Source organism: Streptomyces sp. NBC_00554 (genome assembly GCF_041431135.1).
GTDB lineage: Bacteria > Actinomycetota > Actinomycetes > Streptomycetales > Streptomycetaceae > Streptomyces.
The window spans coordinates 9878406-9935298 of record NZ_CP107799.1 but is presented as its reverse complement, the minus strand read 5'-3'; the positions used below and the strand labels follow the sequence as shown (position 1 = coordinate 9935298).

Below are 56893 nucleotides of genomic sequence, written 5' to 3'. Positions count from 1 at the left end.
CCCCGTGCGTGGATGGACCATGGCGTGTGTGGCGGTGGAGGTGGCATGACGGGCCGAGGCGGTGCGGACACTCCGGGTGCGGAGTCACCGTTCGGTGCCATGGAGGATGCCGTCGAGTCGATCGGCACCACGCTGGACGAGCAGACCACGTGCGAGGAGCTCGCCGCGTTCGTGTGCCGGCACTTCTGCGACGCCGCCGCGGTGGACCTGCTGCCCGCGGACGCCCCGGCCACCACACAGCACCCGCACGCCCCGGACCTGTCACGCGTCGCCACGGCGGGAGACGCCGGGCTGCTGACCCCGTGGCCCGCGCACGGAGCACGGCCCCTGTCCGTGCAGGCGCTCGACGAGGGACATCCGATCACCGCCTCGATCGACCTGTCCGGACGGGTCCCACGGCAGGTCATGACCGTGCCGCTGCTCGCGCACGGCCGCCTGTACGGAGTGATGCTCGCCGTCCGGCAGGGGAAGGAGTTCACCGACCAGGAGACCACCGGCACGCACTACGCGGCGCGTCTCGCGGCCGTCCACCTCGGCCACTCCCGCCAGCACAACGCCGTACGGAGCACGGTGCTGAACCTTCAGCGGGCGCTGCTGGCCGAACCGGGCCGGCCGCATCCGAACCTCGACCTGGCCACCCGGTATCTCCCGGCCGGTGGCACCACGCTGGTGGGCGGGGACTGGTTCGAGACCGTACGGCTGCACTTCGGGCGCACCCTGCTGGTCGTGGGCGACGTCATGGGGCACGGCCTGAACGCCGCCGTCGACATGAACGCGTACCGCTCGATGCTCCGCTACGTCGCCTCCACGGACCTGCCGCCGCACCGGGTGCTGCGCCGGCTGGACGCCGCGGTGGCCGAGGACGGCAACCGGCGACCGGCCACCTGTCTGCTGGTCCAGGTCGACCCGGCACGCGGCACGGCCGCGCTCGCCTCCGCCGGGCACCTGCCTCCGGTCGTCTTCTCCAAGGACGGCACCGAGCTGCTCCAACTGCCGGTCGGCCCCCCGCTGGGCACCGGAGTGGGCGGCTACGAACAGGCCACCCGCACGCTCACCCCCGACGACACCCTGGTGATGTACACCGACGGTCTGGTGGAGCGGCGCGGGGAGGACATCGACGCCTCGCTCGCCCGACTGGCCCGGCTACGGCTGCCGCCGGGGGCGGGTATCGACGCACTGCTCGACGAGGTGCTCGTCCGTCTCAACGCCCGTCACGCGGAGGACGACGTCGCGGTACTCGCCGCCCGCATCCGCGCACGGACCACGACGTGAGGCCCGACCTGCCGGTTCGCGGCGCCGCCGTGACCCCGGGAGGTGAGGGTCGGCGCGTCCCGGCGCGGGTTCGTGCGGCGGTGATGACATCCCCGCACCGCTGCACGAACCCGCGCCGGAACTCCCCCCGGGCGGCTCCCCCTTGAACCGTGGGTAGTTCCTGTTCTACCTTCGCCACATGGTCGGGGCATCAACGCCCGCTCACCAGGGACACAACGTGGGGGCGGCAGCTGGGCCGGGTGGTGCGGAATGCGTCCACACCTCGCGCTGATCGAGGACGATCCCGACTTCGCACTGATGTGCCGTACCTATCTGGAACGTGAAGGGTTCACCGTCGCGTGGGCCATCGACGCACGCGCCGGGAAAGCCGCCATGTACGACGGCGGCATCGATCTGGTCGTCCTCGATCTGGGACTGCCGGACGGCAGTGGCCTGGAGCTGCTGCGGTCACTGCGCTCCACCAGCCGCCTCCCGGTGATCGTCGTCTCCGGGCGCGGTGACGAGGCGGACCGGGTCGCGGGCCTGGAGATCGGCGCGGACGACTACCTGGTCAAGCCCTTCTCGCAGCGCGAACTCGTGGCCCGTATCCGGGCCGTGCTGCGCCGGTCCCGGCCGCCCGAGGTGCCGGCCGTCCTGGAGGTCGGGGCGCTGCGCGTCGACACTGCCGCCCGTCGGGCCGACATAGCGGGCGTGCCGCTGACGCTGCGGCCCAAGGAGTACGCCCTGTTGGAGCTGCTGGCCCGCTCCCCCGGCCGGGTCTTCTCCGCCGAACAGCTTCTGGAGCAGATCTGGGGAGCGTCCTGGCAGCAGCCCGCGACCGTCGTCGAGCACGTCTACCGGCTGCGCGGCAAGCTCACCGGGCTGCCCACTCCCGCCCCGCGGATCACCACCGTGCGCGGCTTCGGCTACCGACTCGATCCCTGAAGGCCGCCATGTCCGCGAGCACCCCGCACCCCACGCCCGACTTCCGGCTCCTGTTCGACTCGACGCTCTCCCCGCTGCTCATCCTGGCGCCCGACTTCACGATCGTGGAGGTCAACCGCGCCTATCTCACGGCCACCCGCACCGAGCGGAGCATCGTCGGGCACCCCATCTTCGACGTGTTCCCCGACAACCCGGACGACCCGTCGGCCAACGGCGTCGCCAACCTGCGCCGCTCGTTGCGGACGGTGGTGGACACCGGGCGTACGGACATCATGGCGTTGCAGCGGTACGACATCCCCAGGGGCGACGCGGGCGCGTTCGTGGAGCGGTACTGGAGTCCCGTCAACACCCCGGTGCTCGACGACGACGGGCGGGTCACGCACATCATCCACCGCGTCGAGGACGTCACCGACTTCGTGCATCTGCGCCAGGTCGGGCGGGAGCAGGAGCGTGCGGTCGCCGACGCGCAGATGCGCGCGCAGGGCATGGAGATCGACCTCTTCGTGCGCGCCCGGGAGATCCGTGAGGTGAATGAGCAGTTGAGCCGCGCCAACGCCGATCTCGACGCGGCGGGACGGACGTTGCGGGAGGAGCAGCGGGCCAAGGACCGGTTCATCGCGACCCTCTCGCACGAGTTGCGCAATCCGCTGGCGGCCGCCACGGCGGCGAGCGAGCTGCTGGCGCTCGACCTGCCCGACGGCCATCCGGCGTTGTCGGTCCTGGAGCGGCAGCTCGCCACGCTGGTGCGGATGAGCAACGACCTGCTGGACGGAACGCGGGCCGTGACCGGTCGTATGGAGCTGGTGCGCGGGCGGACGGATCTGCGCTCGGTCGTCGACACCGGATGCGCGGACATGCGCGGCCTGTTCGGCCATGAGGACCGCACGCTCGACATCGAACTGCCCGCCGATCCGGTGCTCGTCGACGGGGACCGGCTGCGGCTGACCCAGGTGCTGACCAATCTGCTGTCCAACGCGCTCAAGTACACACTCCCGGGCGGTCGTACGAGGGTGCGGCTGACCACGGCGGACGGACAGGCGCGGCTCGCCGTCGAGGACGACGGGATCGGCTTCCAACAGGCCCAGGCCGAGGAGCTGTTCGGAGTCTTCATGCGGGCGGCTCCGGCGGGCCCCAGCACCCCTGAGGGGCTCGGTCTCGGGCTCGCGGTCGTCCGGACGATCGTCGAACTGCACGGCGGCAGGATCACCGCACACAGCGACGGCCCCGGAACCGGCGCCTCCTTCCGCACCCTGCTCCCGCTCGCCCTCTCCGGCACTCCGGAACCGCGCCCGGCGACGCCGGCCCGCCCCGCGTCACGGCAGCTCGCCATCCTGATCGTCGAGGACAACACGGACCTGGCCACGACCTACCGCGCCCTGCTGGAGCGGCAGGGGCACCACGTCACGGCCGTGCACACCGGCGCGCACGCCCTGATGGCCACCGAGTCCAGCCTCTTCGACGTCGTCCTGTGCGACCTCGGCCTTCCGGACATCGACGGCTACACGGTCGCCCGCGAGGTGCGCTCCCGCCCGCACGGCGACAAGGTGCGTCTCATCGCGGTCTCCGGGTTCAGCCGGGGTTCCGACCACGGCGAGTCCCTGGCGGCCGGTTTCGACGCCCACATGGCGAAGCCGCTGCCGCTCGGGGATCTGCTGGAGCTTCTCTCCAGAGCTGTCGAGGGCTGAGGCGGCACACAGCCCTTCTGCCGCACGGCGCAGAGATGTGACCGGCGTTCGCCTTCCCCCTTGTGCCCGCCTGTGCTTGCCTGGGGAGCTCTTTCGTTGGGCGGGGCGGGAGTTGACGTATGCGCAAGCGGTGGATGGTGGGGGCGCTGGTCGCCGGGCTGCTGCTCGGCGCCTGCGGCGACCCGGCGTCGGAGCCCGAGGCGTCGCCGCCCGCTCGCGCGACGCCCGAAACTTCGGCGTCACCGAGCTCGACGACGCGTCAGCGGCCCGCCGCCTCCCCGACCGCGCCGGCCGCCCCTTCGAAGGCGCCCACGGTGCTCTACCTCGGCGACTCGCTCGCCATGGAGAACCAGAAGGTGCTCGGGGATCTGCTGCGGGACCAACTGGACGCGCGGTACACGAGCGCCCCGTACTCCGGCACCACCCTGTGCGACTACCTGGAAGGCACCGGGGCGGATTCCCTCGTACCGCCCGCGGACAAGGCGGCCGCCCTGGTCCGCTCGCTCCAACCGGACTATGTGGTGCTGCAGTTCTGGGGCAACGCCTGGGGCTACACGCCGTGCATGGATGGCATCACGTACGACAAGTCGAAGAACACGTACTTCAGGCGGTACGAAGCCGACATGAAGCAGCTGACCGACCAGATCGCGCAGGCGGGCGGCGCCCAACGGCCCAGGATCGTATGGGTACTCCAGGGCCCCGACCCGATCACGCCCGACCGGATCCACACCGTCAACTCGCTGTACGAGCAGCGAGCCCGCGCCTCCGGCGACCTGCTCGCCGACGCCGGCAAGACCGTGAGCCCGGCCTCGGCCCGCGACACCTGGGTCCAGTACCTGCCGTGCACCTCGTACGAGCACGAGAACCCCGTGTACTGCACCCAGCAGGCCGGCGACCGCACCGCCCTGCACCGCGACGACGACTACCTGCACTTCTGCCTGGCGCCCACCACGTCGACGCCGAAGCCGTGTGGGGTCCGGTCACCCGGGATCGTGCGCATCACGCGGGAGATCACCCGGGTGATCTCCGGGGATGTGAGCTGACGCGTCCACCCGACCTCACCGGGTGAGGCGGTCACCCAGGATCGGGAGCAATCGGTCCGTCAGCAGACGGCGGGTCGGCTCACTGGTCAGCCACAGGAGCTTGTGACGCGTGCCGTCGACCATGGAGACGGTCATGCCCGATGTGGTGATACCGCCGTGCAGGCGCGCCCGCTCGATGCCGTCGAAGGGGATGATCTTGTTGGTGCGGTGTCCGGCCAGGATGGCCGCGGGGTCGTGGGCGATGGTGTGGGCCGGCTCCGGCGCGGTCGGACTCGAGCCCAGGGAGTTCGCCACGGAAGCCATCAGCCCACTGCGTATGCGGATGAGGCTGGTCGGCAGCAGCCACAGCTCCCCGTGGATCCAGTCCAGCCATCCCGTGGTGCAAGCACGGGCCACCAGCTGGGCGTGGACCAGGCGAATACGGGAGGCCCTCGCCACCGCCTGATCGAGCAGGGCGTCCCACCTGTCGAGCGACCGGACCCGCCAACGCTCGTGCACGCCGGCGGTCTCCGAGAGAAAGTGGAGGTGCGCCCACCCGGTGGCGTCCAGCTCCACGGCAAGCCGGACTTCCCAGCCGGCGTGCGTGATCCGTGATCCCAGCCAGTGCGGGACGTCCACATGGCTGCGGTCGGCCACGGGAGGAGCGTCCTTGCCTCCACTCCACATGATGGGAGACGCCACGCACTGATCGGCCGTCCATCGCGCTCTGTGCTCGACCAGTAAGGCCGCGGCCAGGTCCAGGTCTATTCGCTGTCTCATTCCGCCGATCATGGCAGCCGGTCACCCGTCCGACGGGCGCCCGAGCTCTGTCTCGACCAGTCGGTTGAGGTGACGCCTGGCGTCCTCCGTGCTCAGCGGGGGTGCCTGCCGCAGTCGTTGCAGGGCAAGACCGTCGGCCAGCGCGGCGAAGCGGACCGTGAAGCCGTCGAGGTCTTCGGAGGCGAACTCGCCGTCGGCGACACCCCGTTCGGCGAGTTCGCGGATCTGGGTGTGCCAGGCCTCGTACCGCTGTCCCTGGCCGCGGGCGAAGGCCTGGTCAGGGTCCTGGTCGCCCGCGTTCCAGTAGTCGAACCACATCCGCCAGTGCCGGTCGGTGTCCTCCGTGAACAGTGCGTCCACGAGCAGCCGCAGCGCCTCGGCCCCGCTGGTCGCGTGCTCGGCGGCGTCACTGAGCGCCGCGTAGTACCGCTCGATGTGCAGCACCATCGCCTCGGAGAGGATCTCCTGGACGCTGCCGAAGTGGTACGTGACGGTGCCGACCGAGACCCCGGCCGCGGCGGCGACGTCGCGCACGCCCACCGAGGCGTACCCGCGCTCGGCGATGAGCGGCACGGCTGCCTCCACGATGAGGCGGCGGCGCACCTCGGTGGGCTGGCGGGTGCGGTCGGCGGCGGCGACGGCACGGCGAGGGGTCTTGGCGGCCTTCATGCCGACGTCCTCGGGGTGTTCCGGTGCCATACGCGCTTGACCACTGTCTCTCCGTTCGCCCGTGCCTCGATGCGACTGTCCATGATGAAGTCCGTGGCCGTGGCCCGCAGCTCCGTCCGCGTAACGATCTCCGCGTCCCAATCGTCCCCGCGCCGCAGCCGGATCGTCCACTCGGAGACAGCGTTGACCGAGAGCGGGTCGTCGGTGCGGATGCGGTAGGTCTCGCGGGCGCTCTCCTCATAGCGCAGGCCGTCCGGGTACGTCCGGGATCCCCCGTAGTTGGGGTCCACCTCCAGGGTCCACTCCCCCTTCGCCACATCGTGGGTGACCAGTCGCTCGGGCCCCTGGTCGGCGGGCCGGTCGTACGTCACGGGGAGCGGCGGCGCCTGTTCGGGCTCCTCGAAGTGGATCGGTGGCTCGTCCACGGCTTCTCGCACGGGCAGGAGCAGCGCGCTCCGGGCCGGTACGACGCTCAGCTCGCCGCGTTCGCCGTGCGGCCACACCCACGGCCAGTAGGAGTCGGACACGGCGACGCGGATGCGATGGCCGGGCGGGAACGCGTACCCGATGCCGTTGAGCTCGAACTCCACGTCCTCGTACGTACCCGGGGTCCACTCCACGGCCTTGTCCCGCCCGTGCCGGGACATCAGGTTCAGCACGCCGCGTGTGACGAGGGTGGACGAGCCGTCGGGGGCGACGTCGCAGACGCGGGCGATGACATGGGCGCGCGGGGTGGCGCTGTCGAGGCGGAGCCGGACGCGCGGGCGGCCGAGGATCTCGACCCGTTCCTCCAGCGGAGCCGAGTCGAAGCAGGCCGAGCGGCCGTCCTCCTCGCGCTGGTCGGGCGGGAGGTCGCTGGCGTTGCCGAAGGGGAAGAAGCGGCCCGCGTCGAGGCCGGTGTGCTGGGGCGATCGTACGAGGACGGGGGCGCTGCCCGTGCCCAGCGGACGTTCGTCCCAAGTGACCGCCGGGGAGGGCCAGTTCGTGTCACCGACCCAACGGCCCGGCATCACGTCGTACGAAGTGGCGGGCGGCACGGGGTCGTTGATCCAGGAGCGGAGCAACGGCTCCCGCATGACGCCCGTGTCGATGCCCTTCAGGTGCTGGTCCCACCAGCGCAGGGTCTCCTGGAGGAAGCCGATCGCGGGGCCGGGGGGCAGTTCGCGGTCGGGGTACTGGTGCGACCAGGGGCCGATCAGTCCCCGTACGCGTTCGTCAGGGAGGTGTTCGACGAGGCGCAGTACGGCGTCCCGGTACGGGTCGTGCCAGCCGCCGACCGCCAGCACGGCCGCGTCGATCGCGCCGTAGTCCTCGCAGACGCTGCCGTGCCGCCAGTAGTCGTCGCGCTGCTGGTGTTCCAGCCAGGTGTGCAGGAAGGGTTCGAGGGCGTCGAGGCGTTCTCGCCACATGGGCAGCCAACGGTCCCGGCCCACTTGGGAAGGGTCCGGCGGGCGGGAGGCGAACGCCAGCATGGTGCCGGCCCAGGCGAGCATGTCGATGCCGAGGAGGGCGCCGCCCATGTAGTGCACGTCGTTGTCGTAGCGGTCGTCCGTCGAGCAGACCGTGACGATCGCCTTGAGCGGCTCGGGCGCGAGGGCGGCGATCTGGAGAGAGTTGAAGCCTCCCCAGGAGATGCCGAACATGCCGACCTTGCCAGTGCACCAGGGTTGCGCGGCAAGCCAGTTGACGACGTCGACGCCGTCGGCGAGCTCCTGCTCGTCGTACTCGTCGCCGGGTGCGCCCTCGCTGTCGCCGTGGCCCCGGATGTCGACGCGGACGGAGGCATAGCCGTGCCCGGCGTACCAGGGGTGGCGCTGGGCGTCGCGGGGCGCGGTCCAGTCGCTCTTGCGGTACGGGAGGTATTCGAGCAGCGCGGGCACGGGGTCCGTGCCGGCCGGGCGCCAGATCCGGGCGTGCAGTCGGGTGCTGCCGTCGCGGGTCGGGATCCAGACGTCCTCGCGGACGACCTGGTGCTCGAACTGCTCGCGGTACTTCACTTGATCCCTCCGAGGACGCCCCGGTCTTCAGGCCGGGGAGGAATCGGACTCCTGCGGAGCAGGGCAGGGAACGGGGTTTCGCCCCAAGGGCGAAAGACCGCCCACGCGGTCGGGTAGGCTGACTGCCGCGCGTTGCGAGAACCAAGCGCGCACGCCGTGCTGATCGAGAGCCAAGACAGCACATGCACCTCCAAGCTTTGCTGTACGAACCCGGGCTGGTTTCAACCCGGCTGGTGTTGATCGTGGAAGACCTGTCGGGTCGCTGACCCGCAGGCAGCGTGAGCCAGGAATCCCCCTGCTTCGGCTGGGGGAGGATTCAAGAAACTCCTTCGGTGCTGAGGTGGCCGGCCGGGCGCCAGCGGCGCACGCGGTGGCCGTGGCCGTGTTCGGTCCAGAGGTCGTCCGGTCCGGCCGCGTCGTCCTCCCAGTCGGCCGTCGAGTCGACGAACGGCAGGGCGTCCGGGTCGGGTTCAAGGGCCGCGGCCATCAGCTGGCGTGTGTAGGGGTGTCCGGGCGAGGCGAAGACCGCGTCCGTGGGCCCCTCCTCGACGACCACTCCGTGGCGCAGGACGACGACACGGTCGGCGATGCCCCGTACGACGGCCAGGTCGTGGCTGATGAACAGGCAGGCCAGCTCGCGTTCGCGGCGCAGGTCGTCGAGGAGCCTGAGGACATCGGCCTGGACGGAGACGTCCAGGGCGGTGGTGATCTCGTCGGCGATCAGGACGTCCGGTTCGCCCGCCAACGCCCTTGCGATGCCGATGCGTTGACGCTGGCCGCCGGAGAGCTGGGCGGGCAGCCGGTCGGCGAGAGCCGGGTCGAGGCGCACGTCGGCGATGAGCTGCCGGGCCCGAGCCGCCGCTTCCGTGCGCGACGGGGCGGTGCCGAAGAAGTGCAGCGGGCGCCGGACGGCGTCGCCCACCGACCGGCGCGGGTTCAGCGAGGTGTCCGCGTTCTGGAAGACGAGCTGGATCCTGCGCCGCAGGGACGGCGGCCGCTTCTGAGCGGGGCGGGCGAGGTCTCCCGACTCGTGGGTCATCGTGCCGCCGGAGGGGGTACGCAGTCCCGCGAGCGTCCATGCCAGCGTGGACTTGCCGCTGCCCGACTCCCCCACGAGCGCGAGGACTTCACCGCGCCGGACGTCGAAGGAGACGCCGTGCACGGCGCGGGTCGACCCGTAGTCGATGGTGACGTCGTGCGCGGACACCGCGACGGGTGCGTCGTCGGGCACCTGCGCCTTGGGCCGCACCTCCCGCTCTCCCGCCTCGCCGACGATCGCGAGTCCGGCGTCGTCGAGGCGCGGGACGCTCGCCAACAGTCGTCTGGTGTAGGGGTCTTGGGGCGTCGCGAAGAGCTGCCGGGTGGGCGCGGCCTCCACGACCCGGCCGGACTTCAGGACGGTCACCTCGTCGGCCATGTGCGCGACGACCCCGAGGTCGTGGCTCACCAGCACGGCCGCCAGGCCGAGTTCGTCGCGCAGGGCGCCGATCAGGTCGAGGACGCTGCGCTGGGTGACTACGTCGAGGCCGGTCGTCGGTTCGTCGAGGACGAGGACCTTGGGGCGGGCCGCGATGGCCATGGCGATGGCGACGCGCTGCTGCTGGCCGCCGGAGAGCTCGTGCGGGTAGCGGCGGGCGAGTTCGGCGGGGCGGGGCAGCCGGACCTGTTCGAGGAGGTCCACGACGGGCACCTCGCCGCCCGCCTCCGCGATCTGCCGGCCGATCCGCATGGAGGGGGTCAGCGCGTGGCCCGCGTTCTGGGCGATCATGGCGACGGTCCCGCCGCGCAGCCGCCTCAACTCCCGTGCGGGCAGGGCGAAGACGTCCTGCCCGTCGACGAGGACGGAGCCCGCGGTGATCCGGGATCCGTGCCGCAGATGGCCGAGGAGTGTGGCGGCGACGGTCGACTTACCGCTGCCCGACTCGCCCACGAGCGCCAGGGTCTGGCCGGCGCGCACGTCCAGCGACACCTCTCGTACGACGGGCACGTCCCGTCCGCCCGAACGGTAGGCCACGGAAAGGGACTTCACGGAGACGATCGAGGTCATCAGGACCCCTCCCTGATCCGGTCGACGCCCCACGCCTTGGACAGGCCGTCGGCCGCGAGGTTGAGTCCGACCACGAGCGTGGCCAGGGCGATGATCGGCGCGAGGCTCGCCATCGGGACGACGGTGATGGCGGTGCGGTTCTCGGCGACCATCAGACCCCAGTCGGGGGTCGGCGGATCGGCGCCGAAGCCGAGGAAGGACAGCGAGCTGATGAGCAGTACGACCCACGAGGCACGCATCGCGAACTCCACGCACACCACGTCCGTGATGTTCGGCAGGATCTCGCGCCGCAGGATCGACCAGGTCCCCTCGCCGCGGGCGCGGGCGGCGGTCACATAGTCGGCGGGCACCACGGCGAGCGCCGCGCCCCGCACCACCCGTACGACCTGCGGCACGTACACCACGGCGATCGCGAGGACGATGACCGCGGGGCCCGTCCCGAGCGCGGTGACGATGACGAGCAGCGCGAGGATCGACGGCACCGAGAGGACGGCGTCCAGGACCCGCCCCAGTATGTCGTCGAACCAGCCGCCGCGCAGCGCCGCCGCACACCCGACCACCGTGCCGAGCGCGACGGTAAGCAGTGTCGCGGCGACGGAGACGCCGAGCGCGTACCGGCCGCCGTACAGCACCCGGGCGAGGACGTCACGCCCGTACTGGTCCGTACCCGCCCAGTGTTCCCAGCTCGGGCCGAGCAGGGCGTGCGAGGCGTCGTTGGCGATGGGGTCGTAGGAGGTGAGGAGCGGGGCGAGGAGGGCGATCAGTACGTGTACGGCGACGATCGTGAGGCCGATGACGGCGGCGCGCGAGGAGCGCAGGGTGCGCCAGGCTCGGACGGCGCGCGCCTCGGCGGCAGGCGGCGGCGCGGCCACCGGGACGGTGTCGAGTGTGGTCATCGGGTCCTCCCTCGGGTGCGGAGCTTGGGGTTGAGGGCCATGGCGCCGAGGTCGGCGGCCAGGTTGCAGGCGACGTAGACCACGGCGCTGATGAGGGCGATGGCCTGGATGACGGGCAGGTCGCGGTTCTGGACCGAGGAGAGCATCAGCTTGCCGATCCCCGGGTAGTTGAAGACGTTCTCGACGACGGCGACTCCGCCCGCGAGCCAGGCGACGTTCAGCGCGATGACGTGCAGGGTCGGCAGAAGCGCGCTGGGCAGGGCGTGCCGGGTGACCACCCGCCAGCTCGACAGGCCCTTGAGCCGGGCCGTTGTCACGTACTCGCCGGCCATCACGTCGATGACGGACGTGCGAGCCATCCGCACGATGTACGCGGCCATGACGACGGCGAGGGAGAGCGCGGGAAGCCATACGGAGGGCAGGAGTTGACCGACACTCGCCTCCGGGCCGTACAGGACGACCGCGGGGAACCAGGGCAGCGCGACCGAGAAGCAGAGCACCAGTACGGTCGCGACCACGAACTCGGGGACGCTCATTCCGACCAGGCTGACCGTGGAGATCAGGTGGTCCGGCCAGCGGTCGCGGTACAGGCCCGCGAGGATGCCGAGGACGATCGAGCCGGTGACGGCGAACAGGACGGTGACCAGGGCGATCAGCGCGGAGTTGCCGAGGTACATGGAGACTTCGCCGCCGACCGCCTTCCCGGAGACGAGGGAGACTCCGAAGTCGCCGTGCAGCGCGCCGCGGACCCAGTCGACGTACCGCTCCCACGCGGGCTGGTCGAGCTTCAGCTTCTCGCGCAGGGCGGCCACGGCGTCCGGTGTCGCGTCCTTGCCGAGGATCTGGGTGGCGACATCGCCGGGCAGGGCCTGTACGGCGAGGAAGACGAGGACGGAGGAGAGGAACAGCGTGCCGACGGCGGCGGCCACCCTGCGGGCTATGAAGGAGAACATGGTCAGGCCCCCTTCAGGCCGATGCCGAGGTAGTCGAACTCGAAGCCGTGCTCGGCGTATCCGCGTACCTTCCGCGAGATGCCGACGAGCCGGTCGGCGAACATCGGGGTCATCGCCCCGCCCTTCTCGACGACGAAGGTCTGCGCCTCGCCGTACAGTTCGCGGCGCTTCGTGTCGTCCATCTCGCGGCGGGCGCGGTCCAGGAGCGCGTCGAAGTCCTTGTCGGACCAGGCGGTCTCGTTGTACGAGGAGCCGCTTCGGAAGACCTGGGTGAAGAGCTGGTCGACGGGTCTGCCGGTGTACCAGTAGGTCGCCATGAGCGGCTTCTTCATCCAGATCTGCGTGTAGTACGAGTCCGCCGCCGCCGTCTTGACCTTGATCCGGATGCCGGCCCGCTTGGCGGAGTCCTGATAGGCGAGGGCCATCGGCGTGAAGATCGGGTCGTACGAGGACGTGTAGAGGTCCATCGCCAGGCCCTCGTGCCCGGCCTGCTTCAGGAGGAACCGCGCCTTCTCCGGGTCGTGCTCGGGATGTGCGGCGATGTGGGCGGGGTCGCTGGGCGGCACGGGGTTGTCCCAGCCGGCGGTGCCCGCCCCCTGCAGGGCCACCTTCACCACGTGCTCGGGGTCGTAGGCGAGCTTCATCGCCTGCCGGACCCGTACGTCCGTGAAGGGCTTCTCGGTGGTGAGCATCGGCAGGACGTACCACTGGGCGTTCTTGACGCGCGCGATGGTGGCCCGGTCGGAGGCGGCGACCACACGGGCGGTCGCGAAGTCCAGGTTGGTCTGCGCGAGCAGGTCGACCTGGCCCGCAAGGAGGGCGTTCGAGCGGGCCGACATGTCGGCGACGGAGTAGAAGGCGATCGCGTCGAGGACGGGGCGGCCCTGCCAGTGGTCCTCGTACGCGGTGACGCGGCCGGGGCCCGCGGGGGCGAACGACTCCAGCTTGAAGGGACCGGTGCCGATGCCGGTGCGGCCGATCGAGCGGGCGCTGTTGTCCGGGACGACATAGCAGTTGTAGTGCGTGAGAAGGCTCGGGAACTCCGCGTTGGGGCTCTTCAGCGGGACGACGAGGGTGTGGTCGTCGGGGGTGCGGAGCGTGGCGGGGTCGATGAGCGGCTCGAGCACCGCCGCCTGGGGCGAGGCGGTCGCCTTGTCGAGGATGTGGCGCAGGGTGTACGCGGCGTCGGCCGAGGTGAGCTTGCGTCCGTCGTGGAAGGTGACGCCCTGGCGGATGCGAAAGGTCCAGGTGCTGGCCTTGGCGTCGGGCTCCCAGGACTCGGCGAGGTCGGGGGCGAGATCGCCGCTCGTGTCGACCCGGACGAGCCGGTTGTAGAGGGCGCCCAGGTATTCGTACGCGGACAGCGCGCTTGCCGGGTCGAGGGTCTCGGCGTCGGAGGCGGGCGGCCGGGCGATACGGAGGGTGCCACCGCGGTCGGGTTCGCCCGTCTGGGCGGCGGCGGGCAGAACGGGCGCGGCCGCGGCACCCGTACAGCCGGTGAGCAGCCAGGACGCGCCGAGCGCGGCGGTGCTCGCGGCCCCCGCGACGAGGACCGACCGCCGTCCCGGGTGGTGGATGTCGGACATGGACCGACCGTCCTTCTCGCTATTCGTTCAGCGGAACGATTGAGTGAAGTGCGTGAACGATAACGGGGCGACGGTTCCACGCCAACCCTCCGAGCGCTGGAATTAACCTCGGAAACCCACTCTTTACGCGACTCCCCGCCACGCCGGAGGCAGGCCGCCAGGCTGGTGTACTCCCGCGCGGGATGGGCAGGAAAGCGCTTGCCCGCTACTCCGCCACTGGGGAGGACCAACGCCGATGGCGTCGTCCGAAAGACCGCTCGACCATCGCTACCGGGGTGAGCACCCGATCCGCACGCTCGCCTATCTGTTCCGCACCGACCGGTGGCGGCTCGCCGCCGCGTTCGCCGTCTTCACGGTCAAGCACAGTCCACTCTGGCTGCTGCCTCTGATCACCGCGTCGATCATCGACACCGTCGTCCAGCACGGGCCGATCGGCCGCCTCTGGGTCAGCTCCGGGGCCCTGCTGCTCATCCTCGCGGTCAACCTCCCACTGCATCTCCTCTACGTCCGCCTCCTGTACGGCAGCGTGCGCCGCATGGGCACTGATCTGCGCTCCTCGCTGTGCACGCGGATGCAGCAACTGTCCATCGGCTACCACTCGCGGGTCAGCGCGGGCGTTCTGCAGGCCAAGGTCATCCGGGACGTGGAGACCGTCGAGCAGATGGTGCAGCAGACCGCCGAGAACGGGCTCGGCGCACTCACCGTGCTCACGGGCGGACTCGTCATCATCGCCATCCGCACACCCGAGTTCCTGCCCGTCTTCCTCTGCATCGTGCCCGTCGCGGCCCTCCTGGTGGCACGGTTGCGAACCCGACTGCGCAGCCACAACGAGAACTTCCGCCACGAGGTCGAGCACCTGTCCACGCGGGTGACCGAAATGACCCGGCTCATCTCGGTCACCCGGGCGCACGGTCTGGAGGGCAAGGCACTCCGGCGGATGGACGTCACGCTGGGGCAAGTGCTGCGCTCGGGGATGCGGCTCGACCTGCTCAACGGGCGGTTCGGCTCGTTGGCGTGGGTGTTCCTCAACATGGTCGGGATCCTGTTCCTCACCGGCGCCGCGCTGGTGTCGTACTACGGCTACTGGGGTGTCACACCCGGCGATGTCGTCATGCTCAGCGCCTTCCTGACCACGCTCACCAACTCCACGACGACACTCGCGGCTCTGGCGCCGGTCATCACCAAGGGCCTGGAGTCGGTACGTTCGATCGGCGAGGTGCTCCAGGCACCCGAGCTGGAGGACAACGAGGGCAAGGCGGAGGTGACCTCGCTGCGCGGTGCCGTCACCTTCGAGGAGGTGGGGCACGCGTACGACGAGAACAGGCCCGCCGTACGGGACTTCAGCCTGTCCGTCTCGCCCGGCGAGACCATCGCCCTGGTCGGCGCCTCGGGTGCAGGCAAGTCGACGGTGCTCAATCTCGTCATCGGCTTCATCCGTCCGACTTCGGGCCGACTGCTGCTCGACGGAACCGACATGAGCACCCTGGACCTGCGCACCTACCGGCGTTTCGTCTCCGTCGTACCGCAGGAGTCGATCCTCTTCGACGGCACGGTCCGGGAGAACGTCGCGTACGGCATGGACGACGCCGGGGACGCGGCGGTACGGGAGGCACTGCGCGACGCCAACGCGCTGGAGTTCGTGGACCGGCTGCCGCAAGGGCTCGACACCGTAGTGGGCGAGCACGGGGCGCGGCTCTCCGGAGGACAGCGGCAGCGACTCGCCATCGCGCGGGCGCTGATCCGCGATCCCCGGGTGCTCATCCTCGACGAGGCCACCTCCGCGCTGGACACCCGGTCGGAGGCTCTCGTCCAGCAGGCACTGGCCCGGCTGCTGCACGGCCGCACCACGTTCGTGGTGGCACACCGGCTGTCCACCATCCGTGGCGCGGACCGCATCGTCGTCATGGGCGACGGGGCGATCCAGGAGATCGGCGCGCACGAGGAGTTGCTGCGGCGGGGCGGGGCGTACACGGCTCTGCACAGCGGTCAGCTCGCCTGAGCCCCGTGTGGGGCGGCGGCGGGTCGGCCGCTGTGCGCCCGGGTGCCTGGGTCCCTGGGTCCTCGGGTCCCTGGGACCGAGCGGGTCCGCTACTCCCCCGCGTACGCCTTCTCCAGGGCGGCGATGTCCAGCTTGCCCATCTTGTACATGGCCTGGGTCGTGCGGACCGCCTTCTCCGGGTCCGGGTCACCGAGCATGTCGATGAGCTTCGCCGGGACGACCTGCCAGGAGAGGCCGAACTTGTCCTTGAGCCAGCCGCAGGGGCCGCCCTCACCGCCGCCCTCGGTGAGCTTGTCCCAGTAGAAGTCCACCTCGTCCTGGTCGTCGCAGTAGATCTGGAAGGAGATCGCCTCGTCGAAGGTGAACTGCGGACCGCCGTTCAGAGCGACGAACTTCTGGCCGTTGGCCACGAACTCGACAGCCATGGCGGAACCAGCGGGACCGGGCCCCGCCTCCGTGTAGCGCCCGATCCTGCCGAGCTCAGAGTCCTTGAAGATCGAGCAGTAGTGGTTCGCAGCCTCTTCGGCCTGACCGTCGAACCACAGACAGGTGGTGAATCCGTCGGCGGGCATGAGTACCTCCTCGGGCGGGGGAACGTCGTCATTACTGTCGACTGATCCTCACCCGGAAACTCATCGGGGGCGCGGGCAGGGGATTCGGCGTCGCGGCGGCGTCGTCCTCCTGTCCGGCGGACGGTCCGGCGCCCGGAGATCGCCTGGCGTGACCCCCGGCCCCGGAAATCGCATCCATGGACATGACCCCTTCGGATGCCGCACCCATTCAGCCATTCCGTGCCGGCTTCCCGGACGGCGATCTCGACGATCTGCACCAGCGCCTCGACCGCACGCGCCAGCCCAACGAACTGCCGGGCGTGGACTGGGCGCACGGAGTTCCGCGGGACTACCTCGAAGAGCTCGTACGGTACTGGCGGCACAGCTACGACTGACATACGGGGGAGGCGCGGCTGAACGAATGTCCGCAGTTCACCACCGAGATCGACGGAACTCCGGGTCGCTTCGCGCATATCCGGTCTCCGGAGCCGTGTGCGCAGGTTCGAATCCTGCCGGGGGCACCCTGTATGAGGTGCCCAGAGACCCCGCCATCAGCGCTTTAGCTGAGGACGGGGTCTTGGCGTTTGTGCAGGCGGATGCCGCGAAAAGCAGTCACATGACAGTGATCACGTAATGTCGACGTAATGATCTTGGGGGCCTTTCAGCAGCTCAGGCTGCGTTCGCGGAGAGCCTCGGGCTCGGCTGCATCCGCTCGCCGATGACGCGACATCGCGTTCACTCGGCGTCCAAGTGGATCCCTGCCAACTCGGGGACGGCCCCGAGGAAAGCCTCCATGTCCGACAGGCTGTCCAGGCGGCTCTCGTAGGCCTCGATCCGTCGTGCGAAGTCGTTCGCCAACGCGACAATCCGCGGCTGAATGTCAGCGTGGGAGGCGACTGTAATCGCGTCGTAGTAGCCGAGGTCACTGCCGATGGTCAGGTCGACGAAGACTTCCGCATCCCTGATGACCGAGGGCAGGCTCGGTCGGGCAGAGCCGGACAACGAGGAAATGAGATCCCTCTGACGAGCGGGGCCGGGAGCAACAGCGAAAAGCGTGATCTCTGAGGAAGCGTCCAGCACGACGGCATGCAGCAAACGAACAAGATCCCGGGGCGTTGAGAGGTCAAAGAGCCCGGCACGATGCGTGTCCTGCCAGGAATCTGGCCTGCGCCCGCCGGCAGTCGAGCGCCCAGGGACGAAGCCGTTATCACGTACCTCGTGAGGATCTTCTGATTCGATCTCGTACTCCCAGTCGACGAGTACCGGCTCACGGCCCAGAGACTGTGCGGCCTCCTCTCGGTAGTACGTCGGAATCGCGTATCGAGCCAGGCCCGCGGTCAGGCGCCAGGCCAGACCTACATAGACAGCCACCTCTTCCATGTTGTTGTTGTTCACCGCGTACTCAGTGAAGGGAGTTGGCTCGGGCGGCCAATCCTGGAACAGGCCCGGCCAGTTACGGGTCACGGCTGTCTGCGCGCCCGGAAGGTAGCGGTAGACATTGATGCCCCGCGTCTGCGAAGTCTGGAAGTGAAGTAGGCGCACAGCCGCAACTTAAGTCCTCCGCTTCCGGCCCATTACCCGAGTACTCGAAGCAAGCCGACCAGCCCAGCCCCAAAGCATGACGAAAGCCCCGGATCACTCCGGGGCTTTCGCGCGAGGGCCGTGTGGGCCGTATTCACTCTTCGGTCTTGCCCTCCTCCTGCAGGCCCTTCAGGATTCGGTCGTTCATCTCCTGCTCCTGGCCGTCGATGCACTTCGCGTAGATCTTCAGAAGGACGTCGACCGAGTGACCTGCACGAGCAGCCACCTCCGGCGCGGGTACACCGGAGTTCAGCCACTGCGAGACGCCCGCGTGCCGAAGGTCGTACGGCCGGAAGGCCAGGACCGACGAGACCTGTTCTGGCAGGAGCGCGAGCTCCCGCGTCTGCTTCCACACGCGCGAGTACGACGAAGCTGCCACGACGTTGCCCCGCTCGCTCGCGAACAGCCGACCGTCCTTCGCCGTGCCGAACTCCCAAAGGTGCTCGAGGAGGAGCTGCACCAACGGCGGCGGGATAGGCACGATGCGCACCTCGCCCTCAGCCCGCTGCTTCAAGCCCCGCCGGTCGTGCGCCTCACCGGAGTCGGTCCATGCCTTGCCCGCCGTCGGCCGGGTCTCCGCCAGTTCGATACGGCCCCAGCCCTTCTCTGGGAGCGTGCAGTCCGAGCGGCGCAGACCTAGCGCCTCACCTGGCCGCATGGCCGCGTAGTACAGGCACCCGAAGAACGCCCGCAGTCGTCGGCCGCTGGCCCGCTCGTAGCCGCCCACGTACGTCACCGCAGCCAGCAGCTCCCGCGCCTGCCGAGGGTTGACCGCGACCCGACGGTCGACCTCCTGGACAGCTCGCTTCCCCCGCTTGCGTCGCACTCGACCGAGGGGATTGGAAGGAAGCACCTCCAACTCCACAGCAAACTCAAGAGAGTTGAAGACGACTGCACGCCGCCGTCGATAGGTCTGCGTCGCCGCAGCCTTGCCGTCCAGCTTCCGGCTTAGGGTGTCGATCAGCTCATGAACCTGAGCAATCTCCTGCAACTCCGCCACCGGCAGCGACGCCTTTTCAATCCAGCGCACCGCCGATGCGATCTCCTCGGGCCGCTCGCGTTCCCTCCGAGGTGGAGACAACACGTACGAGCGCAGCGCCCGCCGCAGGACTGCGACGGTGGGTCGCCCGCGTCCCGGCTTGACCAGCGCCGGGAGAACCGTCGCCAACGAGTCAGTCATGCTGTCCCGCTGCTTCGCCGACGCCTCAGCCCAGCGGGCATCGATGTACTTGAGCGCCAGTTCCAGGAACGTCAGAGCCGCCTTGCCGCCGCGCAGCGAGTCCGGCAGACCGGTAACGGTGTCGAACGGTTCGCCCTTGTCTGCCGCCCTGAGCATTTTCGCGCGGAAGCGGTCGGCCAACGCCTTTGTCTTGTGCGACTCGTGGAAGGGTTGGCCGTCCACGGACCAGCGGACGAGATACGTCGGCTTCCTTGCGGAGCGGTTGATACTGAGCTTCCAGATGACGACCTTGTACGACTTCACGACGCGGCCCCCTCCGCCCGCTCCGACAACCAATCGTTGAGCACGTCACGGCGGACCCGTAACTCACCGTTCGGCAGCCGGATGCAGGCCGGCGCGATGCGCAACTCCCGCCAGCGGTAGAAGGTGCGCCGAGAAATGCCGCCCAGCTCTTCGAGTACCTGCCGCACCGTGAGCAGTTCGACCGCCTTCTCACGTGCCATGACGACCACCGCCCTCCCGCACGGAGGCAGCCAGGAGCGCCGCCTCCGGCGAGTAGCCGCGCCCGGCATAGCGCCACTGGCCGAGAGCGACGGTTGGCCGAGCGTCGATGCCGAGAGCTGTTCGTTGCTCCTCCGCGCGGTGTTCTGCAAGGGCCTGACGAAGTGCGGTCAGGGTGGTGGAGTAGCGCCGCGACTTGGTGGAGAAGTGCCCGCCGTAGCCGAGCATGTGCGCCCAACGCCGCAGGCCGAGGGGTTCGAAGTCAGGCAGGCAACCCAGCCACCAGCACGTACCGATCATGCGGAGCACGTGGGCACGTACGGGCAACATGACCAGGTCCCGCGCCCCGTGAATACGACCCTCCACCGCGCCGGCGGACTCGGCTCCTTTCGTCGCGCACTTGGCGATGTAACCGGCTACGGCCGCCGAGGTCAGCCGTTCCCCCGCTCCAAAGGCGGAGATAGGACGTACGTCGACCTGCTCGCCGAACCGCAGCGCACGCGCCCCGATGACCTCCCGGCCAGGGGCAGTGAGCCGGACCTTCCCGACTGCACGGCGTACAGCATCCGAGAGCAGAGCGGTCGTCGCCCAACCTGGTGGAGTCGAGTTCGGTCCCTCCGGTCCGTCGAGGCAGATGACGGCATGGAAGTGGACCAGCCCGCGCCGCTGATACTCGGCGACTTTCGCGTACGACAACCGAAGCGTCTCGGCGAACTCGCTTCGCGAGAGCCCGACTCTCCGGCCGATCTCACGGCAGAGTTCCAGAGCAAAGCGGTGCCAGAGTCGGCCTGAGTGTGCTTGCCAGAGGACGGCTCCGGCGTAGTCGTAGCGGCGAGGGCAGAGCGGTTCACCGAGCCGCGGGTCGTCGTCCGCGTGGCGTGAGTGGCACCCGGCCGGCGAGCCGTGCGAGCAGGAGTTCCCTGACTTACGGGGTCGGCAGGCTCGTACGCGACCGTCGCGCTCACGGCGGGTATGAACTGGGCCGAAGCCGGGAGCGGTGAGGGTGGCGAACACCCGAGGGTGCTCGCCGACCTTCTCTCCCACGTTCTTGCCGCCGATGAGTCCGGCACGGATCAGTTGGTACGTGTCGGCCTGATAAACGCGGGCGCAGGTCGGGCAGACCGTTGCCCTGCGGTTGCCGCAGGCGGTGAGCAGGCGACCGCCGTAGACGTCCGAGCTGTACGAGAACAGGGCCTCCCCGGTCGACGCGTCGATGACCGTCGCGTTGCCGACGAGGTGAATCGGGTTCGTGCAGCCGCCGAGGCGGACGATCTGGCGCCGCCAGGACGCGAACTCCGGTTCTGCGGCCCGGTCGATCAGTGCGCAGACGGCCTTCGGCAGGGTGGCAGGAGGCGAGGTCATTGACGACCACCGCCGCCGAAGGCCTGCGACATGACCGCGGAGATTGCTTGCGGTCGAGTCTTCGCGCTGAAGCGAAGTGTCGGGTCGGTGAGCCAGAGGGCGGCGGCGTGCGCCGGGCAGAGCCAGCGTTCGAAGCCGTCGAGGCCGACGAGAACGACTTGTTCCCGCCCGACACAGGTCGGCTGTTCCCTGGTCCTCAACTCGCATTCGGGCGGAGGGGATTTGCGCGGACGGTGCGCGGTGGACAAAGTGAGGGTGCTCCTTTCACTGCTCACGTGGCGGATGGAGTGGGTTCGTGACGGGGTCGGGTTTGGCGACTTCGCGCCCCGTCGGGAGCCCGTCGTACGGGCCTTGTTGAACTCGGGCCGTACGTGATGGGTCAGAAGCGGAGTTGTCCGAGGAAGGCGCCCACCCCTTCGAGGACCGTCGCCACGACGGGCGCGGCAGTCGTCCGGGCGAGCAGGAAGCCGAAGGCTCCGCAGAGCAGCAGGTCGGCCAGGCGCAGGTAGCGGATGCGCAGCAAGTACCAGATCAGCAGGCCGAGCAGCAGCACCGCCGAGACGGACACGAGCACGGCAGTCCCCTTTCACTTCGCGTCCAGGAGTTCGGGAAGGCGCGGGGTCAGGTGCGCGAACTCGGCCGCGATGGCTTCCGCATCCGCTTCGGTGACCAGGTGGGAGCGCGCGCGTTCCCAGCCGTCGCCGGAGGCCAGCACCGCGGTACCGGCTTGTTCCGGTGTGATGGCTTGCGCTGCCTTGAGTGCGTCCGGGTTGAGGTCCCCGAGGGCCATCTCTGCCGTGCCGGGATCGGCAACCCGATGGCAGACCCGGCCGCCGAGTTGGGCACGTAGCGCCGTGACGCCGGGTCCCAGGTCGGAGCCGACGCGTTGGCCGGCGACGACGAGGAACACACCGAGTGCTGCGCCGAGTTGGGCAAGCCGGATCAGTGCCGTACCGGCCGCCTGCGCTTCGTCCTTCTCGTTCCGACTCGCGACGAGGAACAACTCAGCGATCTCGTCGACGATGACGACCACTGGGACCGGCCGAGCCTGCTCCGGCAGACCCCAGATGTTCCGTACGCGCGCCGCACGGCAGACGGTCATGCGGTCGAGGGTGAGATCAACCAGCGCGGCCAGGAGTCTGACCGCCTGCTCACGGTTGGTCGCGAGCGCCGACAACCTCTGCTCGTAGAGCGACAGTTCCATGCCGCCTTTGCAGTCGACGCCGACCAGGGCGACAGGCTGCGGGGCCAGGCCCGCCACGAGCGCATTGATCAGCGTGGACTTGATCAACGGCAACACGATGGCAGCGACCCTGTTGTCCAACGACGCATCGATGACACGCGCCAGTTGGTCACCGTCATGAAGGTCTGCTTGAGCAAGGACGTTGAGCTCATCTTCGGCTGACCACCGGACCGCAGACGGCCAGAACTTACGGGACAGCCTTTAGTGAGCCGGTTTCGAGATACGTGGTCGACTCGTGAGTCGTGTTCTCTTCCATTTCGGGAAGTTGGCCTCGGCGGCTGTAGGGCGCGGTGTGCTGGGTGCATGGGCAGCAAGCTGCAGCCGCTGGAGCTGACGAAGGACGAGATCGAGATCCTGCGTGGTTGGGTGACGCGTCGTTCGACTGCGCAGGGCCTGGCGAAGCGGGCGCGGATCGTGCTGGCGTGTGCCGAAGGCCGGAGCAACACCGCGGGCGCCGCCCAACTGGGGGTCAGCCGCACCACCGTGAACAAGTGGCGGGCGCGTTTCCTGCGCCGCCGGCTGGACGGCCTGTGTGACGAGCCGCGGCCCGGGGTCCCCCGCACGATCACCAACGCGAAGGTGGAGGAAGTGGTGGTGCGCACCCTGGAAGAGGTGCCGGAAGGCTCCACCCACTGGTCCAAGCGCGAACTGGCCAAGAGGGTGGGGATCTCGTCCCCCAGCGTGCACCGCATCTGGCGGGCCTTCGGTCTCCAGCCGCACCGGGTCGAGGAGTTCAAGATCTCGCCCGACCCACTGCTGATCGACAAGATCCGTGACGTGGTCGCACTCGACCTCCTCGCCTGGATGCCCATGCTCGCCCTGACCGGCAAGACCCGCCGCTGGGAACCAAAAAGGCTCCGCCTGCGGCTGTTCTCCGCCGCCGCTCAGTTCGTGAACACCGGCCGGCGCCACTGGCTGCGCTTCACGGCCCGATGGCCCTGGACCGACGTCATCACTCACGCGATCGCCAGGCTCCACATCCTCCCGACCCCTGGCTGACCAGCCACTTCGACCATCCCGACAACCCCTGCCACCACACCGGCGAAGTGGAACCCGGCGCCCACCCGACGCGAAAGCCGGGACCTCAGCCTGCCCCAGCTCCGAAAAGACCGCATCACGCAAACACAGAGTCCCCGTCAGCACACCAACGAGGACTTATGAACGATCGAGGTTAGGACGCATCTTGTGGCCCAATAGGTACTCGCGCTTGGAATTCAGACTGATTCACCGACGTCGCGATGGGATCGCGCATCCACTCGGGCACCTCACTACCGGTCATTTCCAGGTATTCCGCGGCTACACCTGCGGGGTCCCCCGCGAAGGCTTTATGAAGTAGTCCCGCGATCGATTCGCCCATGTCACGTGCGTGCGGGGGGAGTTCGTGAACCAGCAGAAGTGCCGCGACCAGCGGTCGGACAGCCGAGCGGAATCGGGACTGTTCGATCGGCAAACGGCCGTGAACAACAAGGCTGTTGACCAGGAGAGGAAGAAAAGCATCGCGATTATCCGAGACGAGCAGGATGGCGAACCGAACAGCTTCTCCCGAGACGGGCACAGCCTCGTCCCACCGACCTTCCCGTGTCAGCACAGTAGCGTTGGTGTTCAGAGCACTGACAAGGCCTGAGAGAAAGGCGTCACCCTTAGCGCCGACGACTTCCCGATGGAGCGCGACGGACTCCCGCGAAAACAGCAAAGCCTCTTCCGGCTGCCCGGCTTTAGTCAAAAATATCGCATAGTTAGTCAGCGCGGTGGCCAACTTGGGCAGAAACGCATCACGGTGGGTCTTGGCGGCCCCTCGATAAAAGGTGACGGCTTCCTCCGAAGCCCGCACAGCCTGCTCGGACTGCCCGTCCTCTGTGAGCCTGAACGCGTGGTCGTTCAGGGAGGAGGCCAGGACGGGGAAGTACATGTCACCGTTGGTAGCGGCAAGTTCCCGGCGCAGCCGCACGGATTCCTCCGAAACCGCCAACGCCTGCTCCGTCTGCCCGACACGCATCAGTTGGGTCGCGCGATTGGCTAGCGACCTAGCCAGTTCGGGCAAAAAAGCGTCCCGGTCGGCATCGACAAGTTTCCTGCCAAGCTGAACTGCTTCCTCCGAGAACAACAGGGCCTGCTCCCGCTGCCCTAAAGCCGCAAGCCGAAGGGAATGATTGTTCACTGATGCGGCAAGGCCAGGGAGCGATCCGTCGCCCACACGGACAAGTTCGCGGTGAATCTCGACGGCCTCCTCCGAAACCGGCAAGGCATCCTGGAGTTGCCCGACGTCTGCCAGCCACGCCGCGTGATTGACGAGCGCCATTGCGAGGATATGAAGCCAGGCCTCGCGATCTGTGAGGACCAGTCCCCGTGCGAGTTCCAAGGCTTCCTCCGCGATCAATACAGCATCGTCTGGTCGGCCGGCCTCTCCCGTAATGGCCGCGTGGTTGCTCAACGCACCTGCAAGGAGAGGCAAAGCTTCAGGATCAGCGTCGGCGAGTTCCCGATGAAGGCGGACCGCTTCCTGAGAGGCCACCAGCGCCCGCTCCCGTTGCCCGGCCTCTCGCAATTGGGCCGCGTGGTTGAAATGGAAGGCGGCAAGATCGGGCAGGTAAGCTTCGCGGTTCATTTCAGCCAGGAACGCAGACAGGTCCACGAGAATGCCCGTGATGGTGGAGCCGACTACCGCCAGGCTGACCGAGGTGGAGGGTACAAGGTTGTAGACGCGGCCTAAGTGATCTGAGAGCGCGGCAGGATCGCGTTCGCCCAGCCGACGCAGGGCGTTGAGCAGCGGTCCGCGGTAGGCGGGGATAGGAGCCAGAAAAGGAGCGGCGGTGGCGAACGGGTCAGGGTACTTGGTGATGAGTAGCTCGATGACCTGGCTCAACAGTCTGTGGAATGGCTGATGGGCAGCCGTCCGTACCAGAGCGAAGAGTACTGACTGAGCTGTTTCCAGCCCTTTGGTCATCGCCCCGAGCTGGGAGACCAGATTGCTGTCGACAGCGTCGCCTGCTGTGAGAATTCCGCCGAGCAAGTATTCGGCCAGCCGGTCGGGCTGAATGACGCCGGTCGACAAATAGTAGCCAGGAGTGGGCGGGTAGAGAGTGGCGAGCCAGTCAACGACATCGTCGGTGCGATCCTCGCTTGCCAGGCGGGCAACCTGTTGGGCCAGATGACGGTCACAAGGGCCGAAAAGGATCAGTCCGGCAAGTGCACGGTCCAGGGCTAGCACCGCCTGCTGTTGGCGTCGGGCCTGGTCAGTAGCAGTCGAAAGCACCCCCGCAGCGAACAGACCCTTACCCGCTGCGGTACGGCGCAGGTAGTCGCGCTCATGTTCGACAAGCAGATGCTCTGGACGCTCACCGGCTGTTGGCTCAGTGCCGGACCCGGCCTGCAACAGGTTAAGGAGAGCGATCATCTGTAGCGCCAGTGCTGTGTCTCTCCGCGTCAGGGCGGGAGGATTTTCCTTCAGACGGTCGGCCAGTACAGGCCACGGTCTCACCGGTTCGCGGCCCGTCGGCTGCCCCGGCAACACGGCCAATCCATCCGCCAACCCGGTGACCGCGGCGCGGTAAGCCTCCTGACGGGCTTGCTGGTCGACACTGAGAGACCCCAACTCAAGGCATCCTGCCGCATCCCCCAGGAGTGCTGTCAGGTCCTGCCACCACGCACCGGCGGTCCTGGCCAGGAGCAGCAGACGCACTGGGCGCTGCAACGATTGCTCCGCGAGACAGCCCACCAGGGTATCGACAAACACCGGGTGGACCTCCGCGTAGTCGCAGACAACCAACGCCGGCGTCGTACACGTCACCAGTCGCTGGGCCAGTTCCGACGCCCGCAATCTCTGCTCCTGCTCGTCCAGCAGCTTGCGCTGAGCGGCGAGCCTGGCCGGTTCGATCTGCCCGGCCACCCAGCCGGACGCCCTGCTTGCCCGGAGGAACTCACGTGCCAGGCGGCTTTTGCCCTGTCCGCCTTCCCCAATGAGGAGCTTCACCGATAACCGCGAACCGCCGTCTCTCCATTCGGCCAGTCCAGCCAGATCCTTCTCCCGACCATGGAAGGGGACCACCTCAGCTGCCGCCGACAGCAACGACCCAGGAGTACGCGCAGTCACCTTTGCCAGTCGGCAGTCAAGCGAGCCATCGAGTTCCACCGGCTGGAGAACCGGTTCCCCCCCAGTGTGATCCCGTACAAGGTCCGTGAACCGCCGGTCGCCAACCAGACTCGACACCGGCACAGCGTGCAGTCGGCGGTTCTCGAATTCCTCATCGTCCTTTACCACGACTCCAACAAGGAGAGGCCCACAGAACACCGATGCCCCTGACGCACCGCTCCACGCTCGCTCGCCAGACGCCCTCAGACGTGGCGCCGTCCGCTGGTCCAGGATGAGGGTGCCAGCCTCACCGGAGGATAGCGGCGGAAGCATCCCACCGAGTGTCTCCACTCCCCGCACGCCGTCCTCGAACTCGGCCAACAGCGGATAGCCCAACCCCGCGTACGTCAACGGGCTGTTGCCGACACAGTGCCCCCAGCGCACGGGCTCCACGGTCGCGACTGCCCTGTCCAGTTCAAGCAAAGCGACGTCAACTACCTGATGGTTCGGTACGGATTCCGCAGCGGTTTCTGGGGCCCGCCAGCACACTCGTGCCTGGGCACGCACGGGCACCCCATAGGTTGGATGTCCGACCCGCACTTCGATGCGCGGCCACAAGCCTAAGGGCCCCGCGACCACATGAAGCGCGGTCAGCACCAACCGTGGACCGATCAGGTATCCCGACCCACAGCTTTTCGCCCGTGAATCCGAACCAGCCCTGACATCGGCCAGTCGCGACGCGTCCACCTCACTCGTCCCAATCCCGATCCTGCTGCCGTGTCACGTGTGCCGTACGGCCGCCTAGCGCCTCATCACGCACATTCAGTTTCAACGTCAGCCGGTGCGTGTGCGCTCTGCCCACCTTGGCTCCTGCCCCGACTGACAGGACACCGAACGACACTTTCGCCTCCGGGCCGCCTTCCTCACGCAGCTCGACCAGCAGTTCCATCTGCACTTCAGCGATCTCGAACCGCAATTGCTGATTGGCCCCGGCGTCCTGTGCCTCTCCCAGTTCTCGCCGCAACTGCTCGATAGCTTGAGCCACCCCGACACGACTCACCCGAACCTCTTCTCGTCTCTGACCCCGACACCCGCTTGCACACAGTGTGCCCGCCACCCATAAGGGGCGGTGCCGGATTGCACATACCGATCACCACCGCACGGAAGGGGCGGGTGTAGCGCCGCCGCAGGGGCCACGACTGTCTAAAGGCTGTCCCGTAAGTTCTGGCCGTCTGCGGTCCGGTGGTCAGCCGAAGATGAGCTCAACGTCCTTGCTCAAGCAGACCTTCATGACGGTGACCAACTGGCGCGTGTCATCGATGCGTCGTTGGACAACAGGGTCGCTGCCATCGTGTTGCCGTTGATCGATGATTGCTTCCAGCCGGGGCAGCATGGCCGCGCATTGAGCGGGCGTGAGGTCCGGATCATCGTCATCTGGATGGTCGAGGAGTGGTGCCAGTGTCGTGGAGACGCTGCTCCACGGGCGGTCTCCGCCGAAGCCGCACATCTCAGAGAGGCTGAACCCCTCGGACTGGGCCAGCCACTTCCTGAACATGTTGAAACCGGTGTAGGACCAGGAGATGTCCGGGCTGGTCACATCGTCGTCTCCGGGGAAGAGCACGAGCCCCATCGTGTCCTCCTTGCTCGTCCGGTGCTCAGGATCGGTCGTGGGGAGCGTGTCGGCAACTGAAATGATCTGCCGCATGGTTGGTGTGATCACGGCGTCGCAGTCGTCCTGGATAGCTCCGTTCAGCGGGCTGAGCCCTCGCGGCTTCGGCAAGTTGGTGACCGCACTGCGCGGCGAGGGCGCCGACGCGTCGGGCCGGGGCCGTCCCTGGCGGCTTTCATTTGAGGACCGGGTACTCCTCGTCGCCGCGTACTGGCACACGAACTTGACGATGCGCCAACTCGCGCCGCTGTTCGGCATTTCGAAGTCGGCGGCCGACCGGATCATCGACCAGCTCGGCCCGCTCCTCGCGCTCCGGCCCAAGCGACGGTTCGCGAAGGACACCGTGCTGATCGTGGACGGCACCCTGGTCCCCACTCGCGACCACAGCATCGCCGAGCAGTCGAAGAACTACCGCTATTCCACCAACCATCAGGTCGTCATCGACGCCGACACCCGCCTGGTCGTCGTGGTCGGCGACCCCCTGCCCGGTAACCGCAATGACTGCAGGGCGTGGGAGGAATCCGGCGCGAAGGCCGCTGTGGGCCAGACCTTGACGATGGCCGATGGCGGCTATCCGGGCACCGGGCTCCTCATGCCTCACCTCCGCACTCCGGGCGAGGAGTTGTCCGACTGGAAGCGGGAACACAACCGCTCGCACAAACAGGTCCGCGCCCGTGTCGAGCACGCCTTCGCCCGCATGAAGACCTGGAAGATCCTCCGCGACTGTCGCCTACAGGGCGACGGCGTTCATCACGCCATGCTCGGCATCGCCCGCCTGCACAACCTCAACCTTGCCGGATAGATACCAGGCCCGACTGCAGCCGGCCGCACCCCGAACACCTCAAAGATCATTTACGGGACAGCCCTTAGGCGACCTCCACCCGAGTCTCGATATCGAATCAGAGTGGGCCAACACCTACCGAAGGCAGCAGGCCCGTTTCCCCAGACTGTTCAGATTGCGCCTCTATGCGTTGTGGGTGGCACTTCACCTCGGCATCGCCGTGGTCGGAGCGGTGTTGTCCGCGTGGTCGTTTTTGTGACGTTCCTGATGCGTGCCCCTCGCGTACCCGATGCACCGGGGAATCAAGGGGCACAGCAGGGGATCAAGGTATACCGGGCACGGGCACGGCCTCCGACTATTCATTCTGGTCAGGGGCCGCTCACCTGCGGTGGGTGTGAGATTTGAACCCACGGTCACATCCCTGCGACGACGGTTTTCAAGACTGGCGACCGGACACCTAATACATGTGGTGAGGCGTCTCGAAAACATAGGGCTCGTGGAACACAATGCCCCGAAGTTCGTACCGTGTTGGGGTGATCGGCGTCACAACCGCGGCGGGAACTGCGGAAGGTGCTGCGGGTATCAGCTCACAGTGGTCAGCCAGGAGTCTCAGTCAGGAGACGGCCGGCCAAAAGGTCTGCAACGAACGACTCAAGACTTCCTCCGAGAGAATTGACCTCACGAGGGTCAGGATGCGGCACGTATCCGTGGGTAAGCGCACTGCGCACCTCATAGCAACGAGTAAATAAGTCTGCTGGTTTTCTACCGTCATACTTCCGCGGCTCCAACGTCCGAGCCAGCAGCCGCCCGGCTTGACCGATCGACTCGTTATGCAGCCAGTTCAGCGTCCCCAGTAGTGAGTTGCGCTCGGCATGAGTGAGGTCTGCGTTGTCTTTCGTAGCCTCAATCATGGCAGTCACGTGCGCCTGAGCAGCGGTCGAGCGAGGCTGGAGGTTAAGCAGGGTCTCAACCGCCATCGTCAACATCAGGAGTCGTGCGGCCGCCGATGCCTGGAAGAAGGAACTGCTGTACAGATCGAAGGCCAGCCTCTCGGCCTCCTTCAGGGGTTCGTGGAGCTGCGCGGCATGAAGGAATACAGAACGGAATTTCTCATCCGAAGGACGCACACAACCAAAGAGATCACTCGCGGTGACAAGGAGGAGGTCAGGCTGATCCTGGAAGACTGTGACACCCGCCACGCCCTCCATTACGTGACGTCCGAAGTATTCGGAGAACACCGGCTCTGCGGTCGTTGTCGAGCTGCTCGAAGGGTCCTGATCACCAAAATCGGCGGCGAGATGCATCCGGGCGAAGGAACGACTAATGACGTCCCTCCATCGCTCACCCCCTAGGGCAGCTTCATCATGAGTGGCATAGCCCTCGCCCCTGACCACGAAGTTGGCAGCGTCGCGCAGGGGCTGGCCTTTCTTCTCGGAAGACTTGAGCCAGATCCGTTGCTCTCCTTCCTCATGGATCAAGAGCTCCGCTGCGGCCAACCCGAGCCGCGTCGTGCTCGGCATCGTGAAGGGGAGACGAAAGCAGTACATGGGCAACCCCCGAGGACGTAGCCGAATCTTAGAGATCCTAGTGTTCCGGCGCGATGTAGTGCGGAGAGTTACACGTAAGCCGGATGATCGGTGTGCTGACCGGGTTCACGCGCACAGTTCCACAGCTACGTCCACCGGGTCATTCTCTACTGGCCAGCCCCCACTCGGCCGCGTCAGTGCAGCATCGTGCGATCGGGCGATGAATGTCTAACTGCGTGAGACCGCCCCGCCTGTAGTTCGCATCGAGCGGGCGTGGCACGGTCTCTCGGCCGTGCCACTCTCGTGCCAGAACGCACGGAGACTCACGGGGAACCGGGGTTCGCCAAGACGATGCCGCCGATTTGTGCCCAAGGCAGGGAATCCGCAGGTCACGCGCGTGGTCGCCCAACCTCGCTCCTAAAGCGGTGCGGCTTTGTGTCGACCCCAGGGCTAGGGGTGAAGTCAGCCGACCAGTCGCAGAGAGCGGGAGCGCGGATGTACGCCCCATCTCTGAATGACGGGTTTGGCGGCGTTGCCAACTACCGATGGCAACAGGCTACGAGCGCCCTGTCCACGTGGGCCGCACTCTCGTACCTTGCCGACATGGATTGGACACCGCTCCTGGCCACGCTCCTTGGTGCCGCAATCGCTACAGGATCCGCCCTGCTGGTAGAAGTCCGGAAGGATCGTCGTGAGGCCCTGGCGGAGTGGAGGCGAAGTAAGCGGGAGTTATACGGCGCCTATCTCGACGTGCTGTCCCAGGCACGCAGCGAACTTCAACTCATCATCCTGGATTGTGGGATGTCAGAGGCTGAACGCAAGATCGCAGCAAAGCAAAGCTTCGCAAGGTGCTACGAGATCCGGTACCAATTGGAGGTCTTCGCACCGCGAGCTGTTGTTGAACCGGCGCTGGACTACTTTCGCAGCGTCCGTCGGGCACGGGAGGCAACCATACGGGGCGTGTCGAACGGTGATGAGGGGTACGAGGTCGCGTTCCAGGATGTGATGGAAGCCCTGACCGTTGTGCGCGCTGCTATGCGCCTCGACATGGGCACCGACAGGCTTCCTACCGACTGAGCAGTTCGCATCTATTGGGTCGCGATCAACGGCACGGCGTAGCAGGATGCGGCGGTGGTCACTTCATTCTTCAACATCCGCGGAAAGGCCGAGGACGGCCCATACCGCTGTCCCTGCTGCGGCTTCCTGACGCTCGATGAGCGTGGTTGCTTCGACATCTGTCCCGTGTGCTTCTGGGAGGACGACGGGCAGGACGACCACGATGCCGACGAGGTTCGAGGCGGTCCGAACGGTTGGCTGAGTCTCACCGAGGCACGTCAGAACTTCCACACCATGGGAGCCTGTGACGAGCGACGCACTCAGTTTGTCCGCGCCCCTCTGCCCGACGAACATCCAACGGTCTGACATCACCGGCTGACATCAACGTCCCAGTATCTGAACGGATCTCGGCGTCCTGAACTGGACTCCGATTCGCCCGGCGACCACGAATCCAAGCAGCTCGCATGCCCCCTGGACCGAACTCCTAAAGCGGTGTTCACCTATCTCCTGACGACTAGCTCATCCAACCTGTCGGTTGGCTCTGCCGCTCGTCCGGGCTGCGGCGCTGGGGCGCCGGTCCCGGCCGGACGGCAGAGCCAACCAGGGCGCAGAGCGCCGTGCGCAAGTAGAGGCCCCGTACGACGGTCGCAGGGAAGCGGCGTCGTACGGGGCCAGGAGCCGACCAGTCGCGGGAGCAAGCTCGGACCGCAACGACCGGGGCACGGGGCTGGTCAGGCAGCAGACGCTTGTCGGCGGGGATTGGTTGAACAGGCCTGAGGCGTAGCGTGAGCCGTCTCCGCAGCAAGGCCCGACGCAATCAGTTCGGCCAGGAGTAGCGCCGCCTCCGGGCGTATCGTGCCGAGGCGTACCAGGCCTTCACCGAAGACGTTCACATCGGCCGTGAGTCCAGGAAAGTCGGACTCCAGTCCCAGGTCTGTGAGTTGCGAGGCCAGTATGTCGGCGCTGCGCCGGGCTTGCGTCCAGCCGCGGACGTAGGGGACGCCTGGTATCAAGTCCTCGGCGCGCTTGGCAACGACTCCTCGCCGGTCGGTCATAGCGTCAGTCCTCTCGCGTCCGTTGTTCGGGAGTTCCGTTGCGTTCAGTGCTGCTTTCCGTCCCGCACGTCAACGCGAGTCGAAGCAGTTCGGCCAGGCGCTCCGCCGTTGCGGGTGAGACTCGCCCGAGTTCGATCAGTCCGTGTCCGAAGGCGTTCAGGTCGGCTCGCAGATAGGCAAAGTCCTTTTCCATGCCCGCAACGGTCAGGACGTCTCGCAGAGCGGTCGTCGCGTTTTGGGCTGCGTACCAACCGTCGCTGTCCAAGGGGGACCACTGGGCGGCGTCCTGGTGATCGCATGGTTCATCACGCATCGGCAGCCGGCCTCTCAGCGGCGGCCATGTCCACCGCGGACGGAGAGGGATACCTCTCGCCGTACCGGTCGGCGCGTGCCAGCAGTTCGGATGCGGCTACGAGCATGGTTGCCAGGGCGACCGGGCGCAGCGGATTGGCCTCTGGGCGGCGTACTGGTGCGCGGAGCCATTGGTAGCGGTCGCCCGGCAGTGGCATGGGGCCGGGGACGACTACGACGGAGCCGAGGCTCAGGTAGCGATACGAGGGCGGGGTCTGCGTCTCCCGTGTGAGGAAGTGCACGAAGCTCTCTTGGCTTCGGGAGTTGAGCAGGAAGCCCACCCGTCGGGCCTTGTGATCCACCACGACCGGGCCGAACGGTAGGCCCCGGCGTACGAGTTGGTCGAAGGTTTCCAGTCCTGTGCGCTGCTCAATCGTCACCACGTCGAAGAGGCGTCCTGTCGGCAGCATGCACGGGGTGCGAGGGTCGTCCTCCCAGACCGCTCGGCACATCACCGGATCGTCGGCAGCGGCGGAGAGCCACTCGACACCCCTCCTGGTCATCCTCTGCACGTCATCTCACCTCGGTCGGACTGTGTCGGCGGCATCAGTGCCGTCGTGCGTCCAGACTCGGGGCCAGGGCCCCGACCAGGGCAGATGACGAGAGGTGACGGGGGATGACGAGGCACGCGCCCGTCCGTCATCCCCCGTCCGCGCCTAGGGAGGGAGCATCTCCAGCCACTTCCAGTGCAAGGGGATTACCTCCGCGTACATTCGGTGGAGAGACTGGGTTGTCGTACCGACGCACGCGCGGGGAGGGAACGGCCACGTCATCGATGCAGTCGACCAGCACCCACTTACGCGAGGCTCGCGCCAAACTGGGTTGGAGTCAGCCGCGGTTGGTCCGCGAGTTACGTCAGGCAGCCACGCGCCGGGGCCACCAACTCCCTTCCGATGCAAGCGTGAAGCGGCGTATCGCCAGCTGGGATAACGGGCACAGCACGCCGGATAACTTTTACGGTCCACTGCTGTGCGACGCCTTCGGCGTGAGCGCCGCGGAACTCGGGCTGAACCACAGCACTGGCCATGATGCGACTCTCCTGGACGCGAGCTATCCAGCGAGTCCAGATGCGGCGATCAAGGCCGTGGGGCAATTGTGGCGCGCCGATCTCAACGGTTACGAGCCCCTGCTCCAGGCCGAGCCGTCCGAGCCCGCGTGGAGCGAGGCTTCGTTGCGGTGGTTGGTGGCCCCGGAGCCATCGATTCCCCGACAGGCGCGGGACGGTGCGCGGGTCGGTCTTGGAGACATCGCAGCCATCAGGACCACCGCGGATATGTTCGCGCAGATGGATGACCAGTTCGGTGGGGATCACGCGAGGCACGCGGTCGTCCAGTACCTCAGCCGCGACGTGGTTCCGCTCCTGCGCGGCCAGTACACCGAAGCAGTTGGTCGATCCCTCTTCTCCACCGTTGCGGAGGCGACGCTCCTCGCCGGCTGGATGTCCTATGACGCATGCCATCACGGCCTCGCTCAGCGGTACTTCCTTCAAGCACTCCGGCTGGCGCAGGATGCCAATGACCGTCGACTTGCCGGGAGCGTCCTGTCGGCCATGAGCCACCAGGCCACGTTCCTCGGCCGCTTCACCCAGGCCGCGACCCTCGCCCGAGCTGCCCTCATGGGCATCTCCCCCGTGGCCACGCCAACGCTTCGCGCCCAGTTCCACGCCATGGAGGCTCGTGCGCTGGCACGTACCGGCGATGTCCGCGCCTGCGAGGCCGCGCTCACTGCCGCGACGAAGGCGTTGGAGAGTCGCAACCACGACGACGAGCCGGAGTGGATCAGCTACTTCGACGAGGCCGAACTCGCAGCCGAGGCGGCCCACTGCTTCCGCGACGTGAACAGTGCACGCCAGGCCGTCGCATACGCCGAGAACGCGATGAGTGGCAACCACGTACGCAGCGATTTCTTCGCGACCATGGTCCTCGCGGACGCCCACCTACGGGCCGGCGATATCGAGGAAGCCTGCCGCGTAGCCCTGGACGCGCTCGACCTCGGCGAACAGCTCAAGTCAGCAAGATGCGTGAGCTACCTGGCCGAGTTTCGGCGGGACCTCTCGCAGGTCGACGGAGGTTCGACAGTGCGCGATCTCCAGGACCAGGCCCGAGAACACAGGTTGTGGGTGGCCGCCGACGCACAGGTCGGTCACTGACACACGCTCAGAACGGCCGCCAATCGTCCCGGCCCTGGCCCGTGCGGAGAGAGCGTACGCGCCGAGCGAACTCCCCCGCAGACTTCTCGCTCGTGGCAACCTGATGCCCGACCCAGACGACCATCATCAACTCGCGCAGATCAGCGAGCACTTCGTAGCCCGGCCAGTTCAGCAGGTCGAAGCCGTACCGGTGGACGAACTCCTCATACTCAGCCCTCGTGTGCCAGCCGTACCGCTCGTAGAACATCGCGGTGAGGACTAGATCCCACTCCCGAGGAGCCAGCGTGAAGCCGTCGAGGTCGATGAGAACCGCGTGGCCGTCCCGATGACGGAGCACGTTGCCTATGTTCGCGTCCCCGTGGATCACCCCGAAGGGGAGCACGAAGTCCAGCCGGTCGTAGTCCTTGTTCAGCTTCGCGGCGCGCTCCTCCAGGAAGGTGCGGTCATCTTCCGTGACGCCGACCATCTGCCCCAGCGACGCCCACAACTTCGCGAAGGGATCGAAGTACGGCAGCCGCAGCGACTCAGGCTCTTCGAGCCAGTGCAGGCGGCGGAGCAGGTCGGCCAACTCGCCCACCGTTCCGTACTCCTCGTGCTCCTGCACGCTCTCCCAGAACGTCACGACCCGGCCGCTGACCACCAGGGGTTGCGTCACCTTGGCCAGCACCCGAGTTGCCGGAAGATCTTCCGCCTCCAGCCGGCGGGCAACCCGTACGGCCCGTTCCATATCCTCCATGGCATCGGGGTCGCGGGCAACGCGGACGATGATTGGGGAGGCTGATAAGCGATACACAGCGTTGGATCCAAGCCGCAGCAACTCGGCTCCCGAGGCGTCCAGCCCTACGGTTCGGCAAGCCTCCTTGAAGACCGCGCCCACAGTCTCCGCCGTGAACTCCGACGCCATGCCCAAGGCCTCCAGTCGCGTGGTTCGATTGATTGAGGAGCACGCCTGCTCCGCGCCCCGGTCACTCAGGTCTGGAGATGTCGCGGCTCAACGCGTCGAGCGCCATCCGCGAGTTCCCATCAGACAGCGGGACTCCGAGCCTGTCCTCAAGTACCTGCTTCACGTGGCCCACATTCTCTGACCACCACCGCACCTGCCACCCGACCAAGCGGTCCAGAAGCTTCAGAGGCCTGTTTCCGAAGGACCACCCATCGGCGATGGCGCATCGACCGGCGTAAATGCGCTCAAAGCACCAGAGGACCGCGAAGTAGGAGTTGCGGACACGTGGGAGGTCGTCGTCGGCGATGCGACTACCGTCGTACACGAGGGTGCCGAGGTCTTCACGCGCCCTTGCAACCTCTCCGCTGGTGAGATCAGTGTGGAGGTCACGAGCCAGCTTGAAGTCCTCCACCCGACGCTGCCTCCGATACGCGGCTACGGCGATGCCTAGTGCGAAGAGCGACACCACGGCAGTGCCCCCCGTCCACACGTCCGCGCTCAACCTTCCTCCCCTGCACCCGGTTGACGTGCTCGACGATACGGGCCGCCCGGGACCCGTGATAGGCCGCCCACGTAATAGGGGCGTAATGACCTTGCTCAGCAGGCGCCGTGGATGCCACTCCCTCGCAGGTCAGGCCCCTAAAAGCGTCACGGCCTCACCTGGGCTCCGGAGCCGTGTGCAGTCACGGAGGCCAAGCTCGGGCTAGGAGGTCAGAAGCTGCCACTGGTCCCGCCAGGCAACGACGTCCTCGGGCTTTATGACGGTGTTCCTCGAATCGGGATTTCGAGGGCGTACACCTCCCACTTGCTCCAGGAACTGCTTGTGACGGGCTTGTACTTCAGCACGTAGCGTGTCGCCGTCAGCGACGTAGAAGTCATGATTGTCCGCAGTGATGTGGACCAGGATGACTCGGTCGCAGGTCAGGGCTGTGAACTTGTCGATGTCCGCAATCATCCAAGCGCCCTTAGCGGCCACCATCACTTGTGCGGTGTGCGCGCCAACCTCGACGTAGGTTTGGGCGCCCTTCAACCTGGCCGGCAACCCTCGCAAGAGCGCCTCGGCGACAGCGAGGTGACGTCCAGCCTGGTGAGTTTGCGCGTGGGTGCGTGTGACCATTGGTGGCATGGCGAAGAGCATGCCCCACCGTGCGACAGGAGAGAACAAGGCATCGTGCCTCGGACACAAAGTCCCCCGTCTTCCGAGCCCTTGAGTAGAGGCAATCCTCGGCTCATCAAGGGCGGGCGTGCCAGATGAGTGCCAGATCCTGCGGGGAACCACGGTGAACAGTGGGGGGTAGCCCCAGGTTCAACCAGGGCTTCTACGCCATTCCGCCGCAGGTCGGCGCAGCAACCGCAGCCAAGAGACCCGAGCTTCCCAAGCTCAGGGTGCACGGTGCTGTGTGTAGCGGCATCGACAAGAGGAACTGCGTCACTGAGGATCCTGGGGTGACTGATGACGAGTTCGTCCTGGCGGTCCGTAAGCATGTGGCCGGCCGGGGACTGCCCGGCCCGGTATCGGCTGAGGAGGTCGCTGCCTTCGAGCAGGTGGTGGGGCATCCGATGCCCGAGCTGTTGAAGCGGCTATATCTCGAAGTCACCAACGGTGGCTTCGGGCCCTGGGCAGTAGTGTCCGTGACCGAGACGGACGACTGGTTCAGCGACTGCGCAGACATCACCACGGCCTACCGCGGATTCACCGATCCCGATGACGTCCTCCCCTCGGGGATCGTCCCGCTGATGGACCGGGGCTGCGCAATGTGGACGCTGATCGACTTCCGGACGGCCGACGGACAGATGTGGGACTGGGACCCCAACCTGTGCTGCATCCGGCATGCGCCCGCACCGATCGGACAATCGCTCGCGCACTGGCTTACCGACTGGTTGCACGGCAAGGCGCACGAGGGCCCCTACCCGCACCGTGCATTGGCCCACTCCGGCTGTCGCACCCCCTGAGGCCGAAGGAAATCCCGTCTCAGTTTCCGTCTCATTCATCGGGGTCAGGCCAGACCACAAGCCCAGCAGGACGCGAAGCCGGGCCATCTATGAACGCAGGTGACCGGTGGTGGACGATGCCCTGCCCCCACCAACACAGTTGGAAAGCGTGCACATGCGGTCGACGTGCAGCACTGATTGGTGCGCGGCCGGCGCTGACAGGTCTCACTCTTGGCCATCGACGAAGCCCGACCGTCGGTTAGGTCCCGGGTTCACCCCGGGCCGCCCCCAGACAGAACCGGGGATGCAGCTGCTCTACAGAGCTGGACACCTCGGAAGCCGACCGCGCGTCCAAGACCCTAGTCGTGGCCACTGACACCCCCTGCGAACCTGACACCCCTCGACCGTGTTCCGCCCATCCCCGCACCACAAGCGCACCAGATCGAGCGGGGAACAGCGGGGAATCACGGTGAAAGCCGCCGCCTCCGACGAGGCAGCACCTAGCCCGTTCGCCCAGGTCAGCGCCCGAACCACCCGCAAATGCCCGCAGCTTCCCAAGCTGAGGGCTCTGAGAGTCCGCAACCGGCCTCCTCCTCCGGCCGGAGCGGGCCGATCTGTCGCCCCCATGACAGCTCCCGCCCAAAGCCGCTACACCGACCTCGTGCACGCTAGGCTCGGCAGTCGGCCACGCCAAGTCCGGGGGTATGCATGGGCCAAGGAATGCGGTTACTTGAGTGTCCACAGTGCGAGGAAAAGTCTCTTTTTGACGAATGGGTCATACGCCGCGACGGGTCACCAACCCAAGCTGGCCGCCCAGCTGACTTCAAGCTCTGGGGTTGCCTGGCGTGTGGACAACCCCAGCTCTGGAGCGAGCCCGTAGATTCGGACGACTCGAACGAGCCTCGACGATTGTGGCCCCAGGTCACCGCACTTGCTCCGGGCATTCCAGCATCGATAGCGCGGGAGATGGTGGAAGCGCGTGCATGCTTCGATGCCAACCTGTACACAGCAGCTGCCGTCATGGTCCGCCGTACGTTGGAAGGCATGTGTATCGAGCAGGGCACGCAAAAGAAAGCCCTCTTCCAGGCACTCCAAGAATTCCGCGATAACGGGAAGATCGAGGGCCGCCTCTTCGACTGGGCACAGGCGTTACGAGTGCTAGGCAACCAAGGTGCCCACTTCAGCAAGGAATCTGTGAGCCGGGAAGACGCAGCGGACGCGCTGTCTCTTGCCTAAGGCTTGTCCCGCAAAAGATCTTCGAGTCGAGGTGGATGGGTCGGCCTCTGAGGGCTCGCTCGTTCATCCGGCGAGGTTGAGGTTGTGCAGGCGGGCGATGCCGAGCATGGCGTGATGGACGCCGTCGCCCTTGAGGCGGCAGTCGCGGAGGATCTTCCAGGTCTTCATGCGGGCGAAGGTGTGCTCGACGCGGGCGCGGACCTGCTTGTGGACGCGGTTGTGCTCCTGTTTCCAGTCGGGGAGTTCCTCACCTGCACGGCGGCGGTGGGGCATGACGAGACCGGTGCCCGGATAGCCGCCGTCGGCGATTGTCATCGCCCTCCCGACGGCGGCTTTGGCGCCGGATTGCTCCCACGCCCTGCAGTCGTTGCGGTTGCCCGGCAGAGGCTGGCCGACCACGACGACCCGGCGAGTATCGGCGTCGATGAGGACCTGGTGGTTGGTGGAGTACCTGTAGTTCTTGGACTGCTCGGCGATCGTGTGGTCGCGGGTAGGTACCAAGGTGCCGTCCACGATGAGCACGGCATCTCTGGCGAAACGGCGCCGAGGCTGCAGCGCGAGGAGCGGACCAAGGTGGTCGATGATGCGGTCGGCAGCGGACTTGGAGATGCCGAACAGCGGGGCGAGTTGACGCATCGTCAAGTTGGTGCGCCAGTACGCCGTGACCAGTAGTGTTCTGTCTTCCAGCGGCAGACTCCACGGCCTGCCGCGGCGGGTGGCATCGACCCCCGCACGACGCAGCGCCGTGACCACCTTCGTGAACTGGCGCGGGCTCAGCCCGGTGAACGGGACTATCCAAGACGGTTCCGACGCCGTGATCACACCAGCCACCGCATGATCATCCCACTCCGGCCAACCGCGCCGGAACAGCCGTCAGGGCTTTGGAATGAAGGCGGGATCGATGCCCATCGCGGCAATGCCTTCGCGCACGGAACGGTCCAACTGCTCGATCTCTGCCACGAGACCGTCCCAGGGGATGGGTGAGGTCCAGAAGTTCGGCGTGAAGATCGAGCCGATCCGCCAGCCCTCACCAGAGTGCACGATGCGGATCAGTCCCGGATCCGCCTGCATCGAGTCGAGCTCGAAGTCCGCTCGGCCGGCATCCGGACACTGGAGCCAGAGCGAAAGGTGGTACGCCAGCTCGGCCACGGGAAACGCCTCTTCGGACCACACCACCCGTCCGTCTTCCCGGATGGACAGCTCTGCCTCGATGTCGAGGAGAAGGACCTCCAGGGGAGCCTCCTGCGGCGCGAGACCACGCCGCGACAGATCCGACAACCCGAAGTTTCGGCAAGCGAACCGCACTGACCGGCCTCCAGGAGATCTGAGGCCCTATAGCCAGGCCATCCAAATGCAGACAACCGTACCAAGTCATGCCAGGTGCCCCACCCGGCACCCGAGTAACGGGACAAGCCTTAGGCTCTTCTGAACTACATCTACGTCTTCGCAGTCAAGTACGAGGAATTTCACAACCGTAGGCAGGCGTCAGCAAACTGAGTGGTTTGTGTATTGTCGAGGATCTCCAGCGGCGTCGGGCCGTACCCGGAATACCTTGCGGCGGCCCAGCAGGCGTACGGCGCGGAAGTCAGGTCTCCTGATTGAGCCTGGCGAGGGCCGTGGAGGAGTCCGCGTGCCGGGTGCTTCAGGTCGGCAGCCACTTCACCACCGCGTCTCCGGACGCGGCCGTCTGCGTGTAGAACTCGGTCAGCTCCCGATGCGCCGCCGCGAAGATGCCCCGCGTGTCGGGCTCTGCGGTGACGCCGCCGTAGCGCGGCAGCAGTTCGTTGCGGGCGAAGACCCACAGCGCGTCGAAGTCGGTCATCGTCAGGAACCTGGCCACGCGGTGCGCTTGGCCCGCCGTCAGCACCAGGAACGGTGGCTTGTACCGATCAGGGTGGAACACCGGCCGACCGCCGAGCACCACTTGGGCCCGGGGTCGATCCTCCGCGCGGTGCGGGGGATCGCCGACGTAGAGGAGTTCCTGGTCCAGATAACGCTTGTCCAGCACCTCCTCGCGGTGCCGGTCGAGGCGGTGCTGGACGGTGTCCGAGTCGTCCCCGAACAGCCGTTCCAGCCAGGTCGCGCTGTTGCGCAGTGCCGGGGGCGGCACCGCTCGCAAATGGAAGTAGAGGCTCATCACACAAGGAGCGCGCGGGGGCGCCGGAGCATCACTCCACCCGGCGCACGCCGCGTTCCGGGAGCCCCCCGGCCGTCGTGCGGCAAGGTGAGAGACGGCTCTGCGCCAGTTGTCGGACCCCCGGAGAACCGGGTGGCGTGGCGGATCACTTGCCGACCTCGCTGCGCGGGTTCGGGGCGTACGCGGGTGATGTGATCGTCCGCCGTCGGTCCGAACGGCGTGTGGGGCGGCCGGACCCCCACAGGGGTTGGGGTCCGGCCGCCCCCCTCCCTCTCCATGTCGCCTCCGGGGGGAGTCGAGAGCGACGCGGAGAGAGCTCCGGGAGTGGTCCTGGCACCGACGTCCGGCCTGGCGATCACCGATCACCATCGGGCGGTCCGGTGCGGACTCGGTACTCACACAGCGCACGGCCAGCGCGATACGTCACCCGGCCGGGACGGCACGGGTTGCGGACAGGTGTCCCAACGCCGGATTCGCCGGGCGTTGCTGAGCCGTAACGCCGTCCGGCCCGGCGCACGGATCGGCTCAACGTCCTTACGTCGCCGTTTCCTTGGAGCTGCCGACGGCCCTCGCGGCTTCGCCGCCCACCCGACAGGAGCTCCGACGACGACGTGAGGGACGCCTGATGCGTTGTGACACTTCCGTGAGAACGCGCGCTGGTCTCAATGGGGCCGTCGATGCCAACGAGGCTCGTCGGACGGAACGGACTCGCTTTGAACCAGGTGCGAACGAGGACAGTCTTGGGCCAGGCACGGCAATCTCGCCGCGTACAGACGTACGACGGGGAATTGAGCGCGGCAGTCGCGCGGGCCCAGGACGGGGACGAGGCCGCCTTCGCGGTCGCCTACCGGATCGTGCAGCCGGGCCTGCTCGGGTATCTGCGCGGATTCGTCGGCGAGGACGCGGAGGACGTGGCGTCCGACGCCTGGCTGGAGATCGCCCGTGACCTCGCACGGTTCAAGGGGGACGGGGCCGGTTTCCGCGGTTGGACGGCGACCATCGCCCGGCACCGGGCACTGGACCATCTGCGTCGCCAGCGCGTGCGGCCCCGGTCGGGAGGGACCGAGCAGGACGTACTGAACCTGCCCGGCCCGCACAGCACCCATGACCAGGCACTGGAGACCCTCTCCACCGAGCGGGCCCTGGAACTGGTCCGTGGGCTGCCCAAGGACCAAGCCGAGGCCGTGCTCCTGCGAGTCGTTGTCGGCCTGGACGGTACCGCCTCCGCGCGCGTCCTCGGCAAGCGCCCGGGAGCCGTGCGCACCGCCGCCCACCGAGGTCTGAAACGCCTCGCCCACCAGTTGGGCGTCGCGGGCCAAGCGGCCGAGGGTGTGACGGATGAGGCGCCCCGGACGCTGGGGAGTCGAAGTGAACGACGCCCGCGGCACTGGGCCGGCGGACAGGCAGCAGGGCCCGGAACGCCAGGTGAATCGAAGATGTCGGACAGGAACGGAAGCGGGCATGCGTGAACGGCTGAGCGGCGACGGAGTGCCGGGCCGTCGATGGGTCCCCCCTGACGACGCCGTGTCCGCCCCGCGGAACGTACGTGACGACACCGCGCTGGAGACGGTGCTGGCCACCGTCCTACGCGGAGCCGATCTCGCTCCCGACGCCGAGCAGCGGGCCGTGGCCGCCTTCCGGGCCACCCGTGGCACGGACGCGCATCGGGTGCGTACCCGGCGCCGGGACGACTGGCGGCTGCCCGTGGAGCGGCGAACCGGGCGCCCTGTGAAGACAACGTTCGCCGCCGTGTTCGCCAGCCTCGCCCTGGGCGGTGTCGCGGTCGCGGCCATCGGTTCGGCCGACTCGTCCACGGACGGCGCCGGTGCCGACCGGAAGACCGCTCACCCCTCGGCGTCCGCCCCGGGCCGGCCGAGCGGTGAGACCTCGTCGGCATCCTCCGGCGGCGTCGGACCGACGAACGGCTCGGCCGCCGCCCAGGACACCGAAGCCCACTGCCGCGCCTACGAGCAGGTCAAGGACCGCGGCAAGGCGCTCGACGCGACGGCCTGGCAGCAACTCGTCGCGGCGGCGGGCGGCGAGGGCAAGGTCGCCGCGTACTGCGCCGAGCAGTTGGCGCGGGCGACAGCCGCACCGGGCAGGTCCAGCGACACGGGCAAACCCGGCGAGAGCACTGCGGACACCGGCACGGGCACGGCGGGGAACACCGGCACGCCGGGCAACGGGAATCCCGGCAACGACTCCGACGGCGCGGATAACGGGGCCGGCAACGGCAAGGCAAGCGGCGGGTAGGGCGAGTAACCGCTGCGCCCATCGGCCGGGCCACTCCCCGTTCGGGGGCGTGAGAACGCGTTGCGCCAAGGGTGAGCCGGTGGGAATCGTGCAGTGGTCGCGTAGGAAGGAAATGGCGCCTTCCCCCAGGTCGGACGGCCTCATCCGCGCCGCCCATGAGTGCAGTCAGGGCGGCCGGTTCGGCTTCGTCGAGCTGAAGACCGGGCAGCTGACCTCGGATGCGGCCGTCCTGTGACTGTCACAGCGCAAGGCGGACCGCCGTGTTCCGCGGATCCGAGGCCGACTGAGCCGAGGACTTCCGGCCGGGACGGGACGGCGCCGCTTCCGGTTCGGCCTGCCCCCTTCCGCCCCCCTCTGCCCGTAGCGAATCTGCTACCGGCCGAGAAACCTGATCCCCGGGCGCATTCGGTCCGATGGTGGAAATCGCGGCGACGAAAGCCGCTCCGCTCCGACACCTCACGGAGGACCGATGACTCCACTCATCACCGGCTGGGATCCGGCCCGCGCACCGCGGGCCGACGAGGGCGACACGCCTGCGACCCGCTTCGACGATCATCTGGCCGCACAACTGCTCGCGCAGCGGATCGTTCTGCTCGGTACGCAGGTCGACGAGGTCTCCGCGAACCGGGTCTGTGCCCAACTGCTCCTGCTGTCCGCGGAGGACTCGCGGACCGACATCAGCCTGTACATCAACAGCCCGGGCGGATCGGTGACCGCGGGCCTCGCGATCTACGACACGATGACGCTGATCCCGAACGACGTCTCGACGCTCGCCATGGGATTCGCCGCGAGCATGGGGCAGTTCCTGCTCAGCGTGGGAGCGCGCGGGAAACGCTTCGCGCTGCCGAACGCTCGGATCATGATGCATCAGCCGTCGGCCGGTATCGGCGGAACGACCGCGGACATCGAGATCCAGGCGCAGAACCTGGAGTTCACGAAGAAGGCCATCGAGCGGATCACCGCGGAGCACACCGGCCAGAGCGAGGAGACGATCTCCCGCGACGGCGACCGCGACCGCTGGTTCACGGCCGGGCAGGCGAAGGAGTACGGCATGGTCGACCGGGTTGTGGAGTCGCTCGACGACGTCCGGCCGGCCGCGTCACGGCGACGGATGGGGCTCTGACATGGGTACGTACACGATTCCGAACGTGGTCGACCGGACCCCGCAGGGCGAGCGGTCGTACGACGTGTTCAGCAAGCTGCTGTCCGAGCGAATCATCTTCCTGGGGACGGAGATCGACGACGGGGTCGCGAACGTCGTCATCGCGCAGCTTCTCCATCTGGAGTCGTCGGGCCCGGACAACGAGATCGCGATCTACATCAACTCGCCCGGGGGATCGTTCACTTCGCTCATGGCGATCTACGACACGATGACGTACGTGCAGGCGCCGATCTCGACGTTCTGTGTCGGGCAGGCGGCCTCGACCGCGGCGGTGCTGCTCGCCGGGGGCGATCCCGGGCGGCGGTTCGTGCTGGAGCATGCGCGGGTGCTGCTCGGTCAGCCCGCGAGCGGTGGACGGCAGGGTACGGTCTCCGACCTCGCGCTCCAGGCCAAGGAGATGCTCCGCATCCGCTCGCAGGTCGAGGAGGTCCTCTCGCGGCACACGCACCACGACGTCGCCACCCTCCGCGCGGACATGGACCGCGACAAGGTCTTCACCGCGCAGGAGGCCGTGGCGTACGGGCTCGCGGACGAGGTGGTGAGCCGACGGCTCCCCGTGTGACACCACAGGCACCACCGGCCTGTGTCAGGCGGCCAGGCACATCCCGTCGTATCGAGGAGCCGACGTGGCGCGGCTCCGGCCCGGCCTGACCTGAGCGAGCCGCGTCAGCTCGTCCTGGGCCAGCGACAGCAGGTCGGTGAGGCCCAGGCCGAGGGCGCGGGCAGCGGCCGCGAGGACTTCGGACGAGGCCTCCTTGCGGCCGCGCTCCAGCTCCGAGAGATACGGCATCGAGATCCGGGCCGCATCGGCCACGTCCTTGAGCGTGCGCTCCTGGGCGAGCCGCTCGCGCCGCAGGACGTCACCCACGAGGTCACGCCACAGCGGTTCCTTGCTCGCGGGAGCGGAAGCGGGGGCAGGGGCGGGGGCCGGTTGCGCCTGGCGTGGCGCCAGGACCGGCCGGGGCCGCAGCTGCGGCGCGCGTGCCGGAGCGTCGGTCCGAGCCGGGGCCGGACCCGGCGCGGCCGCCGGACGCAGAGGGATGACGCGGGCTTCGTTCGGCGCTTGGTTGCTCACCCTCTCAGCCTAGAAGCGCCGGGTCGTACGGGAAGGGACCGGCGTTCCGCTCTCGGTGGAATCGCGCGCCGGGTGTGCGGCGCCCCGAGGTGAAGTCCGGGATCAACTGCCGTACGGGCGCGGGGCATCGGCGGCTCCTCCCGCGTGCAAGGCTCCGAGAAGGGCGAGGGAGTCGGCGTCCGCCGTGCCCGGTTCGGCGCTGCCGACGAGCAGGCACTGCCCGGGGGCGTCCTGCACGTCGAAGGACTGGTAGGTGAGCGTGAACCGGCCCACGTCCGGGTGGTTGAACACCTTGGTCTTGCTACCCAGCCTGCCGACGCCGTGCTCGCGCCACAGCGCCGCGAACTCCTCGCTGCTGTCGAGGAGTTCGTCGACCAGCGCGCGGGTCTCGGGGTCGTTGCGCTGGTGTCCGTACGCCAGTCGCAGCGCTGCCACGGTGTCGCGTGCGACGGCCGGCCAGTCAACGAACAGCTGCCGGGCGGCGGGGTCGTGGAAGAGGGAGTGGACCATGTCACGGGGGTTCGCGAGAGGTGAGAGCAGCGCCTGGGCGGGAGCGTTCGAGGCGAGGACGTCGAGGCGGCGGTTGGTGATGTAGGCGACCGCGGCGGGAAAGCCGTCCATCAACCGCAGCAGGGCGGGCGCCACCCGCTCCTGACGACGGCCGACGGGGGACGTCTTCGGCACGAGTCCGGCCAGCCGGTACGCGTGCCAGCGGGCGTCCGTGTCCAGCCGCAGGGCCCCCGCGATCGCGTCGATGACCTGCCCGGAGGGATGACGTTCCCGGCCCTGTTCCAGGCGCGCGTAGTAGTCGGCGCTGACGTCGGCCAGAACGGCGACCTCCTCGCGCCGCAGCCCCGCGACCCGGCGTGACCCCGAGCCCGGGAAACCCACATCGGCGGGGTTCAGGCGGGAGCGACGTACCCGCAGAAACTCGCCGAGCTCATTTCCGGTCATGGAGAAATCGTACGTCGGCGTTTCCCGCGTCACCGCTTCCTAGGTGTGGCGCACCCAGGAAGACCCGTCCTGCCCCCGCGGCGGGATCCGGCACATGCTCGGACCCTGACCAGAACAGAGCCGCAGGTCGCGGCCATGTCCGAAGGGGTTCTCATGACCGTCCCATCCACCACCGACGCCTCCCCCGGCAAGGTCGTTCTGATCACCGGGGCAAGCAGCGGGATCGGCGAGGCCACGGCCAGGCGGCTGGCCGCGGCCGGCCACCGTGTGGCACTCGGGGCCCGCCGCACGGACCGCGTCGCCGCTCTCGCCAAGGACATCCGGGCCGATGGGGGCAGCGCCGTGCACCACGAGCTGGACGTGACCAGCCTGGAGAGCGTGCGCGCCTTCGTCGAGGCGGCTCACGACCAGTACGGACGCGTGGACGTCCTGGTCAACAACGCGGGCGTGATGCCGCTGTCCCCCCTCGACGCCCTCAAGGTCGACGAGTGGAACCGCATGATCGACGTCAACATCCGGGGCGTCCTGCACGGCATCGCCGCCGTGCTCCCCGTCATGCGCGCCCAGGGCGCGGGACACATCGTGAACATCGCCTCCGTTTCGGGGCACCGTGTCGACCCCACCGCCGCCGTCTACAGCGCCACCAAGTTCGCGGTCCGCGCCCTCTCCGAAGGCCTGCGCCAGGAGAGCCGCGACCTGCGCGTCACCGTCATCAGCCCCGGCCTGACTCGCAGCGAGCTGACCGAGGGCATCAGCGACCCGGGCGTCCGCGAGGCCGTCCAGGATCAGATGGGGATCGCGATCCCCGCCTCGGCGATCGGCGAGGCGATCCAGTACGCCATCAGCCAACCGCTGGATGTCGACGTCAACGAACTGGTCATCAGGCCGACGGCCCAGGGGTGAGTGCGATGGTGAGCAAGGAGCGGGTCGAGGCCTGGGTCGAGGAGTACGTACGGGCCTGGAGGAGCAACAGGCCCGAGGACATCGCGGCGCTCTTCTCGACGCACGCGGAGTACCACGAATGGCCGTACGCGACGGACTGGGTCGGCCGTGAGGAGATCGTCCAGGGGTGGCTGGGGCGGGCGGCATGGCAGGAGGGCGGCTGGGAGTTCGAGTGGTCCGTCCTCACCGTCAACGGGGACACGGCGGCGGTCGAGGGCACCGGCCGCTACAAGGAGCTCGGTACGTTCGCCAACCTGTGGACCGTGACCTTCGACGGCCGCGGGAAGTGCGCCATGTTCCGCATGTGGAACAACGAGGTGTGATCCCCGTGGGGCGGGGCGTCGGCGGCTACCGCCCGACCCTCCCGTCGATCCGCTCGCGCAGGAAGTCGGCGTGGCCGTTGTGCCGGGCGTACTCCTCGATCATGTGCACAAGGACCGACCGGAGTTCGACGGGTTCGTCGCCGTCCGTGCCGCTGACGTCGAGGTTGGGGGCGCCTGCCACGAAGCGTTCGGCGAAGGCGACCTCGGAGCGCCAGGTGTCCCAGGCCTGCGCGACGACCTCGGGGTCGGCCACCGCGCCGTTGAAGTCCCCCTCGGGATCGTCGGCGGTGCGGTAGTGCCGGGGCTCGTCCTGTCCGGCCATCACCCGTCGGAACCAGGTCTGTTCGACCCCGGCCAGATGCCGTACCAGCCCGAGCAGCGACAGGTTCGACGGCTCGACCGAGCGCCGGGCCATCGCCTCGGCGTCGAGCTCGGCGCACTTCATCTGCAGGGTGATCCGCTGGTCCCGCAGATGTCCGACGAGCGTGTCCCGCTCCCCCACGAACCCCCCGCCGGACCGCGGATCGCCGTCCGGTTGCACGGACATGCGCCACCACCCGAAGGTCCGGTGGGACTGCGGGTTCCGGGGATGGGACCCGGTGGTATCGGCCATGCCTACGAGGATCGGGGGTGTGCCGGAAATCCGCACCGCTTTTCGGTGCGGATTTCCGGCGCAGGCCCGCCTCAGAGCCCCGGGGAGGTCGCGGACGACTCCGGGGCGCTCAAGGACGCGGAGGCCGATGTCACCGACGCGGATGTCGTCTCCGTCATGGTGGCGGAGGACGCGAGGCCGGGTGCCGAGGACGAGGACGAGTCCGATGCCGTCGTCGGGGGTTCGGAGGGCGGGGACTCCGAGTCCGAGTCGGATTCCGACGGTGAGGACTCGGACGACGTGGGCGCCGAAGGCGATGAGGACGACGGCGCCGGGGACGTCGACGTACACGGGCTCGACGAGCCGCTCGGCGGTGCGGACGGCGTCGTACCGGGAGCCGAAGACACGCACGGCGACGGGGAGTTGGGGGTCGGGGACGAGACGCTCGCCGACGGGAAGGGCGGGTGCGCCGGCGGGTCCGTCTTCTCGTCGTGGTGGCCCTTGTCGCCCTTGTGCCGGGCGATCCACTCGTCGTTGTCGGGGTCGAAGATGACGAAGATGTTGATGACCGTCGTCGACGGCGAGACGACCACGACGTTCTGTGTCCGGTACGACGGCCACGAGTCGCCGGTCTGCTTGGGCGTGGTCTTCTGCGGGACCGGCTCGCCCAGCGGGTTGCCGCAGGCGCAGCGCACCCGGGGCACTCCGTGGTCGTCGACGAGGGCGGCGGTGCCCGCCTGGAGGACCGCCTGGTAGCTGGTGGCGGCACCGTCGCGGTAGCCGTGGTTGGTGACCCGGGTGTCGTAGCGCAGTTGCATCGGGGTGAGCGCGCGCAGATAGCCGGGGACCTGGGAGGTCTGGAGGCCCACCACCGAGGCGAACGCGCTGTTCTTCGCGGGGTCCGCCTGGAGGAACTTGATCTGCTTCTCCACGTCGCAGCTGGAGACGTTGCGGGTGCCGCCGTAGAGGCCCGGTGCCGAACCGTCCACGCCTTGAGTCACGTTGGTGGATTCCGACGCGGTCGACGTCGAGGGTGCCTCGGTTTCGGTGGAGCTGTCGTTCGCCGTCGACTCCGTGAACGGGTCGGGTCCCGACTTGCTCGCGGCCTGAAGGAAGACCTCGCCGCCGGTCGCGGACGTGTCGCTGCCGCTGTCGTCGCGGGTGAAGACCAGGCCGAGGACCACGGCGGCCACCACGACGCCGGTGATCAGTGCGACGCGGGGTGCGGATTTCCACCAGGGGCGGTCCGGGCCCTTGCCGGGTTCACCCGGTTCACCCGGCCCGCTGGGCCCGGAGGGGCCACCCGCGCCGCTCCCGCCCGCACCGCTTCCACCCGCGCCGCCTCCGCCGGCCCCGCTCGGTGGTGGCCCGGACGGCGTGCGGCCACTCGGCTGGGTCGGACTCGGCTCGGACGGACCCGGCTGGGACGGGCCCGACAGCGGACCCGAAGGCGGTCCGGTGGGGCGGCCTGAGGACGGCGGTTCGACGCTCACGAGCTCTTCTTCCCGGTGTAGGGATCCCGAGGCACTTCAAAAGCTCCGCGACACTTCCAGCCTTCTATGAGACTTCAAGCCTTCTGTGACGCTTCAAACGCTTTGTGTCGCTTTCTCACACAACGAGCCCATTGTGTGCTCCTGCCCCGTACCGTCCGCAAGCTGACGCGGTCGGCCCCTCCCGGCGGGCGGACCTCGTCGGCGCTGCTTAGCGTGGCAGCGTGATCCCCCAGACACCGTCCGACCAGGCAGTTGTCCGCCACGGAGACCAGTCGGCCGCCCGCCACGGCTGGCTCCAGGCCGTCCTGGCGGTGCTGGCCGGGCTGATCGTCATGGGGGTGGTCGCCGCGCTCGGGCTGTGGGCGGCCGGTGCGGCGGACCTCCCCGACAACGCGTTCCCGCGGGTGGTCGCGGCCACCGTCGTGACAGCCGTCGGCGGCACCATCGAGCTCTCGGGCGACGCCGGAGTGATCGCCGACACCCAGGCGGGCCTGACGGTGATTCCCCTGTCGGTCACGCTTGCCGGAGCACTGGTGATCGCCGCCGGGTTCCTGCGACCGCTGCGGCACCGCGCCGTGGCCGGAGCCCCCGAACTGGCGGGATGGGCCGCCCGGATCGCCGTCCTGTGGCTGCTCGCCCTCGTCGGACTCGCACTCTTCGCACGCCAGGACTTCACCATCCCCCTCGGGGACGGAACGATCGGCGACATCGGCGACCTGTTCGGTGCCTCGCCCAAGGTCGGCTTCGAGACCGATGTGCCGCTGACGCTGGTCTTCGGCGTGCTGTGGCTCGCGGGTGTCCTCATCCTCGCCCTGCTGGTCTCGCGCGGGGCCCCGCTCCCGCCCCGGCTGCTGCGCTTCCAGGAGTCGGTGCGCCCGGCCGCGTTCGCCATGGTCGCGCTGCTGCTGGCGTACGTCGCCCTGGGCCTGGTCATCGCTCTGGTGGTCGCGGTGACGCGCGGGCACACCGCCGAGACGTTCGCCGTGATCCTCCTCGGACTGCCGAACCTCGTCTGGCTCGCCTTCACGCTCGGCCTGGGCGCCACGTGGACCGGGCGTGTGGACGGGCCTTTCGGGCTGCCGATGCCGCATCTGCTCGACGAGGTGCTGCGCACTCCGGACATCTCCACCCTCAATCTGAGTACGCTCGCCGACTTCGACGGCAAGGTGTGGTGGCTGCTGGTCGTCGACGCGGTGCTGCTCCTCGCGGCCGCGTTCCTGATGGCCGCGCGTTCACCGGCCCGGATGCGGCTGTGGCAGCACGCCGTGCACATGGCGGTCGCGCTCGTGCTGACCGTTCTCATGATCTGTCTCGTCGGCAGGATCTCCGCGCACTACGGTCTGTCGCTCCTCGGCATCGGCGACATCGGCGGCGGTCTGAGCGGCGAACTCTTCCTGCGGCCCAAGGTGTGGACCGCGCTCGGGTTCGCCGTGCTGTGGGGGCTGGTCACCGGGTTCCTCGGCGGACTGATGGCGAAGGGCGTCCACCGGAAGGGCGAGATCGACGCCGAGGAACCCGGAGTCCGCGCCGGCTAACGGCAGTACGTGTCCCGGTGGGGGCGCTCCCCCGTCGCCAGGAAGTGCGAGACGGTTCGGTCGCCGCACGCGTTGCCGTTGGCGAGGTAGGCGTCGTGTCCGGTGGAGTTCACGGTGACCATGGTGGCGCGCTTTCCGAGGGCGTTGCGGAGGTTCAGGGCGCCGCTGAGCGGGGTGGCCACGTCACGCTCGTTCTGGATGAGCAGGATGTTGGCGGGGCCGCGGTCGGTGATCCGTACCGGGGGCTCCTTCGGTGTGAAAGGCCAGGCGGCGCAGACCATCGCGTTCCTGGTCATGCCGGCGGTCAGCGGGTACTTGACCCGGCTCTCGGCGACCCCCTGCTCGTACGCGGCGGCCGACTTGGGCCACGCAATGTCGTTGCAGAGGGTCCCGGCGCCGACCGCGGTGACGTTCTGCAGCACCGACTCGGGCGGAGCGGGGGGCGCCGGCGGCAGGGTGCCCTTCTGTGCGGCCAGGATCAGCTGGGCCAGGTCGGGGAAGCCGCTGGGAGCGTAGAGGCTGTCCAGCATGGTCTGGCGCAGCACATTGCCGTTCAGCTCCGCCGGGTTCGCGCCTGGCCAGGGGATCGGCTCGCGGTCCAGCTTCGCGGCGAGGCGCAGGAAGAGCGGCCGCACCTCGTCCGCCGTCTCGGCCAGCCGGTCCGGATTGCCGGGCGCCGAAGCCCACTTGGCGAACTCGGGGAAGGTGTCCTCGACGCCCGCCTCGTGACCGGCGAGCCAGGCCCGGGAGACCCGGGTGTGGTCGGGGTCGTCGTTGCTGTCCAGCACGATGCGGTCGGTGCGGTTCGGGAACAACTGGCTGTAGACGGCGCCGACATACGTCCCGTACGACACACCCCACGCGGACAGCTTCCGCTCGCCGAGCGCCGCCCGGACGCGGTCGATGTCACGGGCCTCGTTGGCGGTGCTGATGTGCTGGATCAGCTCGCCGCCGTTGCGCTCGCAGGCGTCCGACATCCGCTGTGCGGTGGCCATGTTCTCCGTGATCGAACCGTCGGGGGCGGGCCAGGGACGCAGCTTCGACGTGGCGAGGTCGCTGTACTCCAGACCGCAGGTGACCTGGGTGGAGCGGCCGAGCCCGCGGGGGTCGAACCCGATCAGGTCGTACGCGTCCCGCACCTCCTGCGGCAGGTCCTGCCCCTTGCCCGAAGGGTTGTTGAGGCTGGATCCGCCGGGCCCGCCGGGGATCAGCAGCAGGGCGCCGCGACGCGCCTGCGGGTTCTCGCTGAGGATCCGGGAGACGGCGATGCGGATCTTCTCGCCACCGGGGTCGGCGTAGTCCATCGGCACCTCGACGGTCGCGCACTGTTGCCGCGGATCGAGCCCGCTTCCCTCGCACTTCGCCCAGTCGAGCGGTGCGGGCGCACCGGCGGTCGACGCCGCCGCGGTGAGTGGTGCGGTGAGACTGAGCACGGCGGCGGAGGCGGCGAGCAGGGCGGCGTTTCGCTTGATCTTCGTCATGCGGACGAGCTTCGCCGATCTACGCCGATCGTCACATCCCGCCAACTGGCCTGTGTTGAGGGGGGTTTACCCCCGCAGGACATTCGTCGCCGAAGAGCCGTCGGAGACGAGTTACCCCGGAAACACCGGCCGGGCCCAGTCCGGCGGATCGGGCGGCGGACGGAACTCGGGGGCTCCGACAGCCCGCCGGTCCACCTGTGTCGGTGCGTGGCCGGTTTCCACGGCGCCGGTCGCGGCGACCCGCAGCGCGGCCACGAAGGCGAGGCAGGAGTCGTAGCGGTCGTCGGGGCTCTTCGCCAACGCCTTCGCGAGTACGTCGTCCACCGGGGCGGCGATGTCGGGACGTTTCTCGGTCAGCGGTGGCGGCTCGTCGTACTGGTGGGCCCAGAGCAGCGCCATGTCGTCGTCGCGCTGGAAAGGCGGTTTCCCGGCCATCGTCTCGTAGACGACGCAGGCGAGGCTGTAGACGTCGCACCGGCCGTCCACCGGCTTGCCCGAGATCTGCTCGGGAGCCACGTAGTCGAGCGTTCCGACGAACTGGCCGACGCTCGTGAACCCGGTGAGCGACAGCGACTTCTTCGTCAGACCGAAGTCCGTGAGGTAGACGTGCTCGGGGTGGTCGCTGTCGGTGCCCTGGGCCACCAGGATGTTGCCGGGTTTCACGTCCCGGTGCACCAGCCCGTGGTCATGCGCCGCGTCGAGCGCCGAGGCCACCTGGACGGCAATCCGGGCGGCCACCTTGACGGGCAGCGGGCCCTCGCGGTCGAGCAGATGGCGCAGATCGCGTCCGGCGACGTACCGCATGGCGATGTACAGGACGCCGTCCGTCTCGCCCGCTTCGAAGACCGGCACGATGTTCGGGTGGTCGATGGCGGCCGCCACCCGCGATTCATGGGTGAAGCGGCCGCGGAAGGTGTCGTTGCGGGCCAGCTCCGGCGCAAGCAGTTTGAGGGCGACGGTCCGGTCGAGGCGCAGGTCTTTGGCCCGGTAGACGACGGCCATGCCGCCGCGGCCGATCTCCCGCTCGATCCGGTAGCCGGCGATCTGCCGTCCGATCAGGTCGGAGGGGCGCCCGGAAAAGATGCTGGTGTCGTGGCGCCCGCCGTCGTCCATCAGACATCACTCCGGTCGTCCTCGACGCCCATCAGACGTCACTCCGGTCGTCTTCCTCGTACGCCACGACCCGCGTGGGTTCCCGGCCCACCGGCGCCTCTTTCGGGACGGGCTCCCGCGCCGCTGCGGCCGGCTTCTCAGACGCGGCGAAGGTGCTGAGCCGCGTGCCGTCGCAGTACACCCAGCGCTCGTGCTCGCCGTCGTACAGCCAGAGGGACTCGCCGTCGACGACCACGCCGATCCGCTGTCCCTGCGTACGGCCGCGGAACGACTGCCCGTCGAGCCGCCCGGCCGCGAGATCCTCGGCGGCGCTGCGATAGCGGGTGAGCGCCTCCTCGACGCGGGCGAGGAGCGGGCGCGGGTCGGCTGTCCGGGTGAGCGGGCTACCGGCGGCGGGTGGTGCCTGCGGTACGGCGATCAGCAGGCGGCCGTCGACCCAGGCCGACCAGCCGTTGGCGCAGACGACCCGGCCCCAGTCGCCGAGCCGGTCGATCAGCTGGACCGGCAGCAGCGCGTCGAGCGGCACCGTGGGGCGGGACGGGTCCGGGGACTCCCAGGCGGACAGGCCGTCCTGGGGGATCACGTGGGTGGGGCGGAAGTCGGGTGTCGTCATCGCACCTACTTCCGCATGACGGCGGGTTCGTGCCGCCGGAGCAGGCGAATCACCGCGTACGCGAAGACGACGGAGAGGACGACCATCATCCCCATGTTGAGCAGCCACACGCCGGTCTCGTGCCGGAACAGCGGGTCGGCCGTCGTATCGTCCGGGACGATCTTGGCCAGCTCGATCGTCCCCGCCATCGCGCCGAAGGCCCAGCGCGCGGGCACGAGCCAGGAGAACTGCTCCAGGCCGGGCACGCCGTGCAGCTTCAGGAGCGCGCCGCAGAAGACGACCTGGACGATGGCGAGCAGCACGAGGAGGGGCATCGTGACCTCCTCCTTGCGCACCAGGGCGGAGACCAGGAGGCCGAGCATCATCGCCGTGAAGGCGAGCAGGGCCACGGCCGCCGTGATCTCCACGAGCGGCGGCATGAGCACGCCTTTCCCGCCGGGTGCGTTGAGGTCCACGCCGAGCAGGGCGACCAGCGTCAGGACGACGGCTTGCACCACCGTGACCGTGCCGAGGACCACGATCTTGGACATCAGGTACGCCGATCTGGACAGGCCGACGGCTCTCTCGCGCTGGTAGATCACCCGCTCCTTGACCAGCTCGCGCACGGCGTTGGCCGCGCCCGTCAGGACGCCGCCGACGCACAGGATGAGCAGCGCGTCCATCACCGAATCCTGGACCAGCTCGCTGCCGGCCAGTGCCCGGGCCATCGCGCCCATCACGAACGGCAGCGCGATCATGATTGCGAGGAAGGTCCGGTCGGCGCTGAGCACGGCCGCGTAGCGGCGGACCAGGGTGCCGAGCTGGGAGCCCCAGCTCTGGGCCTTGGGCGGCGGTCCGACGGCGGCGACCGGGGCGGCCTGCGCCAGATACGGCTGCGAGGTGGAGTTGTCGATGTACTGGCGGTGGAACGGCGATTCCCGGTAGTCCCCCGCCCAGTCCCGGTCGTGGTCCCGCTCGAAATCCTCGAACGCCTCCGGCCACTCCTCGTAGCCGAAGAACGCGAGAGCGTCCTCGGGCGGTCCGTAGTAGGCGACCTTGCCGCCGGGCGCGAGCACCAGCAGCCGGTCGCAGACGTCGAGGCTGAGGACGCTGTGGGTGACCACGATGACCGTGCGGCCGTCGTCGGCGAGGCCGCGCAGCATGTGCATCACGGAGCGGTCCATACCGGGGTCGAGGCCGGACGTCGGCTCGTCCAGGAACAGCAGCGACGGCTTGGTCAGCAGTTCCAGGGCCACGCTGACCCGCTTGCGCTGGCCGCCCGACAGACTGTGAATGGGCTGGTCGGCGCGCTGCTCGAGGCCCAGCTCGCCGATCACCTCGTCGACCCGCGCCCGCCGCTCCGCCTTCGCGGTGTCCTGCGGGAAGCGCAGCTCGGCGGCGTACGCGAGGGCTTTGCGCACGGTCAGCTGCGCGTGCAGGATGTCGTCCTGCGGGACGAGGCCGATGCGCTGGCGCAGTTCGGCGTAGTCGCGGTAGAGGTCGCGGCCGTCGTACAGGACCGTGCCGCGGTCGGCGGGACGCTGGCCTGTCAGGGCGTTCAGGAGCGTGGATTTCCCGGCGCCGCTCGGGCCCACGACAGCAAGCAGGCATTTCTCGCCGACGGGAAACGACACCTGGTCCAGGAGCGTCTTGCGTCCGTGGTCGACGGCGACCACGAGGTCCTGGACGTCGAGGGAGACCTCGCCGGTGTCGACGTACTCCTGCAGCTGGTCGCCGACGAGGCAGAACGCGGAGTGGCCGATGCCGACGATGTCACCGGGCGTGACCGGCGCACGGGCGACGGGCTGGCCGTTGAGGAACGTGCCGTTGTGGCTGCCGAGGTCGACGATCTCGTACGTCCCCTCCGGCTGCGCCCGTAGTTCCGCGTGCCGTCGCGAGACGACCAGGTCGTCGATGACCAGGTCGTTGTCGCCGCCGCGGCCGATGCGGACGGTGCGGGCGGGCAGCGGGCGTACGGTGGTGGGCTGCCGGAATGTGCCGGTGGCCAAGGGCAGGGAGACGGCCGAGGGACGTTCCGGAGGCCGGTCGACGAGTACCGCCCGGGGGCCGTCGGAGGGGTTGCCGAAGCGGATGACGCTGCCAGGTCCGACGCCCCACTCATGGACGCGCCTGCCGTCGGCGTACGTGCCGTTCGTGCTGTTCTCGTCCTCGATCGTCCAGTGGTCGGCGTCGGGGCGCAGTACCGCGTGGTGCCAGGAGACCCGG

At 68.3% G+C, this 56893-nt stretch carries 53 protein-coding genes and 4 pseudogenes (1 of these 57 running past the window's edge); 22 read left to right on the top strand and 35 right to left on the bottom strand.

What is annotated here, in order from left to right:
- The first annotated feature begins 45 nt into the window (after window positions 1-45).
- The 4 genes from OG266_RS44160 to OG266_RS44145 all read left to right on the top strand — a co-directional run bounded on the left by OG266_RS44160 (window position 46) and on the right by OG266_RS44145 (window position 4924).
- Window positions 46-1272, top strand: coding sequence for a PP2C family protein-serine/threonine phosphatase (locus tag OG266_RS44160; protein WP_266470624.1), 1227 nt, complete (start codon window positions 46-48; stop codon window positions 1270-1272).
- Window positions 1273-1521: 249 nt separating this feature from the next.
- Complete coding sequence (locus OG266_RS44155) at window positions 1522-2196, top strand: response regulator transcription factor (RefSeq protein WP_329549604.1); 675 nt, start codon at window positions 1522-1524, stop codon at window positions 2194-2196.
- Window positions 2197-2204: 8 nt separating this feature from the next.
- A complete protein-coding gene (locus OG266_RS44150) occupies window positions 2205-3881 on the top strand; it encodes an ATP-binding protein (RefSeq protein ID WP_371552529.1) in 1677 nt (558 codons plus the stop codon).
- 119 nt (window positions 3882-4000) lie between these two features.
- Window positions 4001-4924: an SGNH/GDSL hydrolase family protein gene (locus OG266_RS44145; RefSeq protein WP_371552528.1), complete on the top strand. Its 924-nt coding sequence runs from the start codon at window positions 4001-4003 to the stop codon at window positions 4922-4924.
- 15 nt (window positions 4925-4939) lie between these two features.
- Here the strand turns inward: OG266_RS44145 and OG266_RS44140 are convergent, their stop codons facing one another.
- The 7 genes from OG266_RS44140 to OG266_RS44110 all read right to left on the bottom strand — a co-directional run bounded on the left by OG266_RS44140 (window position 4940) and on the right by OG266_RS44110 (window position 13831).
- Window positions 4940-5683: a hypothetical protein gene (locus tag OG266_RS44140; RefSeq protein WP_371552526.1), complete on the bottom strand. Its 744-nt coding sequence runs from the start codon at window positions 5681-5683 to the stop codon at window positions 4940-4942.
- 21 nt (window positions 5684-5704) lie between these two features.
- On the bottom strand, window positions 5705-6382 hold the full coding sequence (locus OG266_RS44135) for a TetR/AcrR family transcriptional regulator (protein ID WP_371552524.1): 678 nt from the start codon (window positions 6380-6382) through the stop codon (window positions 5705-5707).
- Window positions 6349-8349 (bottom strand): CocE/NonD family hydrolase, encoded by a 2001-nt coding sequence (locus OG266_RS44130; RefSeq protein ID WP_371552522.1) that lies wholly within the window; start codon window positions 8347-8349, stop codon window positions 6349-6351. Before OG266_RS44130 ends, OG266_RS44135 begins: the two co-directional genes overlap by 34 nt.
- A gap of 316 nt (window positions 8350-8665) precedes the next feature.
- The gene (locus OG266_RS44125) at window positions 8666-10396 is read right to left on the bottom strand and encodes a dipeptide ABC transporter ATP-binding protein (RefSeq protein WP_371552520.1); all 1731 of its coding nucleotides are present in this window, start codon (window positions 10394-10396) and stop codon (window positions 8666-8668) included.
- The gene (locus tag OG266_RS44120) at window positions 10396-11292 is read right to left on the bottom strand and encodes an ABC transporter permease (protein ID WP_371552518.1); all 897 of its coding nucleotides are present in this window, start codon (window positions 11290-11292) and stop codon (window positions 10396-10398) included. Before OG266_RS44120 ends, OG266_RS44125 begins: the two co-directional genes overlap by 1 nt.
- A complete protein-coding gene (locus OG266_RS44115) occupies window positions 11289-12245 on the bottom strand; it encodes an ABC transporter permease (protein WP_266470600.1) in 957 nt (318 codons plus the stop codon). Before OG266_RS44115 ends, OG266_RS44120 begins: the two co-directional genes overlap by 4 nt.
- A gap of 2 nt (window positions 12246-12247) precedes the next feature.
- A complete protein-coding gene (locus OG266_RS44110; protein ID WP_371552516.1) occupies window positions 12248-13831 on the bottom strand; it encodes an ABC transporter substrate-binding protein in 1584 nt (527 codons plus the stop codon).
- A 235-nt stretch (window positions 13832-14066) separates the two neighbouring features.
- Between OG266_RS44110 and OG266_RS44105 the strand changes: the two genes are divergently transcribed.
- Window positions 14067-15830: an ABC transporter ATP-binding protein gene (locus OG266_RS44105; RefSeq protein ID WP_371552514.1), complete on the top strand. Its 1764-nt coding sequence runs from the start codon at window positions 14067-14069 to the stop codon at window positions 15828-15830.
- Between the two features lie 89 nt (window positions 15831-15919).
- On the opposite strand, the gene OG266_RS44100 is transcribed toward OG266_RS44105, so the two are convergent.
- Entirely contained in the window at window positions 15920-16402 is a 483-nt protein-coding gene (locus OG266_RS44100; RefSeq protein WP_371552512.1) for a VOC family protein, read from the bottom strand.
- Window positions 16403-16584: 182 nt separating this feature from the next.
- Between OG266_RS44100 and OG266_RS44095 the strand changes: the two are divergent.
- Window positions 16585-16878, top strand: a pseudogene (locus OG266_RS44095) (epoxide hydrolase N-terminal domain-containing protein); the annotation flags it as partial.
- 238 nt (window positions 16879-17116) lie between these two features.
- Here the strand turns inward: OG266_RS44095 and OG266_RS44090 are convergent.
- From OG266_RS44090 to OG266_RS44060, 7 genes and pseudogenes are all read right to left on the bottom strand, one after another.
- Window positions 17117-17923, bottom strand: a complete 807-nt coding sequence (locus OG266_RS44090; RefSeq protein WP_371552510.1) for a hypothetical protein — start codon at window positions 17921-17923, stop codon at window positions 17117-17119.
- 133 nt (window positions 17924-18056) lie between these two features.
- The gene (locus OG266_RS44085) at window positions 18057-19445 is read right to left on the bottom strand and encodes a tyrosine-type recombinase/integrase (protein WP_371552508.1); all 1389 of its coding nucleotides are present in this window, start codon (window positions 19443-19445) and stop codon (window positions 18057-18059) included.
- Window positions 19442-19645 carry a helix-turn-helix transcriptional regulator gene (locus tag OG266_RS44080; RefSeq protein WP_371552506.1) on the bottom strand — a complete coding sequence of 68 codons (204 nt, stop codon included), beginning with the start codon at window positions 19643-19645 and terminating at the stop codon, window positions 19442-19444. The genes OG266_RS44085 and OG266_RS44080 overlap by 4 nt, the downstream gene beginning before the upstream one ends.
- Complete coding sequence (locus OG266_RS44075) at window positions 19635-21005, bottom strand: replication initiator (RefSeq protein WP_371552504.1); 1371 nt, start codon at window positions 21003-21005, stop codon at window positions 19635-19637. Before OG266_RS44075 ends, OG266_RS44080 begins: the two co-directional genes overlap by 11 nt.
- Window positions 21002-21253: a hypothetical protein gene (locus OG266_RS44070; RefSeq protein WP_371552502.1), complete on the bottom strand. Its 252-nt coding sequence runs from the start codon at window positions 21251-21253 to the stop codon at window positions 21002-21004. The genes OG266_RS44075 and OG266_RS44070 overlap by 4 nt, the downstream gene beginning before the upstream one ends.
- A 131-nt stretch (window positions 21254-21384) precedes the next feature.
- On the bottom strand, window positions 21385-21579 hold the full coding sequence (locus OG266_RS44065) for a hypothetical protein (protein ID WP_371552500.1): 195 nt from the start codon (window positions 21577-21579) through the stop codon (window positions 21385-21387).
- Between the two features lie 12 nt (window positions 21580-21591).
- Window positions 21592-22290 (bottom strand): annotated as a pseudogene (locus tag OG266_RS44060) (FtsK/SpoIIIE domain-containing protein); the annotation flags it as partial.
- Window positions 22291-22551: 261 nt separating this feature from the next.
- Between OG266_RS44060 and OG266_RS44055 the strand changes: the two are divergent.
- Together OG266_RS44055 and OG266_RS44050 are read left to right on the top strand one after the other, a co-directional pair.
- Window positions 22552-22884, top strand: a pseudogene (locus OG266_RS44055) (helix-turn-helix domain-containing protein); the annotation flags it as partial.
- Window positions 22885-23028: 144 nt separating this feature from the next.
- Window positions 23029-23247 (top strand): annotated as a pseudogene (locus tag OG266_RS44050) (transposase); the annotation flags it as partial.
- Window positions 23248-23419: 172 nt separating this feature from the next.
- Here the strand turns inward: OG266_RS44050 and OG266_RS44045 are convergent.
- From OG266_RS44045 to OG266_RS44035, 3 genes are all read right to left on the bottom strand, one after another.
- On the bottom strand, window positions 23420-26506 hold the full coding sequence (locus OG266_RS44045) for a tetratricopeptide repeat protein (RefSeq protein WP_371552498.1): 3087 nt from the start codon (window positions 26504-26506) through the stop codon (window positions 23420-23422).
- Between the two features lie 559 nt (window positions 26507-27065).
- Entirely contained in the window at window positions 27066-27377 is a 312-nt protein-coding gene (locus OG266_RS44040; RefSeq protein ID WP_371552497.1) for a trypco2 family protein, read from the bottom strand.
- Between the two features lie 186 nt (window positions 27378-27563).
- The gene (locus OG266_RS44035; protein ID WP_371553172.1) at window positions 27564-27947 is read right to left on the bottom strand and encodes a hypothetical protein; all 384 of its coding nucleotides are present in this window, start codon (window positions 27945-27947) and stop codon (window positions 27564-27566) included.
- Window positions 27948-28020: 73 nt separating this feature from the next.
- Here OG266_RS44035 and OG266_RS44030 point away from each other — a divergent pair, with 73 nt between their 5' ends.
- Window positions 28021-28788, top strand: coding sequence for a transposase (locus OG266_RS44030; protein WP_371552495.1), 768 nt, complete (start codon window positions 28021-28023; stop codon window positions 28786-28788).
- A 575-nt stretch (window positions 28789-29363) separates the two neighbouring features.
- Here the strand turns inward: OG266_RS44030 and OG266_RS44025 are convergent.
- The gene (locus OG266_RS44025; RefSeq protein WP_371552493.1) at window positions 29364-30287 is read right to left on the bottom strand and encodes a hypothetical protein; all 924 of its coding nucleotides are present in this window, start codon (window positions 30285-30287) and stop codon (window positions 29364-29366) included.
- A gap of 609 nt (window positions 30288-30896) precedes the next feature.
- Between OG266_RS44025 and OG266_RS44020 the strand changes: the two genes are divergently transcribed.
- Both OG266_RS44020 and OG266_RS44015 read left to right on the top strand, forming a co-directional pair.
- Complete coding sequence (locus OG266_RS44020; protein ID WP_371552491.1) at window positions 30897-31370, top strand: hypothetical protein; 474 nt, start codon at window positions 30897-30899, stop codon at window positions 31368-31370.
- Between the two features lie 54 nt (window positions 31371-31424).
- Window positions 31425-31715 carry a CPCC family cysteine-rich protein gene (locus OG266_RS44015; RefSeq protein WP_371552489.1) on the top strand — a complete coding sequence of 97 codons (291 nt, stop codon included), beginning with the start codon at window positions 31425-31427 and terminating at the stop codon, window positions 31713-31715.
- A gap of 693 nt (window positions 31716-32408) precedes the next feature.
- On the opposite strand, the gene OG266_RS44010 is transcribed toward OG266_RS44015, so the two are convergent.
- Together OG266_RS44010 and OG266_RS44005 are read right to left on the bottom strand one after the other, a co-directional pair.
- Complete coding sequence (locus tag OG266_RS44010; RefSeq protein WP_371552487.1) at window positions 32409-32717, bottom strand: hypothetical protein; 309 nt, start codon at window positions 32715-32717, stop codon at window positions 32409-32411.
- Window positions 32710-33258, bottom strand: coding sequence for a bifunctional DNA primase/polymerase (locus tag OG266_RS44005; RefSeq protein WP_371553170.1), 549 nt, complete (start codon window positions 33256-33258; stop codon window positions 32710-32712). The genes OG266_RS44010 and OG266_RS44005 overlap by 8 nt, the downstream gene beginning before the upstream one ends.
- Before the next feature lie 398 nt (window positions 33259-33656).
- Here OG266_RS44005 and OG266_RS44000 point away from each other — a divergent pair, with 398 nt between their 5' ends.
- Window positions 33657-34904 carry a hypothetical protein gene (locus tag OG266_RS44000; RefSeq protein ID WP_371552485.1) on the top strand — a complete coding sequence of 416 codons (1248 nt, stop codon included), beginning with the start codon at window positions 33657-33659 and terminating at the stop codon, window positions 34902-34904.
- A gap of 7 nt (window positions 34905-34911) precedes the next feature.
- Here OG266_RS44000 and OG266_RS43995 read toward each other — a convergent pair whose 3' ends face one another.
- The 3 genes from OG266_RS43995 to OG266_RS43985 all read right to left on the bottom strand — a co-directional run bounded on the left by OG266_RS43995 (window position 34912) and on the right by OG266_RS43985 (window position 36985).
- On the bottom strand, window positions 34912-35808 hold the full coding sequence (locus OG266_RS43995) for a phosphotransferase family protein (RefSeq protein ID WP_371552483.1): 897 nt from the start codon (window positions 35806-35808) through the stop codon (window positions 34912-34914).
- 61 nt (window positions 35809-35869) lie between these two features.
- The gene (locus OG266_RS43990; protein WP_371552481.1) at window positions 35870-36349 is read right to left on the bottom strand and encodes a hypothetical protein; all 480 of its coding nucleotides are present in this window, start codon (window positions 36347-36349) and stop codon (window positions 35870-35872) included.
- 201 nt (window positions 36350-36550) lie between these two features.
- Complete coding sequence (locus OG266_RS43985; RefSeq protein WP_371552479.1) at window positions 36551-36985, bottom strand: hypothetical protein; 435 nt, start codon at window positions 36983-36985, stop codon at window positions 36551-36553.
- A gap of 308 nt (window positions 36986-37293) precedes the next feature.
- Here OG266_RS43985 and OG266_RS43980 point away from each other — a divergent pair, with 308 nt between their 5' ends.
- Window positions 37294-37800 (top strand): SMI1/KNR4 family protein, encoded by a 507-nt coding sequence (locus OG266_RS43980; RefSeq protein WP_371552477.1) that lies wholly within the window; start codon window positions 37294-37296, stop codon window positions 37798-37800.
- Between the two features lie 687 nt (window positions 37801-38487).
- Complete coding sequence (locus OG266_RS43975) at window positions 38488-39015, top strand: DUF4145 domain-containing protein (protein ID WP_371552475.1); 528 nt, start codon at window positions 38488-38490, stop codon at window positions 39013-39015.
- Window positions 39016-39078: 63 nt separating this feature from the next.
- Here the strand turns inward: OG266_RS43975 and OG266_RS43970 are convergent, their stop codons facing one another.
- The 3 genes from OG266_RS43970 to OG266_RS43960 all read right to left on the bottom strand — a co-directional run bounded on the left by OG266_RS43970 (window position 39079) and on the right by OG266_RS43960 (window position 41152).
- Window positions 39079-39846, bottom strand: a complete 768-nt coding sequence (locus OG266_RS43970; RefSeq protein WP_371552473.1) for a transposase — start codon at window positions 39844-39846, stop codon at window positions 39079-39081.
- Between the two features lie 42 nt (window positions 39847-39888).
- Window positions 39889-40320, bottom strand: a complete 432-nt coding sequence (locus OG266_RS43965; RefSeq protein WP_371551515.1) for a hypothetical protein — start codon at window positions 40318-40320, stop codon at window positions 39889-39891.
- Window positions 40321-40657: 337 nt separating this feature from the next.
- Complete coding sequence (locus OG266_RS43960; RefSeq protein ID WP_371552471.1) at window positions 40658-41152, bottom strand: DUF1877 family protein; 495 nt, start codon at window positions 41150-41152, stop codon at window positions 40658-40660.
- Between the two features lie 740 nt (window positions 41153-41892).
- Between OG266_RS43960 and OG266_RS43955 the strand changes: the two genes are divergently transcribed.
- The 5 genes from OG266_RS43955 (at window position 41893) to OG266_RS43935 (ending at window position 45129) form a co-directional block, all read left to right on the top strand.
- Window positions 41893-42621 carry an RNA polymerase sigma factor gene (locus OG266_RS43955; protein WP_371552469.1) on the top strand — a complete coding sequence of 243 codons (729 nt, stop codon included), beginning with the start codon at window positions 41893-41895 and terminating at the stop codon, window positions 42619-42621.
- Window positions 42614-43405 carry a hypothetical protein gene (locus OG266_RS43950; RefSeq protein WP_371552467.1) on the top strand — a complete coding sequence of 264 codons (792 nt, stop codon included), beginning with the start codon at window positions 42614-42616 and terminating at the stop codon, window positions 43403-43405. The genes OG266_RS43955 and OG266_RS43950 overlap by 8 nt, the downstream gene beginning before the upstream one ends.
- Before the next feature lie 112 nt (window positions 43406-43517).
- Window positions 43518-43640 (top strand): hypothetical protein, encoded by a 123-nt coding sequence (locus tag OG266_RS43945; RefSeq protein WP_371552465.1) that lies wholly within the window; start codon window positions 43518-43520, stop codon window positions 43638-43640.
- Between the two features lie 234 nt (window positions 43641-43874).
- Window positions 43875-44528, top strand: coding sequence for an ATP-dependent Clp protease proteolytic subunit (locus OG266_RS43940; RefSeq protein ID WP_329549583.1), 654 nt, complete (start codon window positions 43875-43877; stop codon window positions 44526-44528).
- Window position 44529: 1 nt separating this feature from the next.
- Window positions 44530-45129: a ClpP family protease gene (locus OG266_RS43935; RefSeq protein ID WP_266470564.1), complete on the top strand. Its 600-nt coding sequence runs from the start codon at window positions 44530-44532 to the stop codon at window positions 45127-45129.
- 24 nt (window positions 45130-45153) lie between these two features.
- Here OG266_RS43935 and OG266_RS43930 read toward each other — a convergent pair whose 3' ends face one another.
- Both OG266_RS43930 and OG266_RS43925 read right to left on the bottom strand, forming a co-directional pair.
- Complete coding sequence (locus tag OG266_RS43930; RefSeq protein WP_371552463.1) at window positions 45154-45642, bottom strand: helix-turn-helix domain-containing protein; 489 nt, start codon at window positions 45640-45642, stop codon at window positions 45154-45156.
- A gap of 102 nt (window positions 45643-45744) precedes the next feature.
- Window positions 45745-46596 carry a helix-turn-helix transcriptional regulator gene (locus OG266_RS43925; protein ID WP_371552460.1) on the bottom strand — a complete coding sequence of 284 codons (852 nt, stop codon included), beginning with the start codon at window positions 46594-46596 and terminating at the stop codon, window positions 45745-45747.
- A gap of 153 nt (window positions 46597-46749) precedes the next feature.
- Between OG266_RS43925 and OG266_RS43920 the strand changes: the two genes are divergently transcribed.
- Together OG266_RS43920 and OG266_RS43915 are read left to right on the top strand one after the other, a co-directional pair.
- Window positions 46750-47499, top strand: coding sequence for an SDR family oxidoreductase (locus tag OG266_RS43920; RefSeq protein WP_371552458.1), 750 nt, complete (start codon window positions 46750-46752; stop codon window positions 47497-47499).
- A gap of 5 nt (window positions 47500-47504) precedes the next feature.
- Window positions 47505-47861 (top strand): nuclear transport factor 2 family protein, encoded by a 357-nt coding sequence (locus OG266_RS43915; protein WP_266470557.1) that lies wholly within the window; start codon window positions 47505-47507, stop codon window positions 47859-47861.
- 25 nt (window positions 47862-47886) lie between these two features.
- Here OG266_RS43915 and OG266_RS43910 read toward each other — a convergent pair whose 3' ends face one another.
- Entirely contained in the window at window positions 47887-48408 is a 522-nt protein-coding gene (locus OG266_RS43910) for a DinB family protein (protein ID WP_371552456.1), read from the bottom strand.
- Between the two features lie 137 nt (window positions 48409-48545).
- Window positions 48546-49946 (bottom strand): DUF6777 domain-containing protein, encoded by a 1401-nt coding sequence (locus tag OG266_RS43905; RefSeq protein ID WP_371552454.1) that lies wholly within the window; start codon window positions 49944-49946, stop codon window positions 48546-48548.
- 221 nt (window positions 49947-50167) lie between these two features.
- Between OG266_RS43905 and OG266_RS43900 the strand changes: the two genes are divergently transcribed.
- Window positions 50168-51481, top strand: a complete 1314-nt coding sequence (locus tag OG266_RS43900) for a streptophobe family protein (protein ID WP_371552453.1) — start codon at window positions 50168-50170, stop codon at window positions 51479-51481.
- Here the strand turns inward: OG266_RS43900 and OG266_RS43895 are convergent.
- The 4 genes from OG266_RS43895 to OG266_RS43880 form a co-directional block, all read right to left on the bottom strand.
- Window positions 51478-52962: an alpha/beta hydrolase gene (locus OG266_RS43895; protein ID WP_371552451.1), complete on the bottom strand. Its 1485-nt coding sequence runs from the start codon at window positions 52960-52962 to the stop codon at window positions 51478-51480. The genes OG266_RS43900 and OG266_RS43895 overlap by 4 nt on opposite strands.
- 111 nt (window positions 52963-53073) lie before the next feature.
- Entirely contained in the window at window positions 53074-54075 is a 1002-nt protein-coding gene (locus OG266_RS43890; protein ID WP_371552449.1) for a serine/threonine-protein kinase, read from the bottom strand.
- A 31-nt stretch (window positions 54076-54106) separates the two neighbouring features.
- Complete coding sequence (locus tag OG266_RS43885; RefSeq protein WP_371552448.1) at window positions 54107-54688, bottom strand: hypothetical protein; 582 nt, start codon at window positions 54686-54688, stop codon at window positions 54107-54109.
- A 5-nt stretch (window positions 54689-54693) separates the two neighbouring features.
- Window positions 54694-56893, bottom strand: partial view of an FHA domain-containing protein gene (locus OG266_RS43880; protein WP_371552446.1) — the 3' portion only. It continues 134 nt past the right edge of the window; only the last 2200 of its 2334 coding nucleotides appear in the window; its start codon lies off the right edge, out of view — the gene reads right to left on this strand; the stop codon is at window positions 54694-54696.

Coding starts and splice junctions, on each gene's coding strand:
- OG266_RS44160 (WP_266470624.1), top strand. CDS start 46: ATGACGGGCCGAGGCGGTGCGGACACTCCGGGTGCGGAGTCACCGTTC.
- OG266_RS44155 (WP_329549604.1), top strand. CDS start 1,522: ATGCGTCCACACCTCGCGCTGATCGAGGACGATCCCGACTTCGCACTG.
- OG266_RS44150 (WP_371552529.1), top strand. CDS start 2,205: ATGTCCGCGAGCACCCCGCACCCCACGCCCGACTTCCGGCTCCTGTTC.
- OG266_RS44145 (WP_371552528.1), top strand. CDS start 4,001: ATGCGCAAGCGGTGGATGGTGGGGGCGCTGGTCGCCGGGCTGCTGCTC.
- OG266_RS44140 (WP_371552526.1), bottom strand. CDS start 5,683: ATGAGACAGCGAATAGACCTGGACCTGGCCGCGGCCTTACTGGTCGAG.
- OG266_RS44135 (WP_371552524.1), bottom strand. CDS start 6,382: ATGGCACCGGAACACCCCGAGGACGTCGGCATGAAGGCCGCCAAGACC.
- OG266_RS44125 (WP_371552520.1), bottom strand. CDS start 10,396: ATGACCTCGATCGTCTCCGTGAAGTCCCTTTCCGTGGCCTACCGTTCG.
- OG266_RS44120 (WP_371552518.1), bottom strand. CDS start 11,292: ATGACCACACTCGACACCGTCCCGGTGGCCGCGCCGCCGCCTGCCGCC.
- OG266_RS44115 (WP_266470600.1), bottom strand. CDS start 12,245: ATGTTCTCCTTCATAGCCCGCAGGGTGGCCGCCGCCGTCGGCACGCTG.
- OG266_RS44110 (WP_371552516.1), bottom strand. CDS start 13,831: ATGTCCGACATCCACCACCCGGGACGGCGGTCGGTCCTCGTCGCGGGG.
- OG266_RS44105 (WP_371552514.1), top strand. CDS start 14,067: ATGGCGTCGTCCGAAAGACCGCTCGACCATCGCTACCGGGGTGAGCAC.
- OG266_RS44100 (WP_371552512.1), bottom strand. CDS start 16,402: ATGCCCGCCGACGGATTCACCACCTGTCTGTGGTTCGACGGTCAGGCC.
- OG266_RS44080 (WP_371552506.1), bottom strand. CDS start 19,645: ATGGCACGTGAGAAGGCGGTCGAACTGCTCACGGTGCGGCAGGTACTC.
- OG266_RS44075 (WP_371552504.1), bottom strand. CDS start 21,005: ATGACCTCGCCTCCTGCCACCCTGCCGAAGGCCGTCTGCGCACTGATC.
- OG266_RS44035 (WP_371553172.1), bottom strand. CDS start 27,947: ATGGGGCTCGTGCTCTTCCCCGGAGACGACGATGTGACCAGCCCGGAC.
- OG266_RS44030 (WP_371552495.1), top strand. CDS start 28,021: ATGGTTGGTGTGATCACGGCGTCGCAGTCGTCCTGGATAGCTCCGTTC.
- OG266_RS44025 (WP_371552493.1), bottom strand. CDS start 30,287: ATGCCGAGCACGACGCGGCTCGGGTTGGCCGCAGCGGAGCTCTTGATC.
- OG266_RS44020 (WP_371552491.1), top strand. CDS start 30,897: ATGGATTGGACACCGCTCCTGGCCACGCTCCTTGGTGCCGCAATCGCT.
- OG266_RS44010 (WP_371552487.1), bottom strand. CDS start 32,717: ATGCGTGATGAACCATGCGATCACCAGGACGCCGCCCAGTGGTCCCCC.
- OG266_RS44005 (WP_371553170.1), bottom strand. CDS start 33,258: ATGACCAGGAGGGGTGTCGAGTGGCTCTCCGCCGCTGCCGACGATCCG.
- OG266_RS43995 (WP_371552483.1), bottom strand. CDS start 35,808: ATGGCGTCGGAGTTCACGGCGGAGACTGTGGGCGCGGTCTTCAAGGAG.
- OG266_RS43985 (WP_371552479.1), bottom strand. CDS start 36,985: ATGCTCTTCGCCATGCCACCAATGGTCACACGCACCCACGCGCAAACT.
- OG266_RS43975 (WP_371552475.1), top strand. CDS start 38,488: ATGGGCCAAGGAATGCGGTTACTTGAGTGTCCACAGTGCGAGGAAAAG.
- OG266_RS43960 (WP_371552471.1), bottom strand. CDS start 41,152: ATGAGCCTCTACTTCCATTTGCGAGCGGTGCCGCCCCCGGCACTGCGC.
- OG266_RS43950 (WP_371552467.1), top strand. CDS start 42,614: ATGCGTGAACGGCTGAGCGGCGACGGAGTGCCGGGCCGTCGATGGGTC.
- OG266_RS43945 (WP_371552465.1), top strand. CDS start 43,518: ATGGCGCCTTCCCCCAGGTCGGACGGCCTCATCCGCGCCGCCCATGAG.
- OG266_RS43940 (WP_329549583.1), top strand. CDS start 43,875: ATGACTCCACTCATCACCGGCTGGGATCCGGCCCGCGCACCGCGGGCC.
- OG266_RS43935 (WP_266470564.1), top strand. CDS start 44,530: ATGGGTACGTACACGATTCCGAACGTGGTCGACCGGACCCCGCAGGGC.
- OG266_RS43925 (WP_371552460.1), bottom strand. CDS start 46,596: ATGACCGGAAATGAGCTCGGCGAGTTTCTGCGGGTACGTCGCTCCCGC.
- OG266_RS43920 (WP_371552458.1), top strand. CDS start 46,750: ATGACCGTCCCATCCACCACCGACGCCTCCCCCGGCAAGGTCGTTCTG.
- OG266_RS43915 (WP_266470557.1), top strand. CDS start 47,505: ATGGTGAGCAAGGAGCGGGTCGAGGCCTGGGTCGAGGAGTACGTACGG.
- OG266_RS43910 (WP_371552456.1), bottom strand. CDS start 48,408: ATGTCCGTGCAACCGGACGGCGATCCGCGGTCCGGCGGGGGGTTCGTG.
- OG266_RS43895 (WP_371552451.1), bottom strand. CDS start 52,962: ATGACGAAGATCAAGCGAAACGCCGCCCTGCTCGCCGCCTCCGCCGCC.
- OG266_RS43890 (WP_371552449.1), bottom strand. CDS start 54,075: ATGGACGACGGCGGGCGCCACGACACCAGCATCTTTTCCGGGCGCCCC.
- OG266_RS43885 (WP_371552448.1), bottom strand. CDS start 54,688: ATGACGACACCCGACTTCCGCCCCACCCACGTGATCCCCCAGGACGGC.